39 protein-coding genes and 1 pseudogene (2 of these 40 running past the window's edge) are annotated in these 57671 nt (G+C 72.7%); 23 read left to right on the top strand and 17 right to left on the bottom strand.

The genetic code is table 11. From position 1 onward, the window contains the following. Positions 1-893 carry the 3' portion of an NUDIX hydrolase gene (locus HEP85_RS05585; protein ID WP_168526715.1) on the top strand. Its footprint begins 148 nt before the window's first position, so only the last 893 of its 1041 coding nucleotides appear in the window; its start codon lies beyond the left edge, outside the window; its stop codon occupies positions 891-893. A 183-nt stretch (positions 894-1076) separates the two neighbouring features. Here the strand turns inward: HEP85_RS05585 and HEP85_RS05580 are convergent, their stop codons facing one another. Continuing rightward, a complete protein-coding gene (locus HEP85_RS05580; protein ID WP_168526713.1) occupies positions 1077-2432 on the bottom strand; it encodes a dipeptidase in 1356 nt (451 codons plus the stop codon). A 184-nt stretch (positions 2433-2616) separates the two neighbouring features. Between HEP85_RS05580 and HEP85_RS05575 the strand changes: the two genes are divergently transcribed. Further along, positions 2617-3822: a geranylgeranyl reductase family protein gene (locus HEP85_RS05575; protein WP_168526711.1), complete on the top strand. Its 1206-nt coding sequence runs from the start codon at positions 2617-2619 to the stop codon at positions 3820-3822. A gap of 341 nt (positions 3823-4163) precedes the next feature. Here the strand turns inward: HEP85_RS05575 and HEP85_RS05570 are convergent, their stop codons facing one another. Beyond that, the gene (locus HEP85_RS05570) at positions 4164-4613 is read right to left on the bottom strand and encodes a nitroreductase family deazaflavin-dependent oxidoreductase (RefSeq protein WP_168526709.1); all 450 of its coding nucleotides are present in this window, start codon (positions 4611-4613) and stop codon (positions 4164-4166) included. Between the two features lie 147 nt (positions 4614-4760). On the opposite strand from HEP85_RS05570, the gene HEP85_RS05565 reads away from it, so the two are divergent. The 3 genes from HEP85_RS05565 to HEP85_RS05555 all read left to right on the top strand — a co-directional run bounded on the left by HEP85_RS05565 (position 4761) and on the right by HEP85_RS05555 (position 7585). After that, positions 4761-5498 (top strand): TetR/AcrR family transcriptional regulator, encoded by a 738-nt coding sequence (locus HEP85_RS05565; RefSeq protein ID WP_168526707.1) that lies wholly within the window; start codon positions 4761-4763, stop codon positions 5496-5498. 150 nt (positions 5499-5648) lie between these two features. Further along, a complete protein-coding gene (locus HEP85_RS05560; protein WP_356011872.1) occupies positions 5649-6923 on the top strand; it encodes a sensor histidine kinase in 1275 nt (424 codons plus the stop codon). Beyond that, a complete protein-coding gene (locus HEP85_RS05555) occupies positions 6920-7585 on the top strand; it encodes a response regulator transcription factor (protein WP_168526705.1) in 666 nt (221 codons plus the stop codon). The genes HEP85_RS05560 and HEP85_RS05555 overlap by 4 nt, the downstream gene beginning before the upstream one ends. Here HEP85_RS05555 and HEP85_RS05550 read toward each other — a convergent pair. Together HEP85_RS05550 and HEP85_RS05545 are read right to left on the bottom strand one after the other, a co-directional pair. Further along, positions 7546-7827: a DUF6332 family protein gene (locus HEP85_RS05550; protein WP_168526703.1), complete on the bottom strand. Its 282-nt coding sequence runs from the start codon at positions 7825-7827 to the stop codon at positions 7546-7548. The two genes, HEP85_RS05555 and HEP85_RS05550, sit on opposite strands and share 40 nt — an antisense overlap. Positions 7828-8083: 256 nt before the next feature. Beyond that, positions 8084-9574 (bottom strand): MFS transporter, encoded by a 1491-nt coding sequence (locus HEP85_RS05545; protein ID WP_168526700.1) that lies wholly within the window; start codon positions 9572-9574, stop codon positions 8084-8086. A gap of 84 nt (positions 9575-9658) precedes the next feature. On the opposite strand from HEP85_RS05545, the gene HEP85_RS05540 reads away from it, so the two are divergent. Continuing rightward, positions 9659-10096, top strand: coding sequence for a MarR family winged helix-turn-helix transcriptional regulator (locus HEP85_RS05540; protein ID WP_168526699.1), 438 nt, complete (start codon positions 9659-9661; stop codon positions 10094-10096). Here HEP85_RS05540 and HEP85_RS05535 read toward each other — a convergent pair. Together HEP85_RS05535 and HEP85_RS05530 are read right to left on the bottom strand one after the other, a co-directional pair. Continuing rightward, complete coding sequence (locus HEP85_RS05535) at positions 10083-10844, bottom strand: maleylpyruvate isomerase family mycothiol-dependent enzyme (protein WP_168526697.1); 762 nt, start codon at positions 10842-10844, stop codon at positions 10083-10085. The two genes, HEP85_RS05540 and HEP85_RS05535, sit on opposite strands and share 14 nt — an antisense overlap. 255 nt (positions 10845-11099) lie before the next feature. Further along, the gene (locus HEP85_RS05530; protein ID WP_168526695.1) at positions 11100-12377 is read right to left on the bottom strand and encodes an MFS transporter; all 1278 of its coding nucleotides are present in this window, start codon (positions 12375-12377) and stop codon (positions 11100-11102) included. Between the two features lie 303 nt (positions 12378-12680). Here HEP85_RS05530 and HEP85_RS05525 point away from each other — a divergent pair, with 303 nt between their 5' ends. The 6 genes from HEP85_RS05525 to HEP85_RS05500 all read left to right on the top strand — a co-directional run bounded on the left by HEP85_RS05525 (position 12681) and on the right by HEP85_RS05500 (position 34827). Next, complete coding sequence (locus HEP85_RS05525; protein WP_194280770.1) at positions 12681-12896, top strand: hypothetical protein; 216 nt, start codon at positions 12681-12683, stop codon at positions 12894-12896. Positions 12897-13402: 506 nt separating this feature from the next. Further along, complete coding sequence (locus HEP85_RS05520; RefSeq protein ID WP_365219154.1) at positions 13403-15130, top strand: fatty acyl-AMP ligase; 1728 nt, start codon at positions 13403-13405, stop codon at positions 15128-15130. A 383-nt stretch (positions 15131-15513) separates the two neighbouring features. After that, on the top strand, positions 15514-30183 hold the full coding sequence (locus tag HEP85_RS05515; protein WP_369657611.1) for an SDR family NAD(P)-dependent oxidoreductase: 14670 nt from the start codon (positions 15514-15516) through the stop codon (positions 30181-30183). A gap of 75 nt (positions 30184-30258) precedes the next feature. Continuing rightward, entirely contained in the window at positions 30259-32841 is a 2583-nt protein-coding gene (locus HEP85_RS05510) for a thioester reductase domain-containing protein (protein ID WP_168526693.1), read from the top strand. Continuing rightward, on the top strand, positions 32838-33986 hold the full coding sequence (locus HEP85_RS05505) for an alpha/beta hydrolase (protein WP_168526691.1): 1149 nt from the start codon (positions 32838-32840) through the stop codon (positions 33984-33986). The genes HEP85_RS05510 and HEP85_RS05505 overlap by 4 nt, the downstream gene beginning before the upstream one ends. A 61-nt stretch (positions 33987-34047) precedes the next feature. Beyond that, a complete protein-coding gene (locus HEP85_RS05500) occupies positions 34048-34827 on the top strand; it encodes an alpha/beta fold hydrolase (RefSeq protein WP_168526689.1) in 780 nt (259 codons plus the stop codon). A gap of 37 nt (positions 34828-34864) precedes the next feature. Here HEP85_RS05500 and HEP85_RS05495 read toward each other — a convergent pair whose 3' ends face one another. The 3 genes from HEP85_RS05495 to HEP85_RS05485 all read right to left on the bottom strand — a co-directional run bounded on the left by HEP85_RS05495 (position 34865) and on the right by HEP85_RS05485 (position 38277). After that, the gene (locus HEP85_RS05495; RefSeq protein WP_168526687.1) at positions 34865-35353 is read right to left on the bottom strand and encodes a hypothetical protein; all 489 of its coding nucleotides are present in this window, start codon (positions 35351-35353) and stop codon (positions 34865-34867) included. A gap of 241 nt (positions 35354-35594) precedes the next feature. Then, entirely contained in the window at positions 35595-37214 is a 1620-nt protein-coding gene (locus HEP85_RS05490) for an aromatic amino acid ammonia-lyase (protein WP_168526685.1), read from the bottom strand. A 100-nt stretch (positions 37215-37314) separates the two neighbouring features. Next, positions 37315-38277, bottom strand: a complete 963-nt coding sequence (locus HEP85_RS05485; protein WP_168526683.1) for an ABC transporter substrate-binding protein — start codon at positions 38275-38277, stop codon at positions 37315-37317. A gap of 452 nt (positions 38278-38729) precedes the next feature. Between HEP85_RS05485 and HEP85_RS05480 the strand changes: the two genes are divergently transcribed. The 4 genes from HEP85_RS05480 to HEP85_RS05465 all read left to right on the top strand — a co-directional run bounded on the left by HEP85_RS05480 (position 38730) and on the right by HEP85_RS05465 (position 42950). Beyond that, entirely contained in the window at positions 38730-41351 is a 2622-nt protein-coding gene (locus HEP85_RS05480; protein WP_369657610.1) for an ATP-binding protein, read from the top strand. Positions 41352-41423: 72 nt separating this feature from the next. Next, positions 41424-41897 carry a roadblock/LC7 domain-containing protein gene (locus HEP85_RS05475; protein WP_148012874.1) on the top strand — a complete coding sequence of 158 codons (474 nt, stop codon included), beginning with the start codon at positions 41424-41426 and terminating at the stop codon, positions 41895-41897. 59 nt (positions 41898-41956) lie between these two features. Next, positions 41957-42388, top strand: coding sequence for a DUF742 domain-containing protein (locus HEP85_RS05470; RefSeq protein ID WP_168533363.1), 432 nt, complete (start codon positions 41957-41959; stop codon positions 42386-42388). Between the two features lie 22 nt (positions 42389-42410). After that, a complete protein-coding gene (locus HEP85_RS05465) occupies positions 42411-42950 on the top strand; it encodes an ATP/GTP-binding protein (RefSeq protein ID WP_248002454.1) in 540 nt (179 codons plus the stop codon). 84 nt (positions 42951-43034) lie between these two features. Here HEP85_RS05465 and HEP85_RS05460 read toward each other — a convergent pair whose 3' ends face one another. Genes HEP85_RS05460 through HEP85_RS05450 form a run of 3 tightly spaced genes read right to left on the bottom strand, consistent with a single transcriptional unit; the run spans position 43035 to position 45549 of the window. Further along, complete coding sequence (locus tag HEP85_RS05460) at positions 43035-43709, bottom strand: ABC transporter permease (protein WP_168526679.1); 675 nt, start codon at positions 43707-43709, stop codon at positions 43035-43037. Next, positions 43706-44413, bottom strand: coding sequence for an ABC transporter permease (locus HEP85_RS05455; RefSeq protein ID WP_168526677.1), 708 nt, complete (start codon positions 44411-44413; stop codon positions 43706-43708). The genes HEP85_RS05460 and HEP85_RS05455 overlap by 4 nt, the downstream gene beginning before the upstream one ends. Next, positions 44410-45549: an ABC transporter ATP-binding protein gene (locus HEP85_RS05450; RefSeq protein ID WP_168526675.1), complete on the bottom strand. Its 1140-nt coding sequence runs from the start codon at positions 45547-45549 to the stop codon at positions 44410-44412. Before HEP85_RS05450 ends, HEP85_RS05455 begins: the two co-directional genes overlap by 4 nt. 292 nt (positions 45550-45841) lie before the next feature. Here HEP85_RS05450 and HEP85_RS05445 point away from each other — a divergent pair, with 292 nt between their 5' ends. Further along, positions 45842-47935 (top strand): GH92 family glycosyl hydrolase, encoded by a 2094-nt coding sequence (locus HEP85_RS05445; protein WP_168526673.1) that lies wholly within the window; start codon positions 45842-45844, stop codon positions 47933-47935. Between the two features lie 131 nt (positions 47936-48066). Here the strand turns inward: HEP85_RS05445 and HEP85_RS05440 are convergent, their stop codons facing one another. Continuing rightward, positions 48067-48846 (bottom strand): DeoR/GlpR family DNA-binding transcription regulator, encoded by a 780-nt coding sequence (locus HEP85_RS05440; RefSeq protein ID WP_168526671.1) that lies wholly within the window; start codon positions 48844-48846, stop codon positions 48067-48069. Between the two features lie 141 nt (positions 48847-48987). On the opposite strand from HEP85_RS05440, the gene HEP85_RS05435 reads away from it, so the two are divergent. Both HEP85_RS05435 and HEP85_RS05430 read left to right on the top strand, forming a co-directional pair. Continuing rightward, complete coding sequence (locus HEP85_RS05435) at positions 48988-49878, top strand: SIS domain-containing protein (RefSeq protein ID WP_168526669.1); 891 nt, start codon at positions 48988-48990, stop codon at positions 49876-49878. A gap of 33 nt (positions 49879-49911) precedes the next feature. Then, positions 49912-50781, top strand: coding sequence for a class II fructose-bisphosphate aldolase (locus HEP85_RS05430; protein ID WP_168526667.1), 870 nt, complete (start codon positions 49912-49914; stop codon positions 50779-50781). 25 nt (positions 50782-50806) lie between these two features. Here the strand turns inward: HEP85_RS05430 and HEP85_RS05425 are convergent, their stop codons facing one another. Next, on the bottom strand, positions 50807-51943 hold the full coding sequence (locus HEP85_RS05425) for a methyltransferase (RefSeq protein WP_168526665.1): 1137 nt from the start codon (positions 51941-51943) through the stop codon (positions 50807-50809). A 170-nt stretch (positions 51944-52113) separates the two neighbouring features. Between HEP85_RS05425 and HEP85_RS05420 the strand changes: the two genes are divergently transcribed. Then, positions 52114-52788: an alpha-ketoglutarate-dependent dioxygenase AlkB gene (locus tag HEP85_RS05420; protein WP_168526663.1), complete on the top strand. Its 675-nt coding sequence runs from the start codon at positions 52114-52116 to the stop codon at positions 52786-52788. An 88-nt stretch (positions 52789-52876) separates the two neighbouring features. Next, positions 52877-54118, top strand: a complete 1242-nt coding sequence (locus HEP85_RS05415; RefSeq protein ID WP_329285589.1) for an ROK family protein — start codon at positions 52877-52879, stop codon at positions 54116-54118. Positions 54119-54172: 54 nt separating this feature from the next. Here the strand turns inward: HEP85_RS05415 and HEP85_RS05410 are convergent. The 3 genes and pseudogenes from HEP85_RS05410 to HEP85_RS05400 all read right to left on the bottom strand — a co-directional run bounded on the left by HEP85_RS05410 (position 54173) and on the right by HEP85_RS05400 (position 56438). Next, positions 54173-55103, bottom strand: a pseudogene (locus tag HEP85_RS05410) (phosphotriesterase). Further along, a complete protein-coding gene (locus HEP85_RS05405; RefSeq protein WP_168526661.1) occupies positions 55100-55684 on the bottom strand; it encodes a DUF4865 family protein in 585 nt (194 codons plus the stop codon). Before HEP85_RS05405 ends, HEP85_RS05410 begins: the two are co-directional and overlap by 4 nt. Positions 55685-55868: 184 nt before the next feature. Continuing rightward, complete coding sequence (locus tag HEP85_RS05400) at positions 55869-56438, bottom strand: TetR/AcrR family transcriptional regulator (protein ID WP_248001845.1); 570 nt, start codon at positions 56436-56438, stop codon at positions 55869-55871. 224 nt (positions 56439-56662) lie between these two features. Here HEP85_RS05400 and HEP85_RS05395 point away from each other — a divergent pair, with 224 nt between their 5' ends. Together HEP85_RS05395 and HEP85_RS05390 are read left to right on the top strand one after the other, a co-directional pair. Next, on the top strand, positions 56663-56971 hold the full coding sequence (locus tag HEP85_RS05395) for an SHOCT domain-containing protein (RefSeq protein WP_168526657.1): 309 nt from the start codon (positions 56663-56665) through the stop codon (positions 56969-56971). Continuing rightward, on the top strand, positions 56968-57671 hold the 5' portion of the coding sequence (locus HEP85_RS05390; protein WP_168526655.1) for an ABC transporter ATP-binding protein. The gene runs 55 nt beyond the window's last position; 704 of the gene's 759 nt are visible here — the first part of the coding sequence; it begins with the start codon at positions 56968-56970; its stop codon lies off the right edge, out of view. The genes HEP85_RS05395 and HEP85_RS05390 overlap by 4 nt, the downstream gene beginning before the upstream one ends.

The following is a 57671-nucleotide window of genomic DNA, read 5'->3' as shown; positions in this document are numbered from 1 at the left end:
AGGTCGGCGACTTCCAGGACCTGCCGATCTGGCGGCGCCTGGTGGTCGACACCGCGGCCGCCATGCTCGCGGAGCTCGGCGGCGTCCTCGTGGTTCCCATGACCCTCCTGCGTCAGGAGTACCGCGACGAGATCTTCGGCGGCCTCGCCTCGCGCCGGATCGAGGTGCGCCATGTCCTCCTCGCTCCGGCGGAAACGATCCTGCGCGAGCGCATCGCGGGCCGGGAGATACCCGAGGACCTGCCAGAGGGCGAGATACGGATGCGCCAGTGGTGCTACGACCACATCGAGCCCTACCGCACGGCGCTCGCCTCCTGGCTCACCGCCGACGCCCACCCCGTCGACACCAGCGCCCTGACCCCGTACGACACCGCACTGCGCATCGCCGAGGCGGTCCGCACCGGCGGCGTGGCCGCCTGCGACATCGTGCAGACCCCCGAACCCACCTCCGAGACCGTCGCCGCGGGCGTGCTCCTCTTCGACGAGCAGGACCGGGTGCTGCTCGTCGACCCGACGTACAAGGCCGGCTGGGAGTTTCCCGGCGGCGTCGTCGAGTCCGGCGAGGCCCCCGCCCGTGCGGGCATGCGCGAGGTCGCCGAGGAGACCGGCATACGGCTCGACGACGTACCCGGCCTGCTCGTCGTCGACTGGGAACCGCCCGCGCCGCCCGGTTACGGCGGTCTGCGCCTCCTCTACGACGGCGGCCTGCTCGGCTCCGACGAGGCCCGCCGACTGCTGCTGCCGGGACCGGAGTTGCGTGCCTGGCGCTTCGCCACCGAACAGGAGGCGGCCGACCTGCTGCCCCCGGTGCGCTACGAGCGGCTGCGGTGGGCGCTGCGGGCGCGGGAACGTGGCGCCGCACTGTATCTGGAGGCCGGTGTCCCGGTCGGCTGAGCCGGCCGAGTCCGGTGCGCGCCAAGCGAGTTGACGGCGAATCAGTTCAAGGTACGGGCTCCCGCCGCCGCGTGCGGCAGACATGCCCGCCACCCCGCGCATCGCGCACGGCGCCGTGACTTCGCCCGACGTGTGGTGGAGGGCCGCGCCTCGTCGTGAGGCGCGGCCCCCTCCCAGGGCTGCTCAGCTCGCCGCGTACTTCTGCAGGAACAGCGCCTCCGTGACCGACAGACGCTCCAACTCGTCCGGCGAGACGCTCTCGTTCACCGCGTGGATCTGTGCCTCCGGCTCGCTCAGCCCGATGAGGAGGATCTCCGCCCGCGGGTAGAGCGAGGCCAGCGTGTTGCACAGCGGGATGGAGCCGCCCTGGCCCGCCGACTGCATCTTCTCGCCCGGGTACGCGACCGCCATCGCCTCCGCCATCGCCGTGTACGCGGGGCTGGAGGTGTCGGCGCGGAAGGGCTGGCCCTGCCCGATCTGCTCGGTGCTCACCCGCGCGCCCCACGGTGCGTGCGCCTCCAGGTGGGCCTGCAGCAGCTTGGTCGCCTCGGCCGCGTCCGTGCCCGGCGGCACCCGGAGGCTGACCAGCGCACGGGCACCCGCCTGCACGGACGGAGTGGCGCCGACGACGGGCGGGCAGTCGATGCCGAGGACCGTGACGGCCGGACGGGCCCAGATGCGGTCGGCGACCGAACCGGAGCCGATCAGCTCCACCCCGTCGAGCACCTTGGCGTCCTGGCGGAACGCCTCCTCGTCGTACTGCAGGCCCTCCCAGCGCGCGTCACCGCTCAGTCCGTCGACCGTCGTCGAACCGTCCTTCGCGCGCAGTGAGTCCAGGACCCGGATCAGCGCGCCGAGCGCGTCCGGTGCCGCGCCGCCGAACTGCCCCGAGTGCAGGTTGCCTTCGAGGGTGTCGATCCGGACACGTACGAGGGTCATTCCGCGCAGCGTCGAGGTGACCGTGGGCAGACCGAGCCGGAAGTTGCCGACGTCGCCGATGACGATGGTGTCCGCGGCCAGCAGCTCCGGGTGCTCCTCGGCGTACCGCTCGAGTCCGCCCGTGCCCTGTTCCTCCGAACCCTCGACGATGACCTTGACGCTCACCGGAACGCCGCCGTTCGCCTTCAGCGCGCGCAGCGCGAGGAGGTGCATGACCAGGCCGCCCTTGCAGTCGGCGGTCCCGCGCCCGTACCAACGGCCGTCCCGCTCCGTCAGCTCGAACGGCGGAGTGGTCCAGGCGGCCTCGTCCAGCGGCGGCTGCACGTCGTAGTGCGCGTACAGCAGGACGGTCCGCGCGCCCTCGGGCCCGGGCAGGAAGCCGTACACCGACTGCGTCCCGTCCGGGGTGTCGAGCAGTGTCACGTCCTGGAAGCCCTCGGCACGCAGGGTGTCGGCGATCCAGTTGGCCGCGCCCTCGCTCTCGACGCGCGGATACTGGCCGAAGTCCGCCACCGATTTGAAGGCCACCAGTTCGGTGAGCTCCGCCTTTGCCGCGGGCATCAGCGAGGCGACGGTCTCGGCGACCGGATTCGACGACATGGGCACGCTCCTTGTGGGTGCGACGTTGTACTTCTGTGTACGGGTGACCGGGCGGTGCGCACACGCGCACTGGTGTGCAGGGCGCATACGGTGCCGATCCTCCCACAGTGGCCTGCGGCGACGTCCACCGTAGGATGCGGGAGACAGGTGCGGCAGACGGCTGGACTGGGAGCAGTAGACCATCGTGAGCAGCGAGAACTCTTCGGCGGACGACGGACAGATGGTGTGGGACGTCGTCGTGGTCGGCGCGGGGCCAGCGGGCGCCTCGGCCGCCTATGCGGCAGCGGTCGCGGGACGCAGCGTCCTGTTGCTGGAGAAGGCGGAGCTGCCGCGCTACAAAACGTGCGGCGGCGGAATCATCGGCCCCTCGCGCGACGCGCTGCCACCCGGCTTCGAGCTGCCGCTGAGAGACCGCGTGCACGCGGTCACGTTCTCGCTGGACGGCAAGTTCACCCGTACCCGGCGCTCGAAGCAGATGCTGTTCGGGCTGATCAACCGGCCCGAGTTCGACCAGCAGCTCGTCGAGCACGCGCAGAAGGCGGGCGCCGAGCTGCGTACGGGCGTCACGGTCTCGCGGGTCGAGCAGCACGGGTCGGCCGTGCCGGACCGGCGCACCGTCGCCGTCGTGCTGCAGGGAGGCGAGACGGTGCTGACCCGGGCGGTGGTCGGCGCGGACGGCAGCGCCAGCCGCATAGGGGCGCACGTCGGGGTGAAGGTCGACCAGGTCGACCTCGGCCTCGAGGCGGAGATCCCGGTGCCGGAGACAGTCGCCGAGGACTGGCAGGGGCGGGTCCTGATCGACTGGGGTCCCATGCCCGGCAGTTACGGCTGGGTGTTTCCCAAGGGCGACACCCTCACCGTCGGTGTGATCTCCGCCCGCGGTGAAGGCGCGGCCACCAAGCGGTACTTGGAGGACTTCATCGCCCGGCTCGGGCTGGCCGGGTTCGAGCCGAGCATCTCCTCGGGTCACCTGACGCGCTGCCGTGCCGACGACTCGCCGCTGTCGCGCGGGCGGGTGCTCGTGTGCGGGGACGCGGCGGGACTCCTGGAGCCGTGGACGCGCGAGGGCATTTCCTTCGCGCTGCGCTCCGGGCGGCTGGCGGGGGAGTGGGCGGTCCGGATCGCCGAGGCGCACGACGCGGTGGACACCCGCCGCCAGGCGCTCAACTACGCCTTCGCCATCAAGGCCGGGCTCGGCGTGGAGATGAGCGTCGGCAAGCGCATGCTCACCGCTTTCGAGCGGCGGCCGGGCACCCTGCACGCGGTCCTGACCGGCTTCCGGCCCGCCTGGAACGCGTTCGCGCGGATCACGCGCGGCTCGACCACACTGGGCGAACTCGTGCGCTCCCACCCGCTGGCCGGGCGTGCCCTCACCGCACTCGACAAGTGAACCGGACGGCGGTCCAGGCACGTCGAGGGTCGCCTGAACCGGACAGGGAAGGCCTCGGCGAGGCGGGCTCGTGACGGACCGCGGACGCCGGATCGATGATGGGCGGGCGTCGGCTCGTCGGGCCGGGTGGCTGCGTGGGGTACGGTCCGGGTGGTCGGGGTGGGCCGGGATGGTGGTCGGTGCGTGCCGGACGGTGGCCCGAGCGTGTCGGGCCGAACGCCTGGGAGGCGTGGGCCGGTCAGCCGACGGTCCCTCGGCGGCCGGGGCTTCCGTTGCCGGGGCGTCGCGCCGAGCCTTGCCGCGGGTGATGCGGGGGCCGGCCGGATCCCGGGCGGCCGTGGTCAGTTCTTGATCAGGACCCGGAACACCGGGTGGTCGGGGGCGATGCGGCGCAGCTCCTCGTCGGAGGAGTCGGGACCGACGCCCTTGAAGAAGACGCCGACCTCGGCCTTCCAGCGCTTGAGGTAGGCGCGCAGCAGCGGGACCTTGTCGTCGTCGGTGACCTCGGTCGCCGTGAACGTGTCGGCCTCCTTGCCGAGGCGCAGTTCGCCACCGCCCGCGGCCCGCATGTTGTGCGTCCACTGGACGTGGCCACGCGGCGCGACCAGGTAGTACTGCCCGTCCACGGTGAGCAGGTTGACCGGAGTCGTCCGCCATTCGCCGCTCTTGCGGCCGCGGACGGCCAGGCCCCGGGATCCCCAGACGCTGAGACCGCGACGGGTCATCCAGGCCACGGCGCGGTTGAAGACGTTGACGGTGAACCAGCCGGGCTTCTGGACATGCGTGGACATGATGCCCCCTATCGAATGGGAGAGCGCCGCTCGCTTTTGTGAGCACTGCTCTCGCTTGAGAGCAGTCTGCACGAGAGCGGTGATCCAAAGCAAGAGCGGTGCTCTCGTTTGTGTGCAGTGCTCTGGAAACGTGGCAGACTGCCTTCCATGACGACCGCACGAGGAGTACGCGCCCGAGCCAGGATCGAGGTCACCGCGGCCATCAAGGAAGAGGCACGCAGACAACTCGCCGAGGAGGGGGCCGCCAAGCTCTCGCTGCGCGCCGTCGCCCGCGAACTCGGTATGGCCTCCTCCGCGCTCTACCGCTATTTCCCCAGCCGCGACGACCTGTTGACCGCGCTCATCATCGACGCCTACGACTCCCTCGGCGAGAGCGCGGAGACGGCGCATGCCGAGGTCGTGACAGCCGGCCCGCGCGAGCGCTGGATCGCGGTCTGCGTGGCGGCGCGCCACTGGGCGCTGGAGCATCCGCACGAGTACGCGCTCATCTACGGTTCGCCCGTGCCCGGATACACCGCGCCGCAGACCACCGTCCCGGCCGCCTCCCGCGTGGGGCTGCTCCTGATCGGGATCGTCCGCGACGCCCACCAGGGCAAGGGCGTGGCCCGCACCCCGCTGCCCGCCGGGCTGCGGGCGGAGGCGCGGCGGATGGCCGCCGACCTCGCTCCCGACCTCCCGTCCGAGGCCGTCGTGGCACTCGTGGCCGCCTGGTCGCAGCTCTACGGCCTGATCGGGTTCGAGGTCTTCGGGCAGTTCAACAGGGTCGTCGAGGACCGGGAGGAGTTCTTCCGGCACGCGGCGGACCAGCTCGCCCACGCTGTGGGACTGGTGTACCCGGAGCCGGCGGGGGCGACGGGCGGACGGAGTGGCCGGGCCGGCTCCTGAGCCACGGCCATGGGAAGGCCCGGCGCCGCGATGGGACCCCGGTGGTGTGGGGGTGCGGACCGGTGGTGTGCGGCGGGCGGCGCTACTCCGTGGGGAGTACGTGTGATCACCTCGCCCGGCTGACGCGGTCGGCGGCCGGTGCCGTCTAGCGTGACCGTCATGGAAGAGCAGCGAACCCCCAGGTCCCCGGGGTGGGGCGGTGGACCGCCGTGGTGGCGGCACGGGCCCCTGGGTCGGACCGGGCCGCAGGGGTGGACCGGCGGGGATCCCGGGGACTCCGAGGGGCGCGCGGGCCGCCTGCCCTGGCGCTCCACTCTGCTCCTGACCGTCCTCGTGCTCGTCGGCTCGCAGTTCGCCGCGCACGCCCAGGTTGGAGATCGCGCGGCCCTCGACCCCTTCGCGCGGGCTCTGCTGCTCGTGGGGTGCGGTCTGCTGCTGTGGCGGCAGCGGCGTCCGGTGCTCGTCGCCTTCGGCACGGCCACGGTGACCCTGGTCTACCTGGCCGCCGGATACCCGTACGGGCCCGTCTTCGTCACGGCCGCCGTCGGCTGCTTCGGCGCGGTCGTGGCGGGACACCGCCGAGCGGCCTGGGCGGCCATCGGCATGCTCTGGCTCGGCCATCTGCTCATGGCGCACTGGCTCTATCACTGGCTGCCGCCGGCGGGGGACCGGGCGGTCTCCTGGACCCGGGAGATCGGCGTCGCCACCTGGGGCGTGGCGATCGTGGCCGTCTCGGAGCTGGTGCGCGTCCGCCGTGAGCAGTGGGCCCGCGACCGCGCCGAGCGCGCGCAGGCCGCGGCGCGTCGCGCCGACGAGGAGCGGCTGCGGATCGCCCGCGAACTGCACGACGTCCTGGCACACAGCATCTCGGTGATCAATGTCCAGGCGGGTGTCGGCCTCGCGCTGCTCGACTCCGACCCGGAGCAGGCACGCTCGGCGCTCACCACCATCAAGGCGGCGAGCAAGGAGGCGCTCGGCGAGGTCCGGCAGGTACTCGAAACCCTGCGTACCCCCGGAGACGCGCCGCGGGCTCCGGCTCCCGGACTCGACCGGCTCCCCGAGCTCGTCGAGCAGGCGGCGGCCGCCGGCCTGGCCGTTGAGGTCCGGGGCACCCCCCCGAAGCTTCCGCCGGGCATCGACCTCGCCGCGTTCCGGATCGTCCAGGAGGCCCTCACCAATGTCGTGCGGCACTCGGGATCGCGGCACGCGCGTGTGCGGATCGAGCCGGCGGGGGACGCGCTGCGGCTGCGCATCGACGACGACGGACCCGGGACCGGCGCCGACGCGGGCGGCAGCGGGCACGGGCTGGCCGGCATGCGGGAGCGGGCCGTCGCCCTCGGTGGCACGATCGAGGCGGGCGCGCGCGACGACGGTGGCTTCCGCGTACTGGCCGTACTGCCCCTGCAGGTCAAGGAGGACCGGTGATCCGCGTACTGCTCGCCGACGACCAGTCACTGGTCAGGGCAGGCTTCAAGGCGCTGCTCGACGCACAGGCAGACCTGGAGGTGGCCGGTGAGGCGGCAGACGGCGACGAGGCGCTGCGCAAGGTGCGCGCACTGCGGCCCGACGTCGTTCTGATGGACATCCGCATGCCGGTGCTGGACGGGCTGGCCGCGACCCGTCGCATCACCGGCGACCAGGAGCTCAAGGACGTCAAGGTGGTCATGCTCACCACCTTCGAGCTGGACGAGTACGTCTTCGAGGCGATCCGCTCCGGCGCCTCCGGATTCCTTGTCAAGGACACCGAGCCGGACGAACTCCTGCGCGCGGTACGGGCGGTGGTCGAGGGCGACGCGCTGTTGTCGCCGGGGGTGACACGGCGGCTCATCTCCGAGTTCGCGGCCCGGTCGAAGGAGCCCGCGGCGGCCGGCCTCCTCGGCCGGCTCACGGAGCGGGAACGGGAGGTGATGGCGCTGGTCGGCATCGGTCTGTCCAACGACGAGATCGCGAGGCGACTTGTCGTCAGCCCGCTCACCGCCAAGACCCATGTCAGTCGGACCATGGTGAAGCTCGGAGCCCGCGACCGGGCTCAACTGGTCGTGATGGCCTACGAGTCGGGGTTGGTCCGGCCGGGGTGGCTGGGCTGAGCGCCGGCCGCGCGGCCGAAGCGGATCAGCACGGTGACCACCCGTACGGCGAAGAGCGCCACGGCCAGCATTATCCCCGAGGTGATCAGGAACTTCTCGACGGCGAGGGGGAGATGGAACAGCAGCGCGGGGCCGGACACCGCCCCCAACGCGAGCGCCGCCACGAACGCCGCGCTGAGCAACGCGTACCCGATTTCCACGGTGATCGTGTCCCGTTGGTCCTGCGTACGTGTTGGCCTCATCAGGCAAGTGTCCGTGCGGCGCGCCCGGCGGGCAAGGAATGCCCGGCCGGGCGCGTCGAGTTGAGTACGGAACGGGATGAATCGGGTTGAACTGTGGGCTCGTCGGTCGGTGGAGCCGGGGCGATGGTGTGCCCGGTGGCCCGGTGGCCCGGTGGCCCGGTGGCCCGGTGGCCCGGTGGCCCGGGTGGGCCGGGTGGGCCGGGTGGGCCGGGTGGGCCGGGTGGGCCGGTGGGCCGGGTGGGCCCGGCCCACCGGGTCAGTCGCGGACCGGCACCCGCTCCTGCGATGTCTCCTGCGACGTCTGCCGCGCGGACTTGGCGACCACGACGGACCCCCGCGGACGCCGCGTCCGCAGGCCCGGCAGGGTGATCAGCAGTCCCGCCAGGGCGATACCCGTGACCACGAGCAGGCCGGCCCGGTAGCTGTCGAGGACGGCCTGCGGGGAGGAGCCCTCGGAGGAGTTCGCGGTGACGACCGCCGTCACGATCGCCAGGAAGATGGCGCCGCCCACCTGGACCGAGGTGTTGAGCAGGCCCGAGACCATGCCCTGTTCGTGATCGTCGACGCCGTTGGTGGCCTGGATGTTGAGCGACGGGAAGACCAGCGCGCAGGCCGCGCCGATCAGCAGCATCGTGGGCAGGATCACCGACGCGTACACCGGGTCGAGGCTGACGCGCGTGAACAGCGCGTAGCCGAGAACCATCAGCGCGAAGCCCGCGGCGATCAGTCGCGGGGTACCGAAACGGTCCACCACGGCTCCGACCTTGGTCGAGGAGAGCGCGACCAGCGCGCCCGCGGGAAGGAAGGCGAGCGCGGTGTGCAGCGCCGACCAGCCGAGCAGCGACTGCATATAGAGCGTGACCAGGAACTGGAAGCCGACGTACGAGCCGAAGAACGCCATCGCGCCGAGCTGGGCCCTGATCTGGCTGCCGGAGCGCAGCACCCCGAGCCGGATCAGAGGTCCGGGTGAGCGCCGCTCGACCCGGACGAAGACCGTGAGCAGGACGGCGACCGCGAGGAAGGACAGCAGCGTGCGGGCCGAGGCCCAGCCGGCTTGCGGTGCCTGGACGACGGTGAACACGAGCAGCAGCATCGATGCCGTGCCGAGAACCGCGCCCGGGATGTCGTAGCCGTTGTGGTCCTTCTCCCGTTCGCTGCGCGGCAGGAGCTTCATGCCGACGAGGAGCGCGAGGAGCGCGATGGGCGCGGGCAGCAGCATGGTCAGGCGCCAGCTGGCCTCGGTGAGCAGGCCGGACAGGACGAGGCCCATCGAGAAGCCGGTGGCGGCGCAGGTGGTGTAGATCGACAGGGCGCGGTTGCGCAGCGTGCCCTCGGGGAAGGTCGTGGTGATGATCGACAGGCCCGCCGGCGCGGTGAACGCCGCGCTGAGGCCCTTGATGAAGCGGCTGGCGATCAGCAGCGGGCCCGAGTCGACGAGTCCGCCGAGCAGTGAGGCGAGCGCGAAGACTCCCAGGGCCACGAGGAAGACCTGTCGGCGGCCCAACAGGTCGGCGGTGCGTCCGCCGAGCAGGAGCAGTCCGCCGTATCCCAGGATGTAGCCGCTGACGATCCATTGCAGCGTCGAGGTGGAGAGATCGAGTTCGGAGCCGATGGAGGGCAGGGCGACGCCGACCATCGACACGTCCAGCGCGTCCAGGAACATCGCGGCGCAGAGCACCAGCAGGGTGCCCCACAGTCGGGGGGTCCAGCGTCCCAGGGACACGGGGGTGGTGAGCGGGGAGGTCATGCGGAGAGAGTACATGCACATGCATTCAATGCAAATGCATTTAATGCCGATGCAACAAAGAGGATTCTTTGCTACCGTGCGCCCATGGCGGCGGAGAAGGCCGAGCAGGTGCTCGTGGACCAGTGGCGCGACATACTCGCGGTGCATGCGCGCACCCTGTGCGAGGTCGACCGCGTGCTGCACCGACACGGCCTGGGCGCGAGCGACTTCGAGGTGCTCGACGTGCTGGCCGGTGACGCCGAGGCGGACGGCGCCTGCTCCTACCGCGTCCAGGAGATCTCCGACCGCGTGCATCTGAGCCAGAGCGCGCTGTCCCGGCTGGTGGCCCGACTGGAGAAGGACGGCCTCGTGACACGGGGCATGTGCCAGGAGGACCGGCGGGGCGTGCGGGTGTCCCTCACGCCCAAGGGGTTCGACCTGCACCGTGAGGTGCTGCCGCTGCAACGCGCGGTGCTCGCGCGGATGCTGGCGGGCGACCCGACCGCCGGGGACGACCGAACCGCCCGGCTCAGCTCCAGGTGACCGCGGACGTCTCCCGCCACAGCGCGACGAGTGAGCTGTCGCCGGTGACCGTCGGAAACGGCAGCCGGTTCCACAGCGCCAGGTAGAGCCGCGCGGCGGGGCCGGACACCTCGCAGTCGACGTCAGGGTCTTCGTCCTGCCGCGCACCCCGAGCCGGGCCCCGCTCGCTCACGGGCGGTTCGGGTGACAGCCGCAGGGTCCACACCGCGTCTGCGTCCGTGGCCCGCACACGCAGCACGCAGGGCGCCTGTGCGCGTACCTTGCTCCGCGTCCGGCCGTGGAAGCCGCGCAGCAACTCGTCGATCCCGTCCACCGCGAAGTCCGGGGCGACCGCATCCGGCGTCCCGTCGAGCGCGGACTGTGCGTCGACGCGGTGCACGGTCGTCTCGTGCGCCTGTCGCCGAGCCCAGAAGGCGAGCGGCGAGGGAGCGGGCAGAAAGCTCCAGCACTCCACGTCCAACGGCGCGGAGGCGAGGCTGTCGACGAGCCGGCGATGGCCGTCGCGGAACCAGGCCAGGAGTTCGGCGCCGTCGAGTTCGGGCAGCCCGCCGTCCCGTAGATACGCGGTGTGCCCCTCGGTGACGAACGCCCTCGCCCAGCGGTGCACCATGCCCGTGTGCCGTACGAGGTCCCGCACCTGCCAGCCCGGACAGGTCGCCACCTCGGCGTCGGGTCCCGCCCGCTCGGCCGCCGCCGCCAGCGAGCGGCCCTCCGCGTCGAGGGCTTTCACGAATTCCTGAACGTCCATGCGGTGAGTCTGCCGGACGAACCGCGCGGCGAGGAGAGGTTCACGAGGGTGTCCGATCGGCGGTTCGCCGCGTCCGTTCGGCGGCGGCCCAGGCGGCGGCTCAGGCGGCCGAGGCGGTGGGCGGACGGGGTGCCGGGGGTGGCGTTGTAGCTGGTGAGGGTCGGGCCGGATCGGGCCGGGGTCGGGGTCGGCGGGCAGGGTTATGGCCTCGAAGCGGCGGGGAGGTCGCCGACCGAGGACGGTCGGCGGCCGGCGTCAGCCCACCGCGACCCGTCGGGTCGTGAAGCCGATGGCGGCGGCCACGGCGGCCAGGGCGGCCACGCTGGTGAGCGCCGTGGGCAGGGAGAACCAGTCGGCCATGAACCCGATGGCGGGCGGCCCGAGGAGCATGCCGCCGTAGCCGAGTGTGGACGCGGCGGCGACTCCACCGGGTCCGGCCAGGGCGCCCGCGCGTTCGATGGCGACGGGGAAGATGTTGGCGAGGCCGAGCCCCGTGACGGCGAATCCGAGGAGCGCGGCCCACGCGGAGGGGGCGAGCGACCCGAGCAGCATGCCGGCCGCGGCCGTCGCACCGCCCACCACCAGGATCCGGGTCCGCCCGAGCCGCTCCAGCAGCGCCGTCCCACTGAGCCGTCCGATCGTCATGGTGAGCGCGAAACAGGAGTAGCCGGCGGCCGCGACCCCGGGATGGGCGTCGAGGTCCTGTTCGAGGTGGAGCGCCCCCCAGTCGGCCAGGGCTCCCTCGCCGTACGCCGTGCACAGGGCGATCACGCCGAAGACGAGTACCAGGACCCGGATACGGGAGTCCGTGCGGCGGCGTACCCGCTCCTTGGCGGGGCGCCGGCTGCCCGGTGCCGCGTCGTCGTGGGGCGTACGGTTCGGTGCCGCGGGCGCGTCGTCGTGGTGCGGACGGTGGTCCGGTGCCGCCGGAGCCTCCTCACGCAACAGGACGCGTCCCGCCACAGCGGTCACCAACAGGCCGATGAAGGTCAGTCCCAGCAGATGACGGGTGGGGGACAGCGATCCCGCGACGAGTCCGCCGAGGCCCGCGCCGATCATGCCGCCCAGACTGAACGCCGCGTGGAAGCTGGGCATGATCGGCCGTCGCAGTGCGGCCACCAGGTCGACGGCGGCGCTGTTGAACGCGACGTTGATCCCGCCGTAGGCCGAGCCGAACACCAGGAGCACGGCGCCCAGGGCCGCCGCGGAGTGCGTGAGCGGCGGCAGGGCCACGCTCAGCGACAGGATGACGGCACAGACGACGGTCACCGGGTGGTTGCCGAACCGGCGGCACAGCCTCCCGGTGAGCGTCATAGTGATCACCGCGCCGGCCGAGACCCCGAGCAGTGCGAGCCCGAGCGTGCTCGCCGAGGCGCCGGTCTGCTCCTTGATGGCGGGGATACGGACGACCCACCCGGCGAAGACGAACCCGTCGAGGGCGAAGAAGGCGGTCAGGGCTATACGGAGGCGGGTGAGGTCCTTGCCGTTGTCCGGCGCGACGTTGCGCGTTCGGGTTTTGTTTATGTTCGGCACAAACTCACGGTAAGGGGGTGGTTGAGCTGCGGCAAGACCGTTCGCGGGGCAATCGCGAGGGAGGGGAGGGGGAGGGGGAGCGGAGTGGTGGGGGGATCGAGGTGGTGGTCGGGGGTGGGGGTGGTCTATTCGAACTCCCATCCAGCCCCTGTCGTCCCTCTTGAATCCCTTGCGGCGCGGGCGCCCCGTCCCCTAGTGTCCAATCTCGTTGGACAGTTCGTCCGACGGAGTTGGGCACGGCCCGGGGGGAACCTGACCGCGCCCGACGAGCACAAAGCACCGATTCCTTAGGGGGAATTGATCATGATGGATCCTCGTGAACTGGACGCCGAGTCGGCGGAGCTGCTGCCGGGCCGTGAGGCTCTGGGCCGGCTGAAGTTCAGCATCGGCAAGACGGTGAACGTCACCAAGCACGTCGCCAACATCTCCGCGCACAACGAGTCGGCCGCGCTCAACGACCACTCCTCGTGGTCGGTGGCGGACTCGGGTGCAGGGCAGGCCATCAACGTCAGCCAGTAATTCCTCGAGGGCGAGGGTATTCGGCGGACCGCGCATCGCGCGGTCCGCCTCACTCTTGTCCGGAACCCGGGTCGCGGCCTTGGACGCGACGCCGGGCCGGGTGGTGTCCGGGTGGCGGACCGGCCGTATTCCCGCGTTGTCGATGAGCGGGACATTGTTCGAAGTGGGTGACGCGACACACATATTCACATCCTTCCCGGCGCACACCAGCCAATTCAGCTGTCCGGGAACGGTGTTCGGTGGGCGGACCGTGCAATTCCACGATTTGTACTCGGGGTTACATCGGTCGAAGCGATAACTCTTGCTATCGTCCTACTCGTTGGTAGCACGTCGCACGGGGGTCGCGGGGAGCGGGCGGAGGCAGTTCCGTCGCTCCTCGGGCGGGTTGGCCGAGACGGACGTTCTGGCAAGGGGGCCAGGCGGACACGGCATCTGCGCGTATCTGTGACGCGGCCTTCGAACTCCAGTTTTCTCGCTCACTCATCCGAACAGGTGAGACACCTCATATGGCTCGTTCCCTGGTCGATTTACTGACCGCGCACGCCTCCCGACAGCCTGACCGGACCGCCTACCGGTATCTCGTCACGGGCGACTGCGACGGAGAGATCCAGGACATCTCCTACGGACGGCTGGCCGAGCGGTCCCGGGCCGTCGCCGCCTGGTTGCAGGAACGCGGACTGGCCGGTTCCCGCGCGATGCTGCTCTATCCACCCGGACTCGAGTTCATGTCCGGTTATCTGGGCTGTCTTTCGGCCGGAGTCGTCGCCGTGCCGGGTGTGCCTCCGCAGGGACGGTCGCAGAACCACCGTGCCCTGCTCCGGACCAAGCGCCTCATCGCCGACGCGGACGCCAAGGTGATCCTGGGCAGCCGTGACGTGATGGCCGCCCTGGCCGGCATGACGGAGCACCTGCCGGAACTGGCCGGGATGACCTGCGTCGCGACCGAGGACATCCCCGACGAAGCGGCCGGCTCCTGGCGCGAACCCGATCTCACCGCCGACTCCGTCGCCTTCCTCCAGTACACCTCCGGATCCACCTCCGCCCCGCGCGGTGTGATGGTGACCCACGCGAACCTGCTGGACAACGAGCGGGTCATCACGGAGCGGATGGGTCACACCCCCGAGGTGATCGAGGAATACGGCCACGAACTCTTCGTCAGCTGGCTTCCCGTCTACCACGACATGGGACTCATCGGCCCGGTCCTGAACGCGGTGTACCTCGGCGTGACCGCCACGTTCTTCTCGCCGCTGCACTTCCTGCACCGGCCCGAGCGCTGGCCGAAGGCCGTCAGCCACTACCGCGCGCACACCAGCGGCGGCCCCAACTTCGCCTACGAGCTGTGCCTGAAGCACGCGACGCCCGAACTCCTCGACGGGCTCGACCTGAGCCGTTGGCGGGTCGCCTTCAACGGCGCGGAACCGGTGCGGGCCGCCACCCTGCGCCGGTTCACCGAGACCTTCGCGGCCGCGGGTCTCCGCCGGGAGGCCCTCTACCCGTGCTACGGCCTGGCGGAGGCCACCCTGATCGTCACCGGCGGCTCCGTACAGGCCCCGCCCACCCTGGTCGAGTCCCCGGAGACCGGGCCGCGCGCCGGCGCGGCGGACGCGGCGGCGGTCGGCTCCGGCCGGACCGGCCCCGGCACCACCGTGGTCGTCGCCGACCCCGAGCGGCAGGAGGAACTGCCCGAGGGCGAGGTCGGTGAGATCTGGGTCGCCGGCGCGGGCGTCGCCAAGGGCTACTGGCGCAACGCCCTCGCGACCCGGCGGACGTTCCGGGCCACCCTGAAGGACCGCGAGGGTCACTTCCTGCGCACCGGCGACCTCGGTTTCCTGCGGGACGGTGAACTCTTCGTCACCGGCCGCCTGAAGGACCTGCTGGTCATCGGCGGCCGCAACCACTACCCCCAGGACCTGGAACTGTCCGCCGAGATGTCCCACTGGTCGCTGCGGCCCGGCTGTACCGCCGCCTTCTCCGTGGACGCCGGGGAGGAGGAGGGCGAGCAGCCCGTCGTCGTCGCGGAGACGGCGCCGGAGGCGCTCGGCGAGTCGGAGAAGATCGTCGGCCTGATCCGCGGCGCGATCGGGGAGGCCCACGGCCTGCCGGTGCGCGATGTGGTGCTGGTCCACCCCGGCACCATTCCGAAGACGTCCAGCGGGAAGATCCAGCGCCGCGCCACCCGGACGGCGTACCTCGACGGCACCCTCTCCCCAGTGGGCGCGCCCACTTCGGGATGACGGCGGCCGCCGACAGCGTGCCCGCACGCGCCGTCGGGGGTTCCCTGGTCGTCATGTGACGTGCGCCTGGTCGCTCCGCCGTGCGCGGTCCCCGCATCCAGGGGCGTACCGGGCGCGGGCATTCGCCGTCCGTACGTGGCGTCGTTCGTCACCCGTACGCCCCGAAACCCACCAAGAACCAGCCGAGTTCGCCGTCTGCCGTCTGCCGTCTGCCGTCTGCCGTCTGCCGTCTGCCGTCTGCCGTCTGCCGTCTGCCGTCTGCCGTCTGCCGTCTGCCGTCTGCCGTCTGCCGGACGTCGGCGGCATCAGCCGTACCCGTGCGCTCCGCCGTGGCGGCCGTACGGCATCCACCTGAGCCCGAGTTCACGAGGACACCTGCCCAGATGCCTGCGACCGAGTCCCCGAAGCAGTTCCCCGAGACGCCCGCGACCACCTCCGAGGACGTGCGGGCGTGGTTGACGTCGGCCGTCGCCGAGGCGGCCGGGCTCGCTCCGTCGGCCGTCGCCCCAGAACGTCCGATCGCGGAATTCGGCCTGGGCTCACGACAGTTGGTGACGCTGGCGGCGGATCTGTCCGAGCGGCTCGGCCGGCCCTTGGAGCCCTCCCTCGTCTTCAACCACCCCACGATCGCGGCGATCGCCGAAACGGTCCTCGGCGAAGGCCCCGCCCCGACCGCCGGCCCGGTCCCGGTCGCGGCTTCGGCGCCGGCCGGCACACCCGTACCGGCGGACGGCGACATCGCGATCATCTCCATGGCCTGCCGTTTCCCCGGCGGCGCCGACGACCCCGAGGCCCTGTGGCGGCTGCTGGCCGAGGGCGAGGACGCTGTCGGCGAGGTGCCCGAGGGCCGTTGGGACACCCATGCGCTGCTGGACCCCGACCCGGAGGCCGCCGGCAAGGCGTACACCCTGCGCGGCGGGTTCCTGACCGGCATCGACCGCTTCGACGCGCCCTTTTTCGGGATCTCGGCGCGCGAGGCCGCGGCCATGGACCCGCAGCAGCGGCTTCTGCTGCGGACCGGCTGGGAGGCGATCGAACGCGCCGGGATCGTCCCGGAGACACTGAACGGCAGCTCCACGGGCGTCTACGTCGGCCTGTACGACAGCGGATACCTCTCCGGGGCCCGCCTGGAGCAGCTCGACGGGCACGTGGGCACCGGCTCGGCGCCCAGCGTGGCGTCCGGGCGTATCGCGTACACCCTCGGTCTGCGGGGTCCGGCCGTGACCGTCGACACCGCCTGCTCCTCCTCCCTCGTCGCCCTGCACCTGGCGGCGCGGGCGCTGGCGAGCGGTGAGTGCGATCTCGCGCTTGCGGGGGGCGCCACGCTCCTCGTGACACCGCGCGGGCACGTCGAGTTCAGCAGGCTGCGCGGACTGTCGCCGACCGGGCGGTGCAGCCCGTTCTCCACCGAAGCCGACGGGGTGGTGTGGGGAGAGGGCTGTGGTCTGGTGCTGCTCAAGCGGCTCGCGGACGCGCGCCGGGACGGCGACCGGGTCCTCGCGGTCGTCAAGGGCTCGGCGGTCAACCAGGACGGCCGAAGCCAGGGCCTGAGCGCCCCCAACGGCCCGGCGCAGGAACGGGTGTTGCGCGCCGCGCTCGCCGACGCCGGACTCCGGCCGGAAGACCTGGACTTCGTCGAGGCGCACGGCACCGGTACGCGGCTCGGCGACCCCATCGAAGGCCGTGCGCTCGCTTCGGTGTTCGGACCGGGACGTCCGGCGGACCGGCCCCTCGCGGTCGGCTCCCTGAAGTCCAACATCGGTCACACTCAGGCCGCGGCGGGCATCGGCGGCGTCATCAAGACCGTCCTGTCCCTCGGTCACGAACTGCTCCCCGCGTCCTTGCACGCGAAGACCCCGACCGAGCACGTCGACTGGGCCGGCGGCGGCCTGCGGGTGCACAGCGACGCCGGAGCCTGGCCGCGGCGCGGCGACCGGGTACGGCGGGCCGGAGTCAGCGCGTTCGGAATCAGCGGAACCAACGCGCACGTGGTCCTGGAGGAGGCACCGCAGGACGTGGCACGACCGGCCGCGCCCGTGACTGCCACGCCCGCCCGGCGGCCGGGCACGGACGAGCCGGGCATGGAGGAGCCGGGCATGGAGGAGCCGGGCATGGAGGAGCCGGGCATGGAGGAGCCGGGCATGGAGGAGCCCGGCACCGAGGAACCCCGCGCCGAGGAACCCCGCACGGGACGCGCCGCAGCGCTCTTCCCGCTGTCCGCCCGCACCCTCCCGGCGCTCAGAGGACAGGCCGCCCGCCTGCTCGACGCGCTCACCGCACGCCCTGGTGTGGCGCTGCCCGCCGTGGCCGCGACCCTGGCCCACCACCGCACGCACTTCGAACACCGCGCCGTCGTCCGGGCGGCCGACCGCGACGAACTGCTCGCGGCCCTGCGCGCACTCGCCGCGGGACGGCCCGACACCGAGCTCCTCGTGGGTCCCCTACCGGCATGTCCGCCGGGAAAGCTGGCGTTCGTCCTCCCCGGCCAGGGTGCCCAGTGGTCCGGCATGGCCCGCGAACTCCTGGACACCTCCCCGGTGTTCGCCGACGAACTCGACCGGTGCGACGCGGCCCTGCGCCCGTTCACCGTCTGGTCGGTGGCGGCCGTCCTGCGCGGCGACGAGGATGCCCCGTCCCTGGAGCGCGTGGATGTCGTCCAGCCGGTCCTGTTCGCCGTGATGGTCTCCCTGGCCGCGCTGTGGCGGGCCCGTGGCGTACGACCGGACGCGGTGATCGGGCACAGCCAGGGCGAGGTCGCCGCGGCCTGTGTGGCCGGCGCGCTCAGCCTCAACGACGCGGCGGCGGTGGTCGCCCTGCGCAGCCAGGCCCTGACCGCGCTGTCCGGCACCGGCACCATGGCCGTCGTCGCCCTGCCGCACGCCGAGGTCGAGGCACACCTCGCCGGGCTGGGCGGACGGGTCTGCGTCGCCGCCGTGAACAGCGGCCGTTCGACGGTGATCGCCGGTGACACGGAACCGCTCGAAGCCCTGCTCGCCGACCTCGACCGGCAGCAGGTGTTCGTCCGCCGCCTCGACGTCGACTACGCCTCCCACAGCGCCCGGGTCGAGCCGCTGCGCACGACGATCCTCGGCGAACTCGACGGCGTCACCACCTGCCCGGCGCCCGTCGCCTGGTACTCCACGGTCACCGGCGAGCCGGTCACGGAGGAACTCGAGGCCGACTACTGGTACACGAACCTGCGCGAACCCGTCCGCTTCGCGCCCACCGTGGAACGCATGGTGGCCGACGGCTACCGCTGCTTCGTCGAACTCAGCCCCCACCCCTCCCTCGTCACCGCCCTGCGCACGGTCGCCGAGGACTCCGGCCACGAAGACCTGGTCGCCGTCGGATCGCTGCGTCGTGACGAGGACGGACCGGCGTGTCTGGACCGGGCCGCCGCCGAACTCCACGTCCACGGAAGGCCGATCGACTGGCACCGGCTGGTACCCGACACGGAGAGCGTCGAACTTCCCACGTACGCCTGGGACACGCAGTCCTACTGGATCGAACCCGAGCCCGCGGCCGGAGCCCCCGGACTCCTCGACCGCGCCGCGCACCCGCTGCTCGGCATTCAGCTGCAGTCCGCGGACGAGACACGCTGGACCTTCCGCCACGAGTGGTCCCCGGCCACCGCCGACTGGCTGTCCGACCACACCGTGTTCGGACGAACCGTGGTGTCGGGCACCACCCTGATGGAGCTGTGCCGGGCCGCCCTCGCCGTGGCCCGCCCGGACGTTCCCGGCGACGTGAGCGACCTGCTCCTGCTCGCGCCCCTCGTCCTGCCGGAGTCCGGCACGGTCGAGGTGTCCGTCGAGGTGGTCACCACGGGCTCCGCCCCGGAGATCACCGTGCACAGTCGCCCGCGCGGTCGGCCGAACCCCGACTGGACCCTGCACACGACCGCTTCGGCGGCCGTGCCCCTCCCGGCGCCGCCCGGCCGGCCGCCGGTGTGGCCGGAGGCCGCCGAGTCCGTCTGGAACACGCGGACGTACGAGCGGCTGAGCGACCTGGGCCTCGGCTACGGCCCGGCCTTCCAGGGCGTCCGGTCGGCGGTCACGACCACCGTCGACGGCGAACTGCTGGCCCGGCTCTCCCTGCCCGCCGTGGCCCGGGCGACGACCGACGCCTACCCGGTCCACCCGGCACTGCTGGACGCGGCGCTGCACGTGGCCGCCGCCCTGGACACGGGCGGCGCGTCCGACGGCCGGGTGCTGCTGCCCGTCGCGGTGGGCCGATGCGTCCTGCCGCCCGGCGGCACCGGCGACCTCACGGCGCTGGTCCGGAGGTCGGGAGGCTCCGGGACGGACCTCACCCTCGACGTGACGCTGTGGGACGCGGACGGCTTTCCGGCGGGCCGGCTGGAGGACGTACGGCTGCGGGCTGCCGACCCGGCGGACCTGAACGGCGCCTCGGAGAACGGCCGTCACCTGTACGAAGTGGCGTGGACGGCCGCGCCCGAAGAACCGACCGGAGCGCCGGGCGCCGTGTGGGCCGTCCACGGCGACCGCTCGGACCCGGACGTCGCCGCCGCCGTACGCGGCCTGGAGGCGGCGGGCCTCCAGGTGCGGGAGACGGACGCCGACATCCTCGTACGGTTCTGGCCGCGTCCGGCGCCTGGCGCGGAACCGGCCGCCGCCGCACAGGAATTGGCCGCCGACGCGCTGGCCGGACTGCGTGACCTCTCGGCGCTCGCGCAGGACCGGCTGCCCGCCCGGACCGTGTGGGTGACCCGTGGCGCGATCGCGACCGGTGCCGGAGACTCCGTGCCCGGGCTGGCCCAGTCCGTGCTGTGGGGCATGGCCCGCAGCGCCCGGACCGAACACCCGCACCTCGGACTGACCCTGCTGGACCTCGACGGCCCCGGACCCTCCGGCCTCCCCTCCGGCGATGTCCTCGCGGCTGCCGCCGCGCACGCCGACGAGCCCGAACTCGCCCTCCGGGCAGGCACTTTGCTCGTACCGCGGCTGGTGCGCGCCCGCGTGACGGACACCTTGCGGATTCCGGCCGGGGACCAGTACGAACTGACCGGGCTCCCGGCGGATCCCGCCCTGCGCGCGGTCGCCTCCCACGTCCTGGCCGCCGGCCAGGTCAGGATCCAGGTGCACGCCGTCGCGGTCCCCGGCCCCGGCGGCGCGCTGCCCCGTACCGCGTGCGCCGGTGTGCTGACCGAGGCCGGCGCCGATACCGGGGACCTGGCTCCCGGTCTGCGGGTCTGCGCCCTCGCCGAGACGCCACCCGGCTCCGAGGCGGTCGCGGACGCACGGCGGCTCGCGGTGCTCCCGGACGACGTGCCGTTCACCACGGCGGCAGCCCTGGCCCTCGCGGCCGGTGGCGCGGGCGCCGCGGGAGAACCGGCCGAGGCGTTGCACGCCGCCCTCACCGGTGCGACACGTGCGGCCCGCCCCCGGGCCCTGCCCGTCACCGGCGCACGCGAGGCACTGCGGCGCCTGACCGCGTCCGGCGAGCCCGTCGTCCTCGACCTGGTGCCGAGGCAGGCAACGTTCGCCCCGTCGCGACGCCCGGCACGCCCTTTCGCCGCGCCGGCCGACAGCCCGAGTACGCCCAGTGGAACGGTGCCTGCCCCGGCACCGGCCGGGCGTCCCGGCCCGGTACCCACGGACGGCACGGTGCTGATCACCGGCGGTCTCGGCGCGGTCGGCCGCCACATCGCCCGGCTTCTGGCGGAACAGGGCGTCCCCCGTCTTCTTCTGATGTCTCGTCGGGGGCCGGACGACCCGCACGCCGGCGAGGCCATTGCCGAACTGACCGCGCTCGGCGCCGAGGTCGAGATCGCCGCGTGCGACGTCGCGGACGCCGAAGCCCTGGCCGGCGTACTCGCCCGTGTGACAACGGAGTTGCCGCTGCGCGGTGTCGTCCACTGCGCCGGAGTCCTGGCCGACGGCGTGATCGCCGACCTGACGCCCGAACGCCTCGCGCGGGTGCTGCGTCCCAAGGTCGACGGCGCCGCCCATCTGCACCGGCTCACCGCCGATCTGCCCCTCGACCTGTTCCTGCTGATCTCCTCGGCGGCCGGTGTCGTCGGCACCGCGGGCCAGGCCAACTACGCGGCGGCCAACGTCTATCTCGACCAACTCGCCCACCACCGAACCGCCCTGGGCCTGCCCGGCGTCTCCGTCTCCTTCGGTGCCTGGGCGGGCGAGGGCTTCGCCGCCGAACACGCCGACCTGGACCGGATGGCCCGTGCCGGCCACCGGGCCCTCACCCCGGACCAGGGCCGTGAACTCGTCGAACTCGCCCTGCTCCACGGCGCACCACACCTGGTCGCCTGGTCCCTGGACCTGCCCCGGCTGCGCGAGAACACGGCGGCCGCGGACCAACGCTCGACGGCACTGTGGCGCGCGTTGCTGCCCGCGCCGCGCGGCAACCGGGACGCGGGCGAAGCCCTGGCGGACCGGCTGGCCCGGCTGCCGGAGACCGAACGCGCCGCCCGCGTCCTGGGCCTGGTCCGCGAGGAGGCCGCCCGAGCACTCGGCCTGCGCTCGGCCGAATCCGTGCGGCCCGACCGGCCGTTGCGTGACCTCGGCATGGACTCGGTGACGGCGGTGGAGCTGCGCAACCGCATAGGCACCCGGATCGGAGCCAGGCTGCCCGCCACCCTGCTCTTCGACCACCCCACCGCGGCCCGGCTCACCGCGCATCTGCTGGCCACCACGCTCGGCGCCGGCGGCCCCAGGGCCCCGCGGAGCGCGCCCGGTCCGCGGCACGCCCGCGACACCACGCCCGCCGCGGACGAGCCACTGGCGCTGGTGGGCATGGCGTGCCGGCTGCCCGGCGGCGTGCACGACCCCGAGGGCCTGTGGCACCTGGTGGCCGAGGGCCGCGACGCGGTCGGCCCGTTCCCCGAGGCACGCTGGGACGTGCGGTCGCTGTACGACCCCGACCCGGAGGCCCTGGGCAAGTCGTACGCCCGGGAGGGCGGATTCCTCGACGAGCTGGACTCCTTCGACGCGGGCTTCTTCGGCATCACGCCGAAGGAGGCGGCAGCCATGGACCCGCAGCAGCGCGTGCTGCTGGAGACGGCGTGGGAGGCGCTGGAGCGCGCCGGGATCGTCCCCGCCGACCTGGCGGGCAGCCCCACCGGCGTGTACGTCGGCATGTTCGGCAGCGACTACCTCGCGGGCTCCCGGCTCGACCAGCTGGACGGGTACGTCGGCACCGGGTCGGCCCTGAGCGTGGCCTCGGGACGGCTCGCGTACACGCTGGGTCTGAACGGACCCGCGCTCACCGTGGACACGGCCTGCTCCTCGTCGCTGGTGGCGCTGCACCTGGCGGCGCAGGCGCTCCGGTCGGGGGAGTGCGACCTCGCGCTCGCCGGCGGCGTGACCCTGATGGTGACACCGGGGACCTTCGTCGAGTTCAGCCGTCTGCGGGGGCTGTCTCCGACCGGCCGCTGCCGCTCCTTCTCCGACGACGCCGACGGAGCCGTCTGGGCCGAGGGGGCGGGCATGGTCGTACTGAAGCGGCTCGGCGACGCGCGCCGCGACGGCGACGAGGTGCTCGCCGTACTGCGCGGTACCGCGGTCAACCAGGACGGCCGCAGTCAGGGTCTGTCCGCGCCCAACGGCCCGGCCCAGGAGCAGGTGGTCCGGCGTGCGCTGGAGCTGTCCGGGCTGGCACCCGCCGACATCGACCACGTCGAGGCGCACGGGACCGGGACGACGCTCGGCGACCCGATCGAGGCGAACGCCCTGGCGGAGGTCTTCGGCGCCTCGCGTCCGCAGGGCCGGCCCCTGTATCTCGGCTCACTCAAGTCCAACATCGGTCACGCGCAGGCCGCTTCGGGCGTGCTCGGGCTGATCAAGGTCGTCCAGTCCCTGCGTCACCACTCGCTGCCCCGCACCCTGCACGCCGGCACGCCCAGTCGCCATGTCGACTGGGACCGCAGTGGGTTGCGGCTGCTGCGGGAGACGGCTCCCTGGCCGTTCACGGGTGAGCGCGTACGTCGGGCCGGCGTGAGCGCCTTCGGGATCAGCGGGACCAACGCGCACCTGGTCGTGGAGGAGGCCCCGCGGGCCGAGGCGCGGCCGACGGCCGAAGCCGGCGCAGGCAGCGGTGCAGGCACCGGCACCGGCAAAAGGCTGTTCGTGCTGTCCGGGCGCAGTGAGTCCGCCGTACGCGGGCAGGCGGAGCGGCTGTCCCGTCACCTCACGCGGGACGTCGCTCTGCCGGACGTCGCCCACACCCTGGCGCGACACCGCGGCCACTTCGAGCGGCGGGCGGGGATCGTGGCGGGCGACCGCGACGAACTGCGCGCCCGGCTCGACGCGCTGGCGAGCGGACGGACACCGCCGGGCCGGCCGCACGAGGGACGGACGGGCGGGGTGGCCTTCGTCCTCGCCGGGCACGGCGGCCAATGGCCTGGAATGGGCGCGGAGTTGGTCACCGAGTCGGTGGCCTTCCACGAGGAGCTGTCCCGGATCGACGAAGCGGTGCACCGCCGCGTCGGCTGGTCGGTCCTCAACGTACTGCGAGCCCCCGAGGAGTTCACCCCGCTCGACCGGACGGAGTTCCTCCAGCCGGTGCTGTTCGCGCTGAACGCGTCCCTGGCCGCCGCCTGGCGAGCGCTCGGCGTCCGCCCGGACGCCGTGGTCGGGCACAGCCTCGGCGAGATCGCCGCCGCGTACACCGCGGGCGCCCTCACCCTGGACGACGCCGCGGCCGTGGTGACCGCACGTGCCGGCGCGGTCGCCCCGCTGGTCGGGCAGGGCGGCATGCTGTCCCTGGAACTCCCGCTCGCGGAGGCTGAGGAACTGCTCGCGCCCCACCGGGGCCGGCTGTTCGTCGCGGCCGTCAACAGCGCGTCCTCCACCGCCGTGTCCGGCGACGCCGAGGCGCTGGACGGGCTGCGCCGGCGACTCGACGCGCAGGGCGTTCCCGTACGACGGCTGTCGACCCCGTTCGCCTCCCACACCCCCCTGATGGACCCGGTCCGCGAGGACCTGCTCGACCGGCTCGACGGCATCAGGGGCACCCGCACCCCGACCCCGCTCTACTCGACGGTGCTGGCCGCGCCAGTGCCCGGTGACCGGCTGGACGCCGACCACTGGTACGCCAACCTCGGCCGCCCGGTCCGATTCGCGGACACGATCCGGCGGATGCTCGACGACGGCTACCGCTACTTCGTCGAGCTCAGCCCTCACCCGTCGCTCACGGCGTCGGTCGAGGCGGTGGCGGCCGAGGCGGGGATCGACGCGGTGGCCGTCGGCTCGCTGAGCCGGCAGCGGGACGGACAGGACGTACTGCTGCGCGGACTGGGTGAGTTGTACGAGGCCGGGTACACGCCCGACTGGCCGGTGCTGTTCCCCCGGGGCCGCCGCGTCGATCTGCCCACGTACGCCTTCGCCCGCGAACGCCACTGGCTCGCACCCGCCCCGGCCGCCGCGACGGCCGGAGGCTCACCGCTCCTCGGTACGCACGTCGAGGCCAGCGACACACCCGGCCGGCACCTCTTCCAGAACGAGATCGACCTGCGCGACAGCCGCTTCGCCTACCTCGGCGACCACCGGGTCGGCGGCGAGGTCTGGCTGCCCGGCGCCGCGTTCCTCGACCTCGCGATGGAGGCCGCCTCGGCGGTGCGGGACGGTGACGAGGCGCGGAACGGCGGTGAGGTGCGGCTCGCCGACGTGAGGTTCGTACGGCCCCTGGCGCTCGACGCCGAGCGGCCCGTACGGGTGCAACTGGTCCTGCGGCCCGCCGAGGACGGCTCACGGGACTTCACCATCTCCTCGGCCCCCGCCGGTGAGCGGCCGGCCCGGTGGGAGCGGCATGTCACCGGACGCGTCCTGACCGGCGCCGCCGAACCGGCGCCGGACGCGGGTGAGGAGCTCGCGGCGCTGCGCGAGAGGTGCGGGGAGGAGGTCGGCCTGTCGGCCGTCTACGCGGGGCTGACCGCCCTCGGCATCGACTACGGCCCCGCCTTCCGGGGCCTGGAACAGGGCCACCGCACGGATTCCGAAGCGGTGGGCCGGCTCGCCCGGCGTCCTGCCGCCGGTCATCTCGTGCACCCCGCCGTGCTCGACGCCGCCTTCCACACGGCGGCACTGCCGGCGAACGCCCCCGAGGGCCGGGCGTTCGTGCCCGCCGGTGTCGGACGGCTGCGCTTCACCGACCTCGGTGGCACTCCCGCGTGGGTGACCTGCCGACTGCGTTCCGTGGAGGGCGACACCGCGCTGCTGGATCTCAGGCTCTGGGACGAGGACGGCCAACTGGTCCTGGAGGCGACGGAGTTCGCACTGACCGCGCTCACGCGGGCGGACGCCGCGCTCTTCGAGACCCGCTGGCAGCCACGCTCCGACGCACAGGAGCCGGCCGGCCGGGGCGGCTGGCTGCTCCTCGCCGACGGGACCGGAGTGGCTGCCGCGCTCGCGGAGCGGCTGGCCGCCGCCTCGACACCGCATGTGATCGCCCGCACCGGCGAGGCGTTCGGCGCCGAGGGACCCGGCCGCTACGTCCTCGATCCGGCCGACCCGGGGCAGGTGGCCCGGCTGCTCGACGAGGCCTTCGCCGACGGACCGCCCGAACGGGTGGTGCAGTTGTCCGCGCTCGGCGCGCCCTCGATCGAGAACACCGCCACGGCGGAGGAGGCCGCACGCCGGTGCTGCCTCAGCACCCTGCACCTGGTGCGGGCACTCGCCGACCACCCGCGGGGCCGCGCCCCGCGTCTGTTCGTGGTCGTACGCGGCACCCAGGCCGCCGGTGGCAGCTCACAGGTGACGCACCCTCAGCAGGCGCTCGCGTGGGGCTTCGGCCTCACGGTGGCCCAGGAGCACCCGGAACTGTCGACCACGCTGATCGACCTGCCGGCCACGGACGGCGGCGACGCCCTGTGGACGCAACTGCGGCACGCGGACGACGAACGGCTCGTCGCACTGCGGGAGTCGGGCCGGCTGGTACCGAGGCTGACCCGCACCCGCCCCGACGACGGCGGGCACGACGGGATCACCGCGGACGGCGTGTACCTGATCACGGGCGGTCTCGGCGGACTCGGCCGGGTGGTCGCCGAGCGGCTGGTGCGCCTGGGCGCCCGCAGGCTGGCCCTGCTGAGCCGCGGCGGACCCGACGCGGACACGGCGAGCTGGATCGCCGGGCTCGAAGCGCGCGGTGTCACCGTGTGTCCCGCCCGCGCGGACGTCGCCGACCGTGATGCCCTGACGGCCGCGCTGGACGCCGTACGGCAGGCGGCCGGACCGATCGCCGGGGTCGTCCACGCGGCAGGTGTCCTCGACGACGCCACGGTGGCCACCCTGACCGACGACCGCGTCCTGAGCGTCCTCGCACCCAAGGTCCTGGGCACCGCCCTGCTCACCGAACTCGTGCCGGAGGCGGGGCAGTTCGTGCTCTTCGCCTCGGCGGCCGGTCTGCTCGGCTCGGCCGGGCAGGGCCCGTACGCGGCGGCGAACGCCTTCCTCGACGCCTGGGCGCACCATCTGTCCCGCACCGACCGCCGGGCGCTGAGCCTGGACTGGGGCGCCTGGGCGGGGGTGGGCATGGTCGCCGGGTCCGGGACCCGGGCCGCCGAGACCGGCCGGTCGGGTCTGATCGCCTTCTCCCCGCAGGAGGGCGGCGACCTGTTCGAGCGGCTGCTCCCCACCTCCCGCCGCCAACTCGCCCCTGTCGCCCTAGACTTGGAGGCCCTGGCGCTCGACCTGGACGCGGCCCGCACCCGCCCGATCCTGGGCGACCTGATCACCACCACGGCGGCCTCGGCGGACACGGACGGCCTCGTCACAGGGGTGTTCGCGGCGACCACGGACCAGGACCGCGCCGCACGGCTCGAAGCGTACGTACGGGCCAAGGTCGCCCAGGTCTCCGGCGGTGCGGTCGACGCGTCCGCGACCACGCCCCTCAAGGAACTGGGCCTGGACTCCCTGATGCTCGTCCGGCTGCGCAACGCCTTCGCACGCGAACTCGGCGCCGAACTCCCCACCACCGACGTGTTCTCGGCGTCCGACATCCGGGGCCTGGCACGAACGCTGGGCGAGATGCTGCCCGCACACGGCACCGGGGCACGGGAGGAGGAACGGCGGCCCGAGCGCGCACCGGAGGTACCCGAAAACGAACTGCGGCCCGCGACCCGCGACATGGTACGGCTGTTGCGCAGCGCCCGGCCGGACATGCCGGACGCGGCGCACGCCATCGGCCTGGCCGCACGGCTCACCGCGCCGACCACCCGTGAGGCCCTGGCCGGCATCCTCACCCGGCTCGCCGGACGGCATGCCGCGCTGCGCACGGCGATGCCCGGCGGCGGCGGACAGGGCCGGCAGATACGCGTGGAAAGGGAGTTGGCCGCGCCGCTCCTGCACTGGACGGCCGTGAGCGGCGACGCCGGACTCGACGCCGCCGACCAGCTGCGCCGACTGCTGGAGCCACCGTTCGACCTGGCGGACGCGCCGCTGTGGCGCTTCGAGTTGCTGGACGCGGGCGAGGGCGGCCAGCTCCTCGTGTTCGGCGCCCACCACGCCGTGAGCGATCTGCGGTCGCTGCTGCTCGTCGCGGGGGAGATCGACGCCGAACTGTCAGGCACTCCACTCGGCGACACGGTCAGCAATCGCGACCTCGACCTGCTGATCGAGGCCCAGCGCACCGGAGGCACCCCCGGTGAGGACACGGCCGAGTGGCGCGAGGCCTTCCACGGCGCCGCGCGCCTCGACCTGACCCTCGCCCGGCCCCGCCCGGCGACCCGTTCGTACCGGGCCGGGAGCGTCACCGTGGAGATACCCGACGGTCTCATGGAACGGGTGACGGCGGCCGCGAGCCGGCTCGCCGTCACACCCGCGGCCTTCTGCCTCGGCACTCTGACCGTGCTGCTGGCCAGGGCGCGGGAACGCGAGCGCTTCGTACTCGCCGTGCCCGTCGACACCCGGATCCACGCCGACGCGTACGACGCGGTGGGCTTCTTCGGGGTGCCCGTCCCCTTCCCGGCACAGGCCGGGGCGGGGGAGCGGATCGAGGACGTGCTGCGCCGCACGGACGCGCGCCTGGACCGGATCCTCGCCAAGGGCGCCATGTTCTCGGACGTGTTGCCGACCCTCGCCGGACAGGGGCTGCACCGGGCGAACGCGCCCCTGGTGGAGGTGTACTTCAACTACGTACGTTCCTCCGCCGGCCGCCTCGAACGGCTGGAGGTGCTCCCCGCCGGTACGGGCTACTCCGACCTCGACCTCATGATCACCATGACCCCGGACGCGGGCCGTGTCCGCCTCGACCACAACCTCGACATCCTGGACGCGGAGACCTCGGCAGACCTGGCGCGACAGTTCCTGCGGCTGCTCGCGGACGCGGCCGACGACCCGACGGCGGCGGTCCGTGCGCAGGCGGAGACGACCAGTGCGACGACAGGGAACGGCGGGGCGTCGACGGGCGTCCCGATCGCCGGTGAGCCCGCCGCACGCCCGCGCCGCTCGCTCGCTCTCGCCGCCACCTTCGCGCTCGGCCATCTGCCGTCGCTGTGCGCGGCGGCGGCCGAGGAGGAGACGGCGGGGGAGCGGACACCGGACGGGGTACGCGACGCGGCACCCGACCGGGTGCGGGACGCGGGCCCGACGGTCGCCGAAGCCCCGTACCACCAGGTGCTCGCCGCCCTGCGCGACCCGTCGGGCGTCTTCGCCGACCCCGCGTCGGCGGTGGGCGTGGTGCTGCTGCGGGCGGCGGACCTGGAACGGTTCGGCCCGGTCACCGACGCGGTGCTCGACGAACTGCGCGCCGCGTACTCGGCCGCGCTGAAGGCCCTGTCCGAGCGGACCCGCAAGCCGCTGATCGTGGGCTTCCTGCCCACCGCGCGTCAGGAGGACCGCTTCACGCGGTGGGAGGACGACCTCGCCGCCGAACTCACCGGCTCCCCCGGCATCGCGGTGCTCCGCCCGGACGACTGGACACGCCACCACAGCGTCGCGGAACGCTTCGACGAACGAACCGAACGGCTGGCCCATCTTCCCTTCACACCGCCCTTCCAGGCGGCGGTGGCCCTGCGGGTGGCCGAGGTCGTACGAGCGGTGCGGCGCCCCACACCGAAGGTGATCGCGGTGGACGGTGACCAGACCCTGTGGGGCGGGGTGGCCGGGGAGATCGGCCCGGACGCGGTGGACCTGGCCGGTCCGCGCGCCCACCTCGCGCGCAGGCTGCTCGAATGGCGGGCGGCCGGCGTACTGCTGGCACTGGTCAGCAACAACGACGAGGACACGGTACGAGCCGTCCTGGACCGTCCGGACAGCCTGTTGAAGGCAGAGCACTTCAGCGCGCTCTCCGTCACCTGGGGGCCGAAGCCGGACCGGCTCTCCCGGGCGGCGCGCACGCTCGGCCTGGGACTCGACAGCTTCCTCTACCTCGACGACAACCCGGTCGAGATCGCGGCGATGCGGTCGGCGCTGCCGCAGGTTCTGTCACTGACCTGCCCACCGGCGGCCGAACTCGACGACTTCCTCGGCCGGTTGTGGCCGCTCGTCCCGGCGGCGGCGACGGCCGAGGACGGGCTGCGGGCACGGTTCTACGCGCAGGAACGGGAGCGGGACGCGGCCCGCGAGCAGGCCGGATTCGAGGAGTTCCTCGCCCAACTGGAGCTTCAGGTCGACATCAGGGCCCTGTCCGGGGACGACGTCGAGCGGGCCGGGCAACTGGTCCGCCGCACCAATCAGTTCGTCCTCCACCCCCGGTCGGCCGACGGCGGCGATCTGGCGCGGTGGCGGGAACACGGCGAGGTGTGGACGGCCGCGGCGCGCGACCGGTTCGGCGACTACGGGCAGATCGGCCTGCTCGCCCTGCGCGCGGAAGGCGGCCGACTCGACGTCCTCGCCTGGGCGATGAGCTGCCGGGCGCTCGGCCGGGGCGTCGAGGAGCGGATGCTGCGGTGGCTGGCCGACCGCGCCGACCGGCTGGGCTGCGCGAAGGTCCGCCTGACGGCGGAGCGCACCGCGCGCAACCTGCCGGCCCGGCGTCTGCTGGCCGCGCTCGGCGGCGCCGACCAGGACGACGAGCGCCTGGAGAGCGTGGTCACGCCGGATCAGCTGCGGGCCTTCCGCTCCTGGCGGCGACGGTGAGCGGGACGGCCACGGCAGGTGGCCCGGTCCGTGACAGCGGTGCGGAAGAGACAGGGCACAGGGGGAAGGGCTCTCATGCGTGAAGTGAACGAGGACACGTCGTCGTACGCCGGACAGCGGGCGGCCGGCGAGGCGATCGAGCGCGGTGGCGGGGGGCTGAGCGTGGCGGCCCTGCTGTCCAGGGCAGGTCTCGCCGCCGGACCCGAGCCGGTCGTGAGCGGCACGGGACCGGGCGCGGGCGAGGTGGATCCGACCACGAGCGTCACGGGTGAGGGTGAGGGTGAGGGTGAGGGCGCGGGTGTCGCCCCCTCCGGTCCCGGTACCGAAGGTGAGCACGACGCGGGCGCCTCGCACGGCTCCGCTCCGCCCCCCACCTCACCCGACGTGGACGGCCTGGCCTCCGCGATCGCCGAGGCGGCCGGTCCCTTCGTACCCGAAGGACGGCTGTCACCCGACAGCGACTTCTTCGACGCCGGGGGAACCTCCGTCGGTGCCGTGGAACTCGTCGCGGCCCTGGAGGACTCACTGGGCGTCGAGTTGGACCTCGACGAGGTGTTCGCCGACGCCCGGCCGCGCAGCCTCGCCCGCCGCTGGCTGGCGACCGCCGGTACCGCCGCGGCCCCGGCCGCTCCTGGCACGTCGGAAACGCCCGCACCCGCGTGGAGTTCGGCCCCGCCGGTTCCGGCACCGCGCACGGCTCCGCCCGGGACGGTTCCCCGTACGCCGCTGCCCAGTACGACGGGCGCCTCTTGGACGGCCGTGGGTGACACCCCCCTCTCCCCGTCGTCCCCGCCGTCCGCGTACTCCCGGCCTTCCTCGGACCCTTCGGCCCGGCCCGAAGACCTGGAGCGGATCCTGGCCGACCTCTCGCTCGCCGACCGTCTGCCCTGGACCGGCTCGCCCGAGCCGCTGCCGCCCCGCCGGATCCTGCTCACCGGCGCCACCGGCTTCCTCGGCGGCCATCTGCTCCTCGACCTGCTCAGACACAGCGACGCCCACGTGTACTGTCTCGTCCGCGCCACCGATGAGGAGGCGGCCTCGGCCCGCCTCGGCGCGGCGCTGAAGACCCACCGGCTGCCCTGGTCCTCGGAGATCCGCCGCCGGGTGACGGTCCTCCCCGGCGACATCCGCCGGCCGCGCCTCGGCCTGTCGGACGACCTCTGGAACACGCTCGCCCACGAGCTGGACAGCGTGGTCGGGGTGGCGGCGGCCGTGGACTTCCTGCGCGGTTACCAGTCGCTGCGGCAGAGCAACGTCATCGGCGCGCTGACCCTGGCCGAACTCGCGGCGACCGGCCCGCCGAAGCCGCTGCACCACATCTCCTCCATCGCGGTCTTCAACGAGGTCGGCATCGCCTCCATGGGGGAGGACGACCAACTCGCCCATGCCGACCGTCTCGTGGCGGGCTACGACCAGACGAAGTGGGCCGCCGAGGTCGCGCTGCGCAGGGCGCGCGACCACGGTCTGGTCGTCACCGCGATGCGTCCCGGAGGCATCGGAGGTCACACGAGAACCGGTGCCTACAACCCACAGGACCTCAGCAGCGGACTCATCTCGGCCTTCGCCCGCTTCCGCACCGTACCCGCCTTCCAGTACCTGAACTCGGCCCCGGTGGACTGGGTGAGCCGGGTCGCGGCCGCCGTCGTCTGCGAACCGGACGCCTGGGGCCACGACTACAACCTGACCGGCGTGCCCAACACCCTCGACGACGTCGTACGGGACATGGCGTTCGGCGGCATGCACGTGCGCGTACAGGACTGGGACGAGTGGCGCGCCGACGCTCTGGCCCGCCTCGAGGCCGACCCGGTACCCGAACTGGACTTCCTGACCCGGGTGTTGCGCAGCCCCACCGCCCTCAGACTGTGCGAGGCCACCCTGAAGGGACCCGCGGCCACCGGTGAACGCACCGCCGCGCTCGTCGAGGCACTCGGCCTTCGGCCCCCGGCCCGCTACGACTCACGGGCGCAGCTGCGGACGTTCGAGCGTCTCGCCGAGGACGGCCTGGCCAGGCTCCCGCACAAGGACGACCAGCCGTATCTGTGGTTCCCCGAGACGACCGAAGGCTCCGTGGGGCCCGTCGGCACCGCCGCCGACACCCCCTGCTCGATGGCGCTGACCCTCTCCATCGCGAGCATGTACCAACTGGTGGGGGAGCGGCGGGTGGACGCCGGTGGCGAGCTGGTGTGCTCCGCCGTGCATCCCGAACCGCTGGTCGTGGCACACGGGGACGTCTGGGTCCGCCCCGAGGAGGGCATTCCGCGGGAGCACGGACAGCACCATCGACTCCTGCGCTACCGGCTGCTGTTGCGTGACGCCGACGGCGGCCGCTGGTGGCTGGAGGGGCACAAGCACGCCCGCGCCCGCCGTGACGTGTGGCGGCAGACCCGCGCACTGCGCGTCGACATCGGCCGGGAGGGCGAACCTGCCGCACTCACCGGCGAGTTGGTCGTGCCCGCGGACAGCTATGTACGCGACCAGATCGACGGCATCAAGGTCGATCCGCGCCTGACCGCGCGGGAACAGCGGGCCGCCAAGCTGACCTGGCTCGCCTGGTTCGGCCTGGAGATGGGCCGCGGGCTGCTCGGCCCCTTCGCCCGTGCCGCCGCGGACCTCCTCGACCTGCGCCGCACCCCGACCTCCCCGGAGCGCCACCTATGATCCTCAGAACCGCCGCCTCCCGCACCCGCCAGCCGGTCCGCAAGGTCCGGACGGCCACGACCACGACCGCGGCCCCGCACCCCCTCCGCCACCGCCTCGACCCGGCCCGGGTCGAGGAGATCCCCTTCAGTACCCGGGACGGCGTACGTCTCGCGCTCACCCGTGTCGACAGCGGCGAGCGGGATCTGCCCGCCGTGCTGCTCCTGCACGGGCACACCGCGTCCGCCGACATGTTCCTGCTCCCCGAGACCCGCAACCTCGTCGACGTCCTGCTCGACGACGGCTACGAGCCCTGGCTGCTCGACTGGCGGGGCAGCCGCCGCTTCCCGTACAACGAGACCGGCCGGAGGTACACCTACGACGACGTCGCCCTGTACGACATCCCCGAAGCCGTCACCCGCGTCCGTGAACGCGTCGGCGACCGGCCGCTGTTCGTGGTCGCCCACTGCGTCGGCTCCCTCACCCTGTCGCTGAGCATGGCGGCGGGACTGGTGCCCGGGCTCGCGGGCGTCGTCTCCCAAGGCGTGTTCCTGACGCCGAAGCTCGCGGGGCGCACCTCGCTGCGCATGACGGTGGCGGGCGAACTGCTGCGCAACCGGATCGACCACATCCCGGTCGACTTCCGCAAGGTGGGCCTGCGGTCGAGGTACACGCCGCTGTTCGCCCTCGCTTCGCGCGGGGCGGCCTGCCCGGACCCGACCTGCCAGATCCTCCACAACTCGGCCTGGGGCTCGGGTGCCTCGCTCTTCGTGCACGAGAACCTGTCCGACGCCACCCACGACCGGCTCGCCGAACTCCTCGGGCCCGCGCCCCTGTGGATCCTGCCGCACCTGCGCCGCATCGAACTGGCCCGTACCGTCGTGCGCTGGCACGACACCGACCACCGTTACCGGGCGCTGCCGCCCAACGCGCTGGACGCGGCGGCCCGCATCGACACCCCGGTACTGCTGCTCGCGGGCAGCGAGAACGGACTGTGGCTGGACTCGCAGCGGCTGTGCCACGAGGTACTGGCACACCGGCAGCCCCAGCTGGACGTCTCGTACGCCGAGATCCCCGGTTACGGCCACCTGGACACGTTCCTGGGCCGGGGCGCAGCCCTCGACGTGTTCGGGCACATCCTCGAATTCCTCGGCGAACGACGGTGACGGCGGCCCGTGCGGCCGGATACCGTACCGGTCAGTAACCGGACCGCACCCAGGAGGCCCCATGCCGCAGCTCGATGTCGACGGCGCCGCGCTGACGTACGACGACGAGGGCCCCCGTGACGGCGGCGGCGTCCCCCTGGTGTTCCTGCACGGCTGGACGGCCAACCGGCGCCGCTGGGACCACCAGGTGGCGCACTTCGCCGAGAACCGGCGAGTGGTCCGGCTGGACCTGCGCGGGCACGGCGAGAGCGGCGGGGCGGGGGTGCGTACGATCGCGGAGCTGGCGACGGACGTCCTCGCGGTCCTCGACCACCTGAAGATCGAGCGCTTCGTCCTGGTCGGTCACTCCATGGGCGGGATGATCTCCCAGACCATCGCCCTCGCCCACCCCGAGCGGGTCGAACGCATGGTCCTGGTCAGCTCGATCAGCAGGATGACCTACAGCCGGGGACGGGGCCTGCTCATGGCGGCGTCGACGCTGGTCCCGTTCAAGCTGTTCGTGGCCACCAACATCCAGCGCGCCTTCGCCCCGGGCTATCCGCGCGAGGAGATCCGGGAGTACGTCCGCACCTCGGCGGACACCCCGCGCGAGGTGGTCATGACGCTGTACGGCGCCATGCGGTCCTTCGACGTCCTCGACCGGCTCGGCGAGATCCGCACCCCGACCCTCCTGGTCCACGGCTACTACGACATCCAGCTGCCCGTCGCGCAGATGCTCCGGATGGCGAAGGCCTACCCGGACGCGGTGGTGCGGATCCTGGACGCCGGCCACGAACTGCCCGTGGAGAAGCCGGCGGAACTCACCGCCGCCGTCGAGGGGTTCGTGACCGACCGGCCGTGAGCCGCCGGACCCCAGGACCAGGTGGGTCGGCGGCCGTTCAGGAGATCCGGTAGATCCCCTCGGGTCCGTCGTGCGCCATGGCGGCGTACTCCTCGAACCCGAGGTTGCCGATGCTCAGGTTCGCGTGGATGTCGCGGATCCCCGCGGGGACGGTGCGGAAGGAGTGCCCGAACTCGGTGAGCCGCCGGTGGTCCTCGTCGTCCTCGTACTCCTCCCGCCTCAGCGTGGTGACCGCCAGCAGCGCGTGGTGCGCGGCCCGCATGGTGGTCCCGTCGGCCAGGAAGACGACCGACAGGTTCTCGTCGGCGCGGACCGCGGCGACCACGTCGTCGGCACCGGCCTCCGCCCAGGCCGGGTCGTCCACGACATGGAGGCCCGCCGCGTACTGCCCGTCGCCCCCGTCGTCGCCCCCGGGCTCCGCGAGGGCAGCCGTCACGGCCCGCCAGGACACGTCGTCGTGATAGTCCGTCCTGACGACCAGCGCATCGAATTCGTCCCGGCCGACGACGGCGGGCAACACGTTCATGGAACGTTCTCCTCGGTGACTGCGGTGACTGCGGTGACTGCGGTGACTGCGGTGACTGCGGTGGGGCGACCGGTCGACGGTACGACGTCCACGCCGTCCGGATGGGCAGTCGGGGCCGTCGCCGCCGCGCGAGCTTCAGTACCGGTCGGTATCGGCAGGCAGCGAACGGGCCCGGGGCGCCGAGCGTCTCCCGGCCGCCGGGGGGCGCCGGGCAGGTCGGGCGATCACACTCCGGAAACCGCTACAGCGATGCGGAGGTCGGCGTGTCGGCGGTGTGTCCCTCCGCCGCCGCGAACTCCGCGAACTCCGCGAACTCCGCGAACTCCGCAAGCAGCGCCGCGGCCCTCGCCACGTCGCTGGTCAGGGAGCGGTCCTCCATCGCCGGATTCAGCACCGCCGCGGCCCGCGCGTAGGCCCGCCCCGCGGCGGTCAGCGGGTCGGGAACCGTACCGCGTTGCCGCAAGGCCCGTACGGCGGCCACCAGTTCACAGCCCAGGACCAGCCGGTACGCGTCTGCGAGCCGGAGCGTCTTGCGGGCCGCCTGGGTGGCGAAGCTCGCCGCCTCCTCCGTCCCCTGCGACAGCACCACGTGCCCGAGAGCGGCCGGCGCGGCACACGTCTGGACCTCGGCGACCGCGGCCGCCGCGCTGTACTCGAGGATCATCATCCCCGACCCCGCGGACGCCTCGTCGGCCAAGTAGGAACGCAGTCCGGTCAGTTCGGAGCGGCCGAGTCCGGAGAGCCGGGCGGCGGAGAGCCTGGCCGTGCCCAGGACGGCGAGGCACACCCCGTCGAGCGCCAGCGTGAGCGGGGCGGCGAAGAAGCCGCCGTGATGATGGGCGCTCGGGGCGCCACCGGCCCCGTCCCAGCCGATCAGGGGGTTCTCCACCGCGGAGTTGAGGTCGATGGCGAGCACCGCGTCCAGGGTGCTCCACGCCTCCGTCGCCGGGCCGTGTGCCTGCGGGAAGCAGCGGAAGCCGAAGGGATCCTGGACGCGCGGGGACGGCGGCCACGGCGTCCGCGACGCACCGAGCAGCCGTCGTACGCGCGCGGCGGCGCGCTGTGTGGGCGGATGCGGGTGCGCGTGGTGGACCTCGGGCGCGTACGCCTCCAGGGACGCGTCGATCGCGCACAGGGACAGGGCCGCCACCACGTGCGCGGCGCGCAGCAACGCGCCGAGGTCGTGACAGGCGAGCGCGGACTGCCCCAGGGTGAGGGCGTTGCTGCTCAACAGGGAGAGGGCGTCGCCGCGTTCGATCCGTAGCGGCTCGGGGAGCGGCTCACCGTCGTCCGCCCGGTCGTGCTCCCAAGGCCCGTGTCCGAACAACGCGAGTCCGAGTTCGGCCAGCGCCGTCAGATCCCCCGTGCCCACCGACCCGTACTCGCTGACCGGTGGATGCACACCCGCCCGCAGGGCGTCCAGCACGGCCGTGGCGATCGCGGGGCGCAACCCCGAGCCTCCGGCGAGCAGTTGGTTGGCCCGGACCGCCATCATCGCGCGGACCTGGCGCACCGGCAGCCGCTCCCCGATGCCGCCCGCGTGGCTGAGCAGCAGGCGCAGGTCATGGCCGTCACTGTCGCGTTCCTCGACGGCGACGCCGCGGTGGGCTCCGACACCGGTGGTGCGCCCGTAGGCCCGGGTGCCCTCCGCCGCCAGCGCCTGGGCGGCCCGGTGCGAACGCTCCATCCCCTCCAGTGCCGCCGGACGCACGGTGGCGAGCGGGGCTCCGCCGGCGATCCGGGCGACCGCGCGCGCGTCCAGACCGTGGCCCGTCAGCGCCACCCCGGCGGGCACGGCGGCCACGCGCGCACCAGCGGTGCGCGGATCGTCAGGGGGCGTTTCGGCGGTGCGCTCGAGCATGACGGACGGTCTCCTCACCCACACGGCCCCGGGCGTCCCCACCCCCGAGGTGCCGGACAGCGGGCCGGAGCGGATCCCCGCTCCGGCCGGCGCGCGTCCGTCAGGACAGTCCGGCGGACGACAGCCACTTCTTGGCCACGTCCAGCGGGTCCTTGTTGTCGTTCTGCACCTGGGCGTTGAGGTCCACCAGGGCGTCCGTGTCGAGCTTCGCCGACACGGCGTTGAGGGCGGAGACCCCCTCGGAGGTGAGACCGCTCTTGTAGGCGAGCGGAGTGACGTTCTCGAAACCGAAGAGATTCTTCGAGTCCTGGAGAACGACGAACTTGTTCTTGGTGATTCCGGGGTCGGTCGAGAAGATATCCGCGGCCTGGATGTTGTTGCCCTTCAGAGCCGCGACGGTCAGCGGGCCACCCGCGTCCAGGGCCTTGAACGACTTGAAATTCAGGCCGTATTCGGACTTCAGGCCGACCAGTCCCTGCTTGCGGGTCTGGAACTCCGGGGAACCGCCGATGACCATGTCCTTCGCCGCGTCGGCGAGGTCGGCGATGGTCGACTTCTCGGTGAGACTGTACTTCTTGGCGGTGGCCTCGTTCACCGCGACCGCGTCCTTGTCCTGGGCCTCGGAGGGCTCCAGCAGGGTCAGCTTCGCGTCGAGACCGGCGGTGATGGCCTTGGAGGTGTCCTCGACCGTCGTCGGGGCCGCCTTGGCGTCCAGATAGGCCAGCAGAGCGCCGTTGTACTCGGGCAGAACGGTGATCGTGCCGTTCTTGATCAGACCATAGGTCGTCTCACGGCTTCCGATGTTGAGCTTGTAACTGACCTTGATGCCCTTGGCCTTCAGGGCTTCGCCGTAGATGTCGGCGATCAGGATGCTCTCGGGGAAGTTGTTGGAACCGACCACGACCGTGCCGCCCTTGGCGGTGTCACCCTTCAGCGGGTCCTTGCCGTCGGAGTTGTTGTCGGAGGAACCGCAGCCCGTGAGGGCGGCCGCGGCCACAACCAGCAGGGACACAGCATACGTTGCGGTCGTTCGGGGGCTTCTGGCGTGGGTCACGTTGGTCATCCAGACTTGTGCATGGGGGTCGACGGTCGGTAGGCGTGGCGTGTAGTCGATCCAATCGAGCGCAGTAACGCACCGTCAAGACACGAATAGATCACCGATGGAGACCAGGCGGCTTCACCGCGTGTGCGCAACTCGATCGAAAGGGCGGCGAAACAGACGTTTCGCCGTGTCACTTTTTGGTTGATCATGGCCGTACTCTTGCGGCAACCGCTAATGTTGGCCGAGTCGGGGGACATGGTTCCACTTGCTCGGCCCGAGCGTGCTGACACGACCCGTTCACGCAGCCCGGGCCGCGGGCTTCCAATTGGGAATGAAGTCAAGGAGGTTTGGTGCCCGCGCACAGGAAAGCCGCCCGGGGGCCGCAGACCACGGCTCCCCGAATAAGCCGGACGCCTTCCCTCCTCGACCGTTGGCCTTTCCGACGGAAACTCAACGTCCTGGTCATTGTTCCGTTGGCCGTCGTTTCCGCGATGATCGCGTACATCGTCTACTCCGAGATGGACTCGGCCCGTTCCGCGGCCGCGACCGCCCGTCTCGTACGGGACAGCGCGCAGGTCACCCAACTCATCGACGGAGTGCAGACCGAGCACCGGCAGGCGCTCCTGGTCTCCCTGCGCCACGAGGCCGCCCGCCCCGGTGACAAGGCGTCCGACACCTCCGCGTTCCTCCAGGCGCAGCAGAAGGTCACCGCCCAGGCGGAGGCCGTGCGGGCCACCTACGGCGACCGGCTGCCCGAGGCCGAGGCCCAGGCGCTCAAGGAGCTGGAGGGCCTCGACAGCCTCCGGAAGACCATCGAGCAGGGCCCCATCCCCGCCGACAACATCGACCCGGCGTACGGATCAGTGATCGAAGGCCTCATCAACGGCCTCGGACTGGGCCAGTCGGGCGGTGAGTCCTCGGAGTCCGCGGGCAATCTGCTCGACGCGCTGTTGCGTGCCGACACCGCCCACGCGTCCTTCGAGACCAGCGTCTTCGCGGCCCGCACCCGCGACGCCAACGCGCTCATCGAGTACACCGGAGCCGTCGGCGACTACGAGCAGTACACCTACCAGGCCGATCGCTTCACCCGGTTGGCGAGCCAGGAGCAGGGCTCCGCACTCGCCTCGATCGAGCACAGCGCCTACCAGAGCGTCATCGCCCAGCACTACGCGGCGCTCCAGGTCGACCCCGGCGGTCTGGTCGCCGAGAGCCCGGCGCAGTTGCGCACCGCGCTCCAGGGCGCGCTGACCGCCGACCCGACGTACGAGCGCCAGGCCCAGAACCGGCTGAAGATCACCGAGTCGCTCATCAACGAGATCGCCGCCGACACCCAGTCGGCGTCCGACGACGCCTGGTGGCAGGTGCTCTGGCTGGTGGCCGCGAACCTCGCCGCCTTCGCGGCGTGGATCCTGTTCTCGGTGCTGGTGCGCCGCTCCGTGGTGCGGACCGTGCGCAGTCTCACCCAGGCGGCCCAGCACGTGGCGGCCGCCGCAGAGACGGAACTAGCCAGGGTCGCGGACGACGACGCCGAGGACACGGGCCCGCCGCGGCTCGAAGCCGTTCCCGTGCCGGTCCGCGACGAGATCGGCGAACTCGCCGAAGCCTTCAATCAGGTGCAGGTCACCGCGAGTGCCCTGCTGGAGCGCCAGGTCGTCAGCCGCCGCAACATCGCCGAGATGTTCGGCAACGTCGGCCACCGCGTCAGCAACCTGACCGCACGGCAACTCGCGCTGATCGACTCCGTGGAACGCGGTGAGACCGACCCCGAGGTACTGGACCGGCTCTACCGCATCGACCACATCGCCGTACGTCTCCAGCGCAACGCCGACAGCCTGATGCTGCTCGCCGGCATCCGTGAGACGGGCCTCAACTCCGGTCCCATGCGGCTCAGTAACATCGTCCGCGCCGCGCTCGGCCAGATCGAGGGCTATCAGCGTGTCACGCCGCACGCCGAGGGCGATGTCACCATCGCCCCCGACATCGTCGGCGACCTGACGCTGATGCTCGCCGAACTCCTGGAGAACGCCGTGACGTTCTCCCCGGCGTCCAGCAGCGTCGAGGTGGTCCTGAGACCCCGGCACGGCGCCGGCGGCGGCGCCCTGATCGAGATCATCGACCACGGGCTGGGGATGAGCGCCGAGCGGCTGGAGGAGGAGAACGCCCGCCTGATCCGCCGTGAACGGCTGGACCTGGCCCCGACCGAGGTCCTCGGCCTGTTCGTGGTCGGTGGTCTCTCCCGGCGCTGGGGCATCGAGGTCGTCCTGACCCGCACCCCGGGCGGCGGTGTCACGGCCACGGTCGCTGTTCCCGGGGCCCACCTGCTGCTCGCCGACCCCACCGGAGCCGCGGCCAGGGCGCCGCACATCCTGCCTCCGCCCCGTCGTTCGGGCCTCGCCGAACCGCGCCCCGCCGCCGTCGACCCGGAGCCGGGGCCGTCGGCCCTGCCCCGCAGGATTCCCGCCCGCGGCGGTGGCACGGAGTCCCCGGGCCACGCGGGCCGTCAGGAACCGGCCTCCGAGGGCGGCGTGGGCTACGGCGGTCCCGGCGCGGCGCGGCCCAGGCCGGGCCGCGCCACGGCAGCCGAAGCGCCGGCCCGCCCGGGACCCGGAGTCCGCGAGGCAGCGGGACACGGCGCACCGGGGAGCGGTGCCGCCGGTCCGGTACGGCAGCGCGGCACCGGCGCCGTCGGCGGGCTCGGACTGCCACCCCGTAGCGCGGGCGGCGGCCTCGGGCAGGCGCCCCGCGCCACGCAGGACGGCCTCGGACAGCCACCCCGTGGCGGGAGTCCGGGACGCGGCTCGGGCCCGGTCCCGGCGGCGTCCGACAGTGGCCCGGCGCGACCGGCCGAGGGCGGTGCCAGTCCGCTGCGACGCCGCGTTCGCGGCGCGACCCTGCAGGCCACCACCGCCTCGACCCGGCTGCCCAGGGAAGCCGTCACCAACCCCAACCCGCGTCCCCCCGCTTGGCAGACCGCCGACGCGGAAGCGGCGCGCTCCGAGATCGACGAGTTCGAGGAAGCCGTCCTGCGGGCCGAGCGTGAGAGCGCTGCCGGGTACCGGGGGAGCGGCGGCGGGCCGGCTCGTTCAGGGGGGTAAGCCCGGCACCTCGACCGAACACAGCACAGAGAACAACAGATCCTCATTCCCGGAAGGCATGAGCAAGTGACCATGTGGACAGGTGGACCCGAGTCCGCGGCCGTGGAACCGGCGACGGACGTCAAGACCGCCGCTGCCGACTTCAATTGGCTGCTCAATCGTTTCGCCACCGAGACGGCCGGCGTCGTCGACGTGATCGGCGTGTCCTCCGACGGTCTGCTGATCGCGGTGTCCCAACTGCGCGGCAAAGCGGACTCGGAGCGGCTCGCGGCCATCGTCTCGGGGATCACCAGCCTCGCCATGGGCGCGTCGGGCAACTACGGTCTCGGCGGCCTCAACAAGGTCATCATCGACCTGGAGGAAGGCCACGTCCTGGTGTCCGCACTGGGCGCGGGCGCGGTGCTCGGCGTGGTCGCCTCGAAGGAGGCGAAGCTCGGGAACATCGCGTACGAGATGACCCTCTTCGCCAACCGCGCCGGCGCCGCCCTGAGTCCGCAGCTGGTCATGGAGCTCAAGAACACCGTGGGGATCGCGCCGACCCGTTGACGGTCGGCGGGGGCGTCGCGAAGGCCGCGACGACCCACGAGGTGAAGGGTGAGGACGTGATGACGGCCGGCGAGCCATCAGCCGCCGACGACGGCGCGTGGGGTGTGGAACCCCCCGCGTCGGTCGTCCGGCCATTCCTGCTGACCGCGGGACGGATCGCCGGAGGTGACAGCCTGGTGCCGCCGATCCCGATCGAGACGCAGGTCGTCGCGACCGAACTCGGTCTGGCCACGCTGGAGGCCTTCGTCTTCGACCAGCACCGCGACATCATCACGATCTGCCGCCAGCCTCAGTCACTGGCGGAGATCGCGGCGAAGCTGCGGATGCATTTGAATGTGATCAGGGTGCTCGCCGACGATCTGCGCGCCGACGGTCAACTGGCCTTGTACGCACCGCAGGCCGAATCCGCCCGCGACGCCACCGTATTGCGAAGGGTTATCGATGGTCTCCGAGCTATCCCCGACTCCCGGGGCGCGATCCGTGAGCGCTGACAACGAGGCGTCCCGGCCGCCGATGCCGGTCAAGATGGTCATCGCGGGCGGCTTCGGCGTCGGCAAGACCACCACGGTGGGCGCCATCTCCGAAATAGAGCCGCTCACCACCGAGGCGTCCATCACCTCGGTCGCCGCGGGCATCGACGACCTCTCCCACACCCCCGAGAAGATGACGACCACCGTCGCCATGGACTTCGGGTGCGTCACGCTGGACCCGACCCTGAAGCTCTACCTGTTCGGCACACCCGGCCAGGAACGCTTCGGGTTCATGTGGGACGACCTGGTGGAGGGTGCCCTCGGCGGTCTCGTCATCGTCGACACCCGCCGGCTCGACGACTGCTACGCGGCCGTCGACTACTTCGAGCACCGCGAGATCCCCTTCGCGGTGGCGGTCAACGCCTTCGACGGCAAGGTCGAGCACGACCTGAACGACGTACGGTGGGCGCTCGACGTCGGCGAGCACGTGCCGCTCACCGTCTTCGACGCACGTGAGCGCGGATCGGTGCGGGACGCGCTCCTCGTCGTCCTCGAACACGCCCTGGCCACCGCGGAGAAGTGACGGCCCGGGACCGACGGCACGAGGAAGAAAGGAAGGGGGACGGGCCCGGCCCGTCCCCCTTCCCGCTGTCCTTCCCGCTTCGTGTCAGGCCGTTCGGCGCCTGCGCACCCCGGGGGACACCGCCACCCGGGTGATGGCCCAGAACAGGACGAGCACGAGCAGCGCCAGCACCGCGGTGAGCGCGGCACCGCCCGCCACCTTCTCGTAGTTGCGCTGGTACAGGCCGTCCAGGATGTAGCGGCCGACCCCGCCCAGACTCACATAGGCCGCGATCGTCGCCGTCGACACGATCTGGATCGCGGCCGAACGCAGGCCGCTGAGGATCAGTGGCAGCGCCGCGGGCACCTCGACCTGGAACAGGATCTTCCGCTCCGCCATGCCCATGCCCCGGGCGGCGTCGACGGGTGACGGGTCCACGGTGCGGATCGCCTCGTAGGTGGTGATGAGGATCGGGGGGATCGCCAGCACCACGAGCGGGATCATCACCGGCACGATGCCGAGGCCCAGCCAGACGAACATCAGCACCAGCAGTCCGAAGGTGGGCAGCGCGCGGGCGCCCGCCGACACGAAGGCGAGCGCGTTGCCACCCCGGCCGGTGTGACCGGTGGCCAGGCCGATCGGCAGACCGATGGCCGCGGCGATGGCGAGCGCCCCGGCCGTGTACTGGACGTGCTCCCACACGCGCTGCGGGATCCCGTCGTAGCCGTGCCAGTGGGACCCGTCGGTGAAGAAGGACTGCATGAAGTTCAGTACGTTCACGAGGCGTTCTCCGGTGTGCGGGTGGGGCCCGGGATCGTGGACGTACCGCGCCCGGCCCTGCGGGACGAGGGCGGCTGCCAGGGGGTGAGCACCCGCTGGAGCAGCACGAGCAGGGCGTCGACCAGCACCGCGAGCACGGCGGTGGTGACCACCGAGTTCACGGCGAGCAGCGGGCGGTGGTAGAGCATCGCGGTGGTCAGCAGATTGCCGAGCGCCCCCTGGTTGCCGATCAGCGACCCGACGCTGACCAGGCTGATGCTGGAGGCGGTCGCCACCCGCAGACCGGCCATGATCGCCGGTACGGCGATGGGCAGTTGGACCTGGAGGTAGCGGCGCACGGTGCCGATGCCCATCGCGGCCGCGGCCGCGTTCGTCTCCTCGGGGACCGAGCGGACGCCGTCGACGACCGCCGGGACGATCACCACGAGGCTGTACAGACACAGCGGGATCATGACGGTGGTCCGGCTCAGCCCCGTGTAGTCGATGAGCACCACGAAGAAGGCGATCGACGGGATCGCGTACAGCACCGTGGTGATCCACAGCACCGGCGGATAGATCCAGCCGAAACGGACGCAGGCCAGTCCGACCGGCAGCGCCAGCAGGAGACCGACGAGCACGGGGACCAGCGCCTCCAGCATGTGCCCGCCGATCAGGCCGGCGTAGCTGCTCTGGAGGTCGCTCGGGATGTCGAAGAAGCCGTTCATCGAACGGCCTTCGCGGGAGCGGACTCCTGCGGGGTGTCGGCGGCGCGCCGCTGCCTGGCCGCGCGGATCGCCGTGGCGACCGTCTCCTGTCCGGCGAGCCCCAGCACCCGTCCGGACGCGTCCACGCCGACCGCCTGACCCGTGGGGGACAGCACCGCCCGGTCCAGCGCGACCCGCAGCGAGTCGCGTCCCACCTCGAAGCCCTGCCCGTACGGCTCCAGGGTCTGCACCTCACCCGTCCACACCGTCAAGTCGGCCCAGCCCAGGGGCTTTCCGTCGGCGTCGGTGACCAGGACCGGTGCCTGAGCGGTCTTCTGCCCGGCGAGCTGCTCCCAGTCGGTGCCGACCGGGAAGACCTGGGAGCGGTCGAGCGCGAGGTCGCGCGTGGACAGGAACGACAGACCGCGGATGCCGCGGTCGCCGCCGAGGAACTCCTCCACGAACGCGTCGGCGGGCGCCGACAACAGTTCGTCGGGGGCGGCGAACTGGGCGAGTTTGCCGCCGGTGCGCAGCACGGCCACTCGGTCGCCGACGGTGATGGCCTCGTCCATGTCGTGGGTGACGAACACGATGGCCTTGCCCAGTTCGCCCTGGATGCGCAGCAACTCCTCCTGCAGCCCCCGGCGGACGACCGGGTCGACTGCGGAGAAGGGTTCGTCCATCAGCAGGATCGGCGGGTCCGCCGCCAGCGCGCGGGCGACGCCGACGCGCTGCTGCTGGCCGCCGGAGAGCTGGTACGGGTAGCGGCGGGCCATGCCCGGGTCGAGCCCGACCCGTTCCATCAGCTCCGCCGCACGGGCGCGGGCACGCTCCTTGGACCAGCCGAGCAGCCGCGGCACCGTGGCGATGTTGTCGAGGATCGTACGGTGCTGGAAGAGCCCGGCGTTCTGGATGACGTAACCCATGGACTGACGCAGGGCGTTGACCGGCCGGCGCGTGATGTCTTCGCCGTCGACCCGGATCGTGCCGCTGCTGGGCTCGACCATGCGGTTGATCATGCGCAGCGTGGTGGTCTTGCCGCACCCCGACGGTCCGACGAGCACGGTGATGGAGTGGTTCGGTATTTCTAGGGACAGGCGATCGACGGCCACCGTGCCGTCGGCATATCGCTTGCTGACATCTTCGATGGCTATCAAGCGTCGAAACCCTTCGGGAACGGCTGTGATCGGACGTGACCGGATCACGTGCACGAGGGTGCGTAGTCTAGCCAGTTGGCCCGTACGGTCGGTCACCCCAGGGGGTTCCCCGTCGCGTGATGCCCAGGTGGAGTGCAGCGCGCGACGGGAGCGGCCGCGGCCGGCGCGCTCTCCACCGGGCGGGTGACCTCCGGGCGTGGCGGCGCCGTGCGGTCGTGGGTGCCCGGTGAGACTGTCGCCCTCACGCCCGCCGCCCGGGGACGCAGTCCCTGCCACAGCCCGGAGAGACCTCGTGCGAATCCCCTTTCACCGGGCCGCGCTGGCCGGCGCCGCCGTCCTCGTCGTGTCGACGACCGCTCCGACCGCGCCCGCCGTCGCGGACGACACGGTCGCCGACCCGGCGCGGTATGTGAACCCCTTCGTCGGCACCGCGCCCGGAGGAGCCGATTTCGGCCACGGCGGGGGTGCCGGGAACACCTTCCCCGGAGCGACGGCGCCGCTCGGCGGAGTGCAGTGGAGCCCGGACACGGTGACCTACCAGCACGGCGGCTACGCGTACGGGGACAACCGGATCAGAGGGTTCAGCCTCACGCACCTCTCCGGAGCCGGGTGCAAGGACTACGGCAACGTGCCCTTCATGCCCCTGCTCGACGGCGACACGACCGGGCAGGCCACCTTCTCCCACACCCATGAGCAGGCGTCGCCCGGCAGTTACCGGGTCACGTTCGACAACGGCATCCGCACCGAACTCGCCGCCACCCAGCGCTCCGGTGTCGCCCGCTTCACCTACCCGGCCACCGCCGGCCGGCCCGCGGCGCTGAGCGTCGACGCGGGCAAGGCGTTCAACGCGGCCACCGGAACGGTCGAGATCGGCACCAACACCCTGTCCGGGTACACGGACAGCGGAGGCTTCTGCAAGTCGCACAACCGCTACCGGCTCCACTTCCAGGCCACGTTCGACCACCCCTTCGCCCACGCCGTCCACCCGGACGGCAGGCCCGGCGCGGCCCTGGTCTCCTTCGGCCCTCAGGTCCGCACAGTGACCGTGCGGGTCGGCGTCTCGTTCGTCGACACCGAGGGCGCGCTGCGCAACGTCACGGCCGAGCAGCAGGGGCGCCCGTACGACGAGGTCCGGCGGGCCGCCCGCGCCCGCTGGAACGACTGGCTCGGCCGTATCGCCGTCGGCGGCGGCACCGAGGTCCAGCGCCGCGTCTTCTACACCGCCCTCTACCACGCGCTCCTGCACCCCAGCGCGTTCAGCGACACCGACGGCCGGTACCCCGGCACGGACGGTGCCGTGCACCGCACCCGCACGGGACATGTCCAGTACGCCGACTTCTCCGGCTGGGACGTCTACCGCTCCCAAGTCCAGCTGCTCGCCCTGCTGGCCCCGGGCGAGGCCTCCGACATCGCGCAGTCCGTCCTCAACCAAGGCCTCCAGGCGGGCTACTTCGACCGCTGGACGGTCGCGAACGGCGGCACCGGCGTCATGGTCGGCGATCCGCTGCCGGTGATCGCCTCCGCCGTGCACGCCTTCGGCGCGACCGACTTCGACGCCCGTGGCCTGCTGCGCGCCGCCATGGCGGGCCGCGAGGACGAGCGCCAGCGGCCCGGACACCAGCAGTACGACACCCTCGGCTACGTTCCCGCGGGCGCCAAGGGCGTGTGGGGTCCGGCGGCCACCACGCTCGAATACGCCGTCTGCGACTATGCGTTGGCCCAGCTCGCCGACCGGCTCGGCGACGCCGCCGCGTACCGCACCCTGTCGAAGGCCTCCGGGAACTGGCGCAACCTCTTCAACCCGGCCACCGGCTACCTCCAGCCACGTGCCGCCGACGGCAGCTGGCCCGCCTTCCACCCCGCGCAGACCACCGACTACGTGGAGGGCAACGCCGCCCAGTACACCTGGATGGTCCCGCACGACCTGCCCGGCCTCTTCCGTCTGATGGGCGGCAGCGCCGCGGTCACCGGCCGCCTCGACACCTTCTTCACCCGGCTCAACGCGGGCGGCGCCGAGCCGTACGCCTACCTGGGCAACGAGCCCTCCTTCGACACCCCTTGGGCGTACGACTACGCGGGCCGCCCCGACCGTGCCCGTGACACCGTCCGCCGCGCCCTGGCCGGCCTGTTCGCCGACCGCCCGGACGGGCTCGTCGGCAACGACGACCTCGGCGCGATGTCCTCCTGGGCGGTCTGGGCCGCCCTGGGCATGTACCCGCAGACGCCCGGCACCGGACAACTGGCCCTGGCGGAGCCCCTCTTCCCCACCATCACCCTGCACCGACCGGGCAGCCCCAAGATCGCGATCAAGGCGCCCGAGGCTTCGGCCACCACCCTCGACCTGAGCACGCTCACCCGCACGGCGGACACGCGCAAGGGCCTGTGACGGACGAGGCGGCCCACTGCCGCGCCGGGCAACGTCCGCCCCGCCACGAGGACTTCCGGCCGGCACACCGAGAGCACGCACCGGACGCCGCTCCCTGACGGGCAGACGTTGTCCGCCGCGGTACTGGATCCTCAGACGGTGAGGACCCGCACCCCCGCCTCCTCGAACCCGCGCACCGTCTCCTGATCGGCCGACGTGTCCGTGACCAGCGTGTCCACCGCGTCGGTCGGACAGATCCGGGCGAAGGCGCGCTTCCCCAGCTTGCTGGAGTCCGCCGCGACGATCACCCGCCCGGCGCGCTCGCACAGCAGCCGGTTGACGGCGGCCTCGGCCTCGTCATGGGCGGCCGTGCCGTGGACCACGTCGAAGGCGACCACGCCGAGGACGGCGACGTCCATGGTGATCTGACCGAGCACGCCGTTCGCGAGGGGGCCGACCAGCTCGTACGACTGCGGGCGGGCCACCCCGCCCGTCGCCACGATCTTGAACTGAGGGCGCACGGCCAGCTCGTTGGCGATGTTGAGCGCGTTCGTCACCACGGTCAGAGCGGGCGACCCGGCGGCGAGGTCGGGACGTACGGCCAGCGCGCGGGCCACCTCGGTGGTGGTCGTGCCCCCGGTCAGGCCCACCGCCTCACCGGGGGCGACGAGGCCGGCCACCGCCTTCGCGATGCGCTGCTTCTCCGAGGCCCGGCGGGCGGTCTTGTAGCGCAGCGGCAGTTCGTACGACACCCCGTGCACGATCGCGCCGCCCCGGGTGCGGACGAGCATCTGCTGCTCGGCGAGCTGGTCGAAGTCGCGGCGGATCGTCGCCGCCGACACGTCCAGCTCCCCCGCCGCCTGCTCGACCTCCAGCCGGCCCCGCTCCACGAGCAGTTCCAGCAGCGCCTTCCAGCGGGCGTCGCGCGACATCCGCACTCTCCGTTCCTCGATCCTCAGCGACCCTAGCGCACCACATTTCTGACATCGAATGCTTGATTGTGCTTGAAAGGCAGCTATATCTTGCACAAACGAGCATCGGTGCCCGGAGCGGGCCTTGGGGGAGGGACAGGCATGACCCATGTCGAGAACGAACTGACCAGTCAGCCCGAGTGCTGGATACGTGCCGCCGAGCTGGCCGCGACGCACGGGGACGCGCTGCCCGTGGCGGGGGAGCGGGTCGCGATCGTGGGGTGCGGGACCTCCTTCTTCATGGCGCAGTCCGCCGCCGCGCTGCGCGAGGACTCCGGGCAGGGGGAGACGGACGCCTTCGCCGCGTCGGAGTTCCCGCACACCCGCGCGTACGACCGGGTGGTCGCCCTGACCCGGTCCGGCACCACGACCGAGGTGCTCGAACTCCTCGGGCGGCTGCGCGGTCGTACCCGTACGACCGCCGTCACCGCCGACCCCCGGACCCCCGTGATGGCCGCGGCGGACGACGTGGCCGTGCTCGACTTCGCGGACGAGCGCTCCGTCGTGCAGACCCGGTTCGCGACCAGCGCTCTCACCCTGCTCCGCGCCCACCTCGGACTGCACACCGACGCCGCCGTCGCCGACGCGCGCACCGCGCTGGAGACCCCGCTGCCCGAAGGCCTCGTCGACTGCGGGCAGTTCACCTTCCTGGGCCGCGGCTGGACGGTCGGGCTGGCCAACGAGGCCGGTCTGAAGATGCGCGAGGCCTCGCTCGCCTGGACCGAGGCCTACCCGGCGATGGAGTACCGGCACGGCCCCATCAGCATCACCACCCACGGCACCGCCACCTGGATGCTCGGCGAGGCGCCCGAAGGGCTGGCCGAACAGGTGCGGGCCACCGGCGGACGGTGGGTGGCCGGCGGACTCGACCCGCTCGCCGAACTCGTCCGCGCCCAGCGGCTGGCGGTCGCCGTGGCCGCGGCCCGCGGACTCGACCCCGACCGGCCGCGCCACCTCACCCGTTCGGTCGTCCTCGACGCCCCGGCCCGCTGAGCCCGCCCCACCGCTTCTTGAGAAGGAGGAGTTGTGCCACTCGCAGCCACTGGTGACCTGGTCGCCGCCGCGGCCGGGGCGCGGACCGCCGTCGCCGCCTTCAACGTCATCACCCTGGAGCACGTCGAGGCCGTCATCGCGGGCGCCGAGTCCGCGCACGCCCCGGTCGTCCTCCAAGTAAGCGAGAACGCGGTGAAGTTCCGCTACGGACGGCTGCTGCCGCTGGCCCGCGCCGCCGCCGCCGCGGCCGAACGGGCCGTGGTGCCGGTGGCGTTGCACCTGGACCACGTCCAGAGCGACGACCTGCTCCGGCAGGCACCCGGCGCCGGGTTCAGTTCCGTCATGTACGACGCGGCGCGGCTCCCGTACGAGGAGAACCTGGTCGCGACCCGGGCCGCGGCCGACTGGGCGCACGCCCGAGGGATATGGATCGAGGCCGAGTTGGGACAGGTGGGCGGAAAGAACGGCGAGCCACCGCTCGACGCCCACGCGCCCGGCGCGCGCACCGACCCCGCCGAGGCCCGCGCCTTCGTCACCGACTCAGGCGTGGACGCGCTGGCCGTCGCGATCGGCAGCTCGCACGCGATGACCACGCGCACCGCTGCCCTCGACCACGACCGGCTCGAACGGCTGACCGCGGCGCTCGACGTTCCGCTCGTCCTGCACGGCTCCTCCGGAGTGCCGGACGACGAACTCACGGCCGCCGTCGCGGGCGGCATCGCCAAGGTCAACATCGGAACGGCCCTGAACATCGCCATGACCGGCGCCATCCGGGAGTACCTCGCGGGCCGCCCCGAGGCGGTCGACTCCCGCAGCTATCTCAGTGTGGGGCGGGAGTCGATGGCACGGGCGGTGACGCGTCTCATCGGCGTCGTCGGCGCACCTCCACCACGCAACGGATGACGGCGCGGCCGAACGTGGCGCGGCGTTACTTCCTGACGGCCCGCAGCACCACGAACTTCGCGTCACTGGCCACGAGTTCACTGTTGCCGAACAGGCGGCGCAGCTTCAGGTGATAGCCGAGGTGACGATTCCCGATCACCCACAGCTCGCCCCCGGGCCGCAGCGCGCGGCGCGCCTCCGCGAACATCCGCCAGGCCGTGGCGTCCGTCGTCGCCTGGTGCGAGTGGAACGGCGGGTTGTTCACGACGAGGTCCACGCTCTCCGCCGGGATCCCGGTCAGTCCGTCACCGACCCGGAACTCCGCGCCGTCGCCGTCCCCGGCGTTCGCCCGGTACGTCTCCCGCGCCGAGGCGACGGCCTGGTACGACTCGTCCACGAACAGCACCTCGGCCGCCGGATTGGCCAGCGCGATCGCCGTACCGACGACCCCGTTGCCGCAGCCCAGATCCACGACACGCTCGGCACCGCGGCTGCGCGGCAGGTGCTGGAGGAGGAACCGGGTGCCGATGTCGAGACGGTCGGCGCAGAACACACCCGCGTGGTTGGTCACGGTGCGGCCGGAGACGGTGCCGACGCCCTCGGGCAGCTGGTAGCGGTACGGCCACGGGTTGGCTTCCCGCGCCAGTCCCCGGAACGGGGTGCAGAAGATCAGCCGGGCCTTCTTCTCGGCCAGCGAGGTGCGGGTCGGGCCGAGGACGCGCTCGAAGAGGCGCAGCGTCGAGGTGTGGATCTCCTTGACCATGCCCGTGCCGACGACGACGGTTCCCTCGTGCACGCCCGGTGCCAGCCGGTGCAGCTGGTCCTCCAGCAGGGCGAGGCTCCTCGGTACCCGGACGATGAGCACGTCGATGCGGTCCGGCGGCGCGTCCTGGGTGGTGAGGAGGCGTACCGCGTCCGCGGTGGCGCCGTTGCGGGCCAGGTTCGCGCGGGTCGCCTCCTGGGTGAGGAACGAGTCGGTGATCTGCGTAGTCCGGTGCTCCGACAGCGCCGTGGTGAGCGCGCCCCAGCGGTCACCGGCCACCACGACCGTCCCGGACAGCTCGGTGCCGCTCTCCGCGAGGTGCCGCAGCAGATACGTGTCGGCCGCGTCCCAGGCACGCAGCTGGTCGCGGGGGTCCTCGGGGAAGCGGGTCAGCGCGTACTCGGCCCAGGGTGTCGTCATCCGGTCGTTCATCGTGGGTCCAGGCTATCGGAGCACGGCCCCGCCCCCGCCCGGGGAGCGTCACGGGCCGACGGAGACCATTCCGGGAGACGGGCGGGACGGGGGAGACGGGGGAGACGGGGGAGACGGGGGAGAGGGGGAGGCCCGGACGATGCGTGATGATGGGGTCCATGGACGGCGAGCTGTTTCCCCGTACCCGGACGGAGGTCGCGCCGGGCGCGGTGCACCTGCCCGACTGGCTCGACGCCGGCCTCCGGCGGGAGCTGCTGGAGGCCTGCCGGTCCTGGGCCCGTCCACCGGCCGGACTGCGCACGGTCCGCACCCCCGGCGGCGGCACGATGACCTCACGCCAGGTGTGCCTCGGCTGGCACTGGTATCCGTACCGGTACGCGCGTACGGCCGTCGACGGCGACGGCACCCCCGTGAAGCCCTTCCCGGCGTGGCTGGGCGAACTGGGGCGGCGCGCGGTGACGGACGCGCTCGGCGCCGGCGCGGTGACGGCGGCGTACGACATCGCGCTGATCAACTTCTACGGCGCGGATGCCCGTATGGGCATGCACCGCGACGGCGACGAGCGGTCGGACGCGCCGGTCGTCTCGCTGAGCCTCGGCGACACCTGCGTCTTCCGGTTCGGGAACGCCGAGTCGCGGACGAAGCCCTACACGGACGTGGAACTGCGCAGCGGGGACCTCTTCGTGTTCGGCGGGGCGTCCCGGCTGGCCTACCACGGGGTGCCCCGCGTGTACGCGGGCACGGCGCCGCCCGAACTCGGGCTGGGCGGGCGCCTGAACATCACCCTCCGGGTGAGCGGGTTCCCGGCCGGCCCGGGTACCGCGGGTGACTGACCGGTGAGCGGAACGTCACGCCGGCGGTGAGGGTTTCCGGACGGCCGGGCGGGTCACCGTTCGAGCGGATCATGGGAGACTCGCCCTCATGAACGGCAAGGCGGGCCCCCGGGTGGCGGGGGAAGGGAACACGCGGACGCGGCTGGACCGGGGGCGTGGCGCGCTCGGGCCGGCGCTCGAGCTCGTGCACACCGGACGTGCGCCGACGCGTGCCGTGCTCACCGCCGAGCTGGGGGTGACCCGGGCGACCGCGGGCGCGGTGGCCGCGGAGCTGGAGGCGCTGGGGCTGATCCGGGTCGACGCGCGTCCCGGGGCGGCGGCCGGTTCGCAGGGGCGGCCCTCGCACCGTCTCGAAGTCGCCGAGGACGGGCCGGTCGCGCTCGCCGCGCAGGTGCACGCCGACGGCTTCCGGGCCGCGCTGGTCGGTCTCGGCGGCCGGATCGTCGCCACCGCGCCGGGCTGCGAGACCGTCGACGCCGATCCGGCGAAGGTGCTCGGCTCCGTCGTCGAGGCGGGCGCCGAACTGCTGCGCGCGACCGGACGGCGCTGCGTGGGCGCCGGACTGGCCGTGCCGTCGGCGGTCGCCGAACCGGGCGGACTCGCCCTCAACCCGCTGCACCTGGCCTGGCCCGCGGGCGCCCCGGTACGTCAGATCTTCGCCGAGCGGGTGCGCGCGGCGGGCATCCAGGGGCCGGCCTTCGCGGCCAACGACGTCAACCTCGCCGCCCTCGCCGAGCACCGGCACGGATCAGGCCGCGGCTCCCGCGACCTGCTCTGCGTCGCCACCGGGCACCGGGGCGTCGGTGGCGCGCTGGTGCTCGACGGCCGCCTGCACACCGGCAGTTCGGGCCTCGCCCTCGAAGTCGGACATCTCACCGTCAACCCCGAGGGCCGCCCCTGCCACTGCGGCAGCCGCGGCTGTCTGGACGTCGAGGCCGACCCGCTGGCGTTCCTCACGGCGGCGGGCCGCGACCCGGGCCCCGAGGTGTCACTGCTCGAGGAGTCCAACGACCTCATCCGCAACCACTACACCGACCTCTCCGTACGCACGGCCACCGAGGCGCTGATCGACCGGCTGGGCCTCGGACTCGCGGGGCTGGTCAACATCCTCAATCCCGACCGGATCATCCTCGGCGGGCTGCACCGCACCCTCCTCGACGCCGACCCGGACCGACTGCGCGCCGTCGTCGCCGACCGCAGCCTGTGGGGGCAGAGCGGCGGCGTCCCGATCCTCGCCTGCACACTGGACCACAACAGCCTGGTGGGAGCCGCCGAGTTGGCGTGGCAGCCGGTGCTGGACGATCCGCCCTCGGCGCTGGCTCCCGCCTGAGACGACCCGAGGCGGTACCGGTCCACGCCTGCGCAGCCCTGCCGCGCCGCCGGTTCACCCCCGACGCCACTCCACGGCGAAGGCGCGCCCGGGGTTCTCGATGAGGATGCGTTCCACCAGCTCGCTGCCCAGGGCGAGTTCGAGTCTCGGCCGGACGCGGCGCAGCAGATACGGCAGCCCCGGACCGCCGTTGACCGAGCGCGCCCCAGCGGTGGTCGTGTCGCCCCCCAGCAGCAGGCGGTCCCCGAATCCCGCGTCGGCGAGCGCCCGGAGGGCGTCGGGCATGCGCCAGTCGGTGGCGTGGTTGGCCCGGGAAGGGCCGTCGAAGGCCAGGTACGCGCCGGACTCGGCGGCCTGACGGTGCACCACGAAGTCCGGCGAACGGTTCAGGTGGCCCAGGATCACCCGGTGCGGGGGAACGTCCAACTCACCGCACAGCAGGTCGAGTACGTCGAGGCCGGCCGTGCCCAGTTCCAGGTGTACGGCGATCGGTGCCCCCGTGGCCCGGTGCCCCCGTGGCCCGGTGGGCCTCGGCCGCGGCGGTCATCGTCCAGCGGGCGTGCGCGTCCAGGCCGTGGAAGCCGCCCGCGACCTTGATGATCCCGGCCCGGACCCCGGAGGCGCCGATGCCCTCCGTCAGCTCGGTCACGAACACCTCGGCCGGTCTGCCGCGGAGTTCGGCCGGCAGCTCCGGCGCGTAGTGGGCCGCTTGGTGCAGTCCCGTCGCGGCGACCACGTGGACACCGGTGGCACGGGAGAGCAGCGGCAGGTCGGCGGCGCGCCGGCCCAGCCCGTACGGCGTCCACTGCACCACGCTGCGGCCGCCCCACTCGCGGAACGCCTCCAACTCGGCCCGTGCGGCGGACGCGTCGCGCAGTTCCTGGCCGGGAAGCAGGGGGCTGCCGAAGAAGAGGTGGTCGTGCGCGTCGCACACACCGAGTTCCCCGGGCGGCACGTCACCGAGGACCGTACGGACCGTGTTCACCACTGGTGGCCCCGGGGCAGCAGGTCGCGCTCGGGCGCCGACACGTGCAGCACCTGGAACACCTCGCCCGATGCCTCGGGCGAGTCGTGGTCCCAGAGCGAGAAGTGCACCACCTCCCAATGACGTGGGTCGACGGCGGCGGCCGCGCACACCGCGCCGTCGAGACCGGCCAGCCGCCCGGCCTCGGCCGCCGCGTCCGCCATCACCTCGGACAGCTCCGCTCCCTCCGGCACGGGCCGCCGGCGCCGCACCGCGACCCGCGCCGGGGCACCGGCGGCGGCGCCCTCCTCGTACGCGAGGCCCGTCCAGTGCTGTACCTCCGGCCTCCCGAAGTCGTCGACGAGCCCCTGGAAGGCGCCGCCCCAGAGGAAGGAGTTCATGCCCTCGACGGTGTTCCACAGGTAGAACGGCGCGTACTGGTTGACCGGCGACCCGTGCACCCCGCGCTCGCGCATCAGATACGTCTTGAAGCCGAGCCCCTCCCAGCCGTCGAGCAGGTGCCCGATCCGGGAGACGCGGGCACGGATGATCCCCATGTCGTAGTCGGCGGGGAAGGTGAGCTCGTACTGCAGGGCGTGCATCGGGCGCCTCCGGAAGGGCTCTGCGGGCTCATCGGGCTCAGTGGGCATTGCGGGCTCCGCGTGGGTCATGTGTCCGCTGGTCCGCGCAGGCGGTGCCGTGTGTGAGGCCTGTGCAGGCCTTCGCCGTGCGTGGGGTCTCCGCAGGCCTTCGCCGTGCGTGAGGTGTCGGTCCTGGCCGGGTGTCTCACCGGCCGGAGGAGCCCGGCGTCAGCAGGGCGAGCAGACCGCGGACGCCCGAGTCGAAGGCGGCGGGTGAACCGGAGGCGCGCGCCAGCACATAGCCGCCCTGGACGGTCGCGAGGATCGTCGCGGCGATCTCCTCGCCGTCCAGCGAGGGTGCGAACTGCCCCTGCTCCTTGCCCTCTTCGACGATGCCGGCCAGACATTCGCGCAGCCGGTCGAGAGTCTCGTCGACAGGAGCGCGCAGCTCGTCGCTGGCGATCACGTCCGGGTCCATCGTCAGCCGTCCGACCGGACAGCCGCGCAGGACGTCGCGTTCGCGCCGCAGATACGCCTCGATGCGCTCGTACGGTGAGCCGGGTGCGCTCAGTACCTCCTCGGCGCCGGCCCACAACTCCTCGGCGGTGCGGCGGATGGCGGCCAGGGCGAGGTCGGGCTTGCCCGTGAAGTGGTGGTACATGCTGCCCTGTCCGGCGCCCGCGTGCTGCTGGATCGCCTTCGGGCTGGTGCCCACGTAACCCCGGTCCCACAACAGCTCGCGCGTCGCCTCGATCAGCCGCTCCTGAGTGCTCATGACGTCACTGTACATACCAGTAAGTACAGAAGTACATACCAGTAGGTACAGACCCTGGACGGGCGAGGAGGAAGCCCCGGGCCGGACCGGCGGAAGCAGCCGAGGCCGCCCCGCGTACTCCCGCGGAGGTACGCGAACTGCCGCTGGCCGTACGACGACCCGGGGGCCCTTTAGGAGCGACTCTCGAGGCGACACATCGGACCCCGACGAGGAGATGACCCGAGATGCAGACCCTGGCGAACTGGGACGGCGGCCCCGGGCCGTGGATCCTCTTCCTTCCCCTGGTGTGGGCGGCCGCCGTCATCGGTGTGGTGACCGTCCTTCGCCGTACGGCCTGGCGCGGTGACCGCGGACCGTGGCGCGCGCGGGGCGACCTCGGTCCGGCCGCGGCCCCCCGGGTGACCGGCGACTCGCCGGTCGCCGTGCTCGGCCGCCGCTTCGCGTCCGGCGAGATCGATGAGGACGAGTACTGGCGCCGGCTCTCCGTGCTCGACGAGCAGTTCGGGCTCACGGGCAAGGGCGGAGCGGCATGAGCACGGTGACCGCGACACGTCCGGCCGCGGGCGTCACCGACGCCGTGAAGGTGTACGGCAGCGGCGACACCGCCGTACGGGCCCTCGACGGGGTGAGCGTCGGCTTTCCGGCCGGCCGCTTCACCGCGATCATGGGGCCCTCGGGCTCCGGCAAGTCCACCCTGATGCACTGCGCGGCGGGCCTGGACACGCTCTCCGCCGGCACCGCCTTCATCGGGGACACCGAGTTGAGCACGCTCGACGACCGGCGCCTCACCCTGCTGCGCCGCGATCACGTGGGCTTCGTCTTCCAGGCGTTCAACCTGGTCCCGACGCTCACCGTCGCGGAGAACATCACGCTGCCCCTGGACCTCGCCGGGGCCAAGGGGTCCCCCGATTGGATCGACGGACTCATCGACGTGGTGGGCCTGCGCGACCGGCTCCACCACCGCCCCTCCGAGCTCTCCGGCGGGCAGCAGCAACGCGTAGCCGTGGCACGGGCGTTCGCCGGTCGGCCCGACGTCGTCTTCGCCGACGAACCCACCGGGAACCTCGACTCGCGGGCCGGCGGTGAGGTCCTCGACCTGCTGGGCACCGCGGTCCGCCGGATGAACCGCACGGTCGTCATGGTCACCCACGACCCGGTGGCCGCGGCCCACGCCGACGAGGTCGTCTTCCTCGCGGACGGCCGCCTCGTGGACCGGCTGGCGTCCCCGACCGC

It is taken from the genome of Streptomyces sp. RPA4-2 (assembly GCF_012273515.2).
Taxonomy (GTDB): Bacteria; Actinomycetota; Actinomycetes; order Streptomycetales; family Streptomycetaceae; genus Streptomyces; species Streptomyces kaempferi.
The sequence above is the reverse complement of the archived record's forward strand: the minus strand, read 5'-3'. Positions and strand labels throughout refer to the sequence as shown.

What these genes read in the sequence shown, in the direction of transcription:
- HEP85_RS05580 (WP_168526713.1), bottom strand. Translation starts at nt 2,432, where the DNA reads ATGTCGTCGAATCCGGTCGCCGAGACCGTCGCCTCGCTGATGCCCGCG.
- HEP85_RS05570 (WP_168526709.1), bottom strand. Translation starts at nt 4,613, where the DNA reads ATGTCCACGCATGTCCAGAAGCCCGGCTGGTTCACCGTCAACGTCTTC.
- HEP85_RS05565 (WP_168526707.1), top strand. Translation starts at nt 4,761, where the DNA reads ATGACGACCGCACGAGGAGTACGCGCCCGAGCCAGGATCGAGGTCACC.
- HEP85_RS05550 (WP_168526703.1), bottom strand. Translation starts at nt 7,827, where the DNA reads ATGAGGCCAACACGTACGCAGGACCAACGGGACACGATCACCGTGGAA.
- HEP85_RS05545 (WP_168526700.1), bottom strand. Translation starts at nt 9,574, where the DNA reads ATGACCTCCCCGCTCACCACCCCCGTGTCCCTGGGACGCTGGACCCCC.
- HEP85_RS05540 (WP_168526699.1), top strand. Translation starts at nt 9,659, where the DNA reads ATGGCGGCGGAGAAGGCCGAGCAGGTGCTCGTGGACCAGTGGCGCGAC.
- HEP85_RS05535 (WP_168526697.1), bottom strand. Translation starts at nt 10,844, where the DNA reads ATGGACGTTCAGGAATTCGTGAAAGCCCTCGACGCGGAGGGCCGCTCG.
- HEP85_RS05525 (WP_194280770.1), top strand. Translation starts at nt 12,681, where the DNA reads ATGATGGATCCTCGTGAACTGGACGCCGAGTCGGCGGAGCTGCTGCCG.
- HEP85_RS05520 (WP_365219154.1), top strand. Translation starts at nt 13,403, where the DNA reads ATGGCTCGTTCCCTGGTCGATTTACTGACCGCGCACGCCTCCCGACAG.
- HEP85_RS05515 (WP_369657611.1), top strand. Translation starts at nt 15,514, where the DNA reads ATGCCTGCGACCGAGTCCCCGAAGCAGTTCCCCGAGACGCCCGCGACC.
- HEP85_RS05510 (WP_168526693.1), top strand. Translation starts at nt 30,259, where the DNA reads ATGCGTGAAGTGAACGAGGACACGTCGTCGTACGCCGGACAGCGGGCG.
- HEP85_RS05505 (WP_168526691.1), top strand. Translation starts at nt 32,838, where the DNA reads ATGATCCTCAGAACCGCCGCCTCCCGCACCCGCCAGCCGGTCCGCAAG.
- HEP85_RS05500 (WP_168526689.1), top strand. Translation starts at nt 34,048, where the DNA reads ATGCCGCAGCTCGATGTCGACGGCGCCGCGCTGACGTACGACGACGAG.
- HEP85_RS05495 (WP_168526687.1), bottom strand. Translation starts at nt 35,353, where the DNA reads ATGAACGTGTTGCCCGCCGTCGTCGGCCGGGACGAATTCGATGCGCTG.
- HEP85_RS05490 (WP_168526685.1), bottom strand. Translation starts at nt 37,214, where the DNA reads ATGCTCGAGCGCACCGCCGAAACGCCCCCTGACGATCCGCGCACCGCT.
- HEP85_RS05485 (WP_168526683.1), bottom strand. Translation starts at nt 38,277, where the DNA reads ATGACCAACGTGACCCACGCCAGAAGCCCCCGAACGACCGCAACGTAT.
- HEP85_RS05475 (WP_148012874.1), top strand. Translation starts at nt 41,424, where the DNA reads ATGTGGACAGGTGGACCCGAGTCCGCGGCCGTGGAACCGGCGACGGAC.
- HEP85_RS05470 (WP_168533363.1), top strand. Translation starts at nt 41,957, where the DNA reads ATGACGGCCGGCGAGCCATCAGCCGCCGACGACGGCGCGTGGGGTGTG.
- HEP85_RS05465 (WP_248002454.1), top strand. Translation starts at nt 42,411, where the DNA reads ATGCCGGTCAAGATGGTCATCGCGGGCGGCTTCGGCGTCGGCAAGACC.
- HEP85_RS05455 (WP_168526677.1), bottom strand. Translation starts at nt 44,413, where the DNA reads ATGAACGGCTTCTTCGACATCCCGAGCGACCTCCAGAGCAGCTACGCC.
- HEP85_RS05440 (WP_168526671.1), bottom strand. Translation starts at nt 48,846, where the DNA reads ATGTCGCGCGACGCCCGCTGGAAGGCGCTGCTGGAACTGCTCGTGGAG.
- HEP85_RS05435 (WP_168526669.1), top strand. Translation starts at nt 48,988, where the DNA reads ATGACCCATGTCGAGAACGAACTGACCAGTCAGCCCGAGTGCTGGATA.
- HEP85_RS05425 (WP_168526665.1), bottom strand. Translation starts at nt 51,943, where the DNA reads ATGACGACACCCTGGGCCGAGTACGCGCTGACCCGCTTCCCCGAGGAC.
- HEP85_RS05420 (WP_168526663.1), top strand. Translation starts at nt 52,114, where the DNA reads ATGGACGGCGAGCTGTTTCCCCGTACCCGGACGGAGGTCGCGCCGGGC.
- HEP85_RS05415 (WP_329285589.1), top strand. Translation starts at nt 52,877, where the DNA reads ATGAACGGCAAGGCGGGCCCCCGGGTGGCGGGGGAAGGGAACACGCGG.
- HEP85_RS05405 (WP_168526661.1), bottom strand. Translation starts at nt 55,684, where the DNA reads ATGCACGCCCTGCAGTACGAGCTCACCTTCCCCGCCGACTACGACATG.
- HEP85_RS05400 (WP_248001845.1), bottom strand. Translation starts at nt 56,438, where the DNA reads ATGAGCACTCAGGAGCGGCTGATCGAGGCGACGCGCGAGCTGTTGTGG.
- HEP85_RS05395 (WP_168526657.1), top strand. Translation starts at nt 56,663, where the DNA reads ATGCAGACCCTGGCGAACTGGGACGGCGGCCCCGGGCCGTGGATCCTC.